This is a genomic window from Myxococcus sp. AB056 (assembly GCF_006547365.1).
Taxonomy (GTDB): Bacteria; Myxococcota; Myxococcia; order Myxococcales; family Myxococcaceae; genus Myxococcus; species Myxococcus virescens.
This window is the reverse complement of record NZ_VHLB01000067.1, coordinates 1-49491: the sequence shown is the minus strand read 5'-3', so window position 1 is coordinate 49491 and position 49491 is coordinate 1. Positions and strand designations below refer to the sequence as shown.

Genomic DNA, 49491 nt, shown 5'->3' with positions numbered 1-49491 from the left:
CCGTCCTGCTGGCTTCCGGAGTCTTCAGCGCCGCCCAGTGGCTTCCGCTGATTTCCTCCAGAGGGGCGCGGCTTCTACCGCTTCGCCGCCCTCCCTGTCAACCGCTGCTTCGTTGACTCCCTCGACTTGTCCGCCCCTTCCTTCCGGGCTTCTTCGTCGGGGCGCGGCTTCTACCACCACCGCGTCTCCTGTCAACTCGCTGCGTTGACCGCCGTATTCCGTATTTTCTTACCGACCCACTCAAAGCGGATCCGCGCCAGTGCGCGGGCTTCTTCGTGAGATTCAGGGCTTCTACCACCACCGCCCCTGGGATCAACTTTCCGAGTTGAGCCCTCTATTTCCTGCTGCTGCTCCGTCGAGGCGCTTGGATCAGCCACCCGTCTGGAGGGGCGCGGCTTGTACCAGCGCCGCGTCCAGGGTCAACAATCCTCATCGACCCTTTTATTCTGCTGTCAGCTCCCCGCCCGGATCTGCGTCGGGCGGGGCGCGGCTTCTATCCCCGTGACGCGCGACCTGTCAACCACCCTTCCGTTCGCTCCCACACATTCGTAGGCAGCGGATCCATCAGGCTCAGCCGCCAGCGACTTCTTGGAGGGACGCCTCCACTCCGGACAGCAGCGCCTCGAGCGCCTCGTCAGAGATAGTCAGCGCCGGCGCGATGTACACGGTGTCTCCCATGGGCCGCAGGTAGAGCCCTCGGCGACGCGCGGCCTCGTACACTCGCCACCCTCCTCGAGCGAGGTAGCCACCACCGCCCAGGTCCACCGCGCCTACCATTCCCACGGCGCGGGGGCGCACCAGGCCTGGAATCGAGGCGGCCATCCGCTCGAAGGCGGCTTTCACGCGGGGGGCCTTTCGCGCCACCTGCCCCATCACATCTTCGTCCCGATAGACGGCCAGCACTTCCCGAGCGATGGCGGCGCCCAGCGGGTTCCCGCAGTACGAGTGCCCGTAATACAGCGCCCGGTTCGACGCCCCGAGGAAGCCGGAGAAGACGCGCTCCGAGGCCAGCGTCGCACCGAACGGCAGGACTCCTCCCGAGAGGGCCTTCGCCAGACACAACATGTCCGGCACCACGCCCGCCAGGTCCACCGCGAAGCGTGCGCCCGTGCGCCCCAGCCCCGTGAAGACTTCGTCGGCGATGAGGAAGGTGTCCACCTCACGCGTGGCCTCGCGCACCGCCCGGACGAAGTCCGGCGAGTACATCACCATGCCCGCCGCGCCCTGCAGCACCGGCTCCAGGATGACGCCCGCAATCTCCTCCGGGCGCGTACGCAAGGTGGACCGGACCTGTTCGAAGGCACGCGCCCAGCCCCCCTCCTCCGCCGGAGAGGGGACGTGCACCACGTCGAAGAGCAGCGGGCCAAAGACTTCCCGAAACAGGGGAACGCCCCCCACGCTGGTGGCGCCCATCGTCTCGCCGTGGAACGCCCCCGACAGCGTGATGAAGCGGGTGCGGCGCGGTTGGCCATTCTGCGCCCAGTACTGGGCCGCCATCTTGATGGCCACCTCCACCGCCGTGCTGCCGTTGTCTGAATAGAAGACGCGCGAGAGGCGCTCGGACGCGGGAAGGCCGGGGCGGTCCGAACCGGGGGCGATGGCCGCCAGCTCCGACGCCAGCAAGGCCGCCGGCTCGTGGGTGATGCCCGCCAGGGAGACGTGTGGGAGCGCGGCGGCCTGCTCGGCGAGTGCGCGCATCAGCCGCGGGTGACGGTGGCCCAGCGTGGACACCCACCAGGAGCCGTTGGCGTCCAGATAGCGCGTGCCGTCCGCGTCATGGAGGTACGCCCCTTCCGAGCGCACCACCACCAGCGGATCCGTCTCCGCGATGTAGGCCTCCATCGCCGTGTAGGGATGCCAGACGTGCGCCTTGTCCAATCCGACGATGTCCGCCCGCTTCACGCGTGTACTCCTCTCCTGGAGCTTCGTGCCCCCTCCGTACCGGAAGAGTGGGCCGCGCCGCCGCGCGTCATGTCATGCCACGGCGCGTTCTACTGATGGCCCCCTGAAGCGGAGCGAGCGGGCGTGTCGCCCCGTGGGGCAGGGCCGCCGCTCTTCCGCCCCGCGTGACGCTGCCATGACATGCCCGGTGTTACGCCGGTTCAGTCACTGACCCGGGAACTCGAATGGCCGTCCTCATCTTCTTCGTCTCGCACTGGCTGCTCTGCGTGTTCTTCCAGAGCTTCTTCCAGCACCGGTACGCGGCCCACCGCATGTACACCATGGGGCCGAAGACGGAGCGGGTGATGCACCTGCTCACCTACCTGGTGCAGGGCTCGTCCTACCTGTCACCCAAGGCGTACGCCATCCTCCACCGGGAGCACCATGCCTTCTCCGACACCGAGAAGGACCCGCACTCGCCCCACTTCTTCAAGGATGTGGCGCGGATGATGTGGCACACCAAGGCGCGCTACGACGACTACGCGGCCGGCCGCGGCCAGCCCGAGGCCCGCTTCCTGGGCGGCTACCCGGAGTGGCCGCTCGTGGACACCACGCTGCGCACCTCCTGGTTCGCCACGCTGGGCTGGGTGGCCTTCTACTCCGCCTTCTATGTGATGTTCGCCACCTCGCCCTGGCAGTTCCTGCTGCTGCCCCTTCACTTCCTCATGGGCCCAGTGCATGGCGCCATCGTCAACTGGTGCGGCCACAAGTACGGCTACCGGAACTTCGACAGCACCGACAAGTCGCGCAACTCCCTGCCCATGGACTTCCTCTGCATGGGGGAGCTCTTCCAGAACAACCACCACAAGTACGGCAGCAGCCCCAACTTCGCGGCGCGGAAGTTCGAGCTGGACCCCACGTGGCAGGTGATGCGCGTGCTGGCCCTGCTGCGCATCATCCGCATCGCCACCCCGCAGCGTGCCGTCTGGCCGGAGACCCGCGAGGCCGCACGCACCGGGAGCGCTGCTCCGGCCGCCTGACGGGCAGGCCAGCAACACACGGCGGGCACGTGCGGGGCGCGTTAAGAGTGCCCCCGTGCCCGCCGATACCCCGCTCCGTCTCCGCATCCTCGAAGCAGTGACTGATGCCCCGGCCGAAGGCTGGGACGCGCTCCTGGGCCCTGACGCCCCGCCCTTCGTCCGACATGCCTGGCTGGCGGCCATGGAGGAGAGCGGGAGCGCCACCGAGGAGACGGGCTGGGCGCCGCATCACCTCACGCTGTGGCGTGGTCCCAAGCTGGTGGCCGCCGCGCCCGCGTACCTCAAGTTCCACAGCATGGGCGAGTACATCTACGACTTCGGCTGGGCGGATGCCGCCGCCCGCCTCGGAGTCGAGTACTACCCGAAGCTCGTCGTGGGCGGGCCGCTGTCCCCCGCCACCGTCCCCCGCTTCCTCATCGCCCCGGGCGAGGACGTCCCCGCGCTGCGCCGGGCCCTGCTTGCCGCCGCCGCCGGGAGCGCCCAGGAGGCGGGCTGCTCCTCCGTTCACGTCCTGTATCCCACGGGGGACGAGGCGGACTTCCTGGAGGCCGAGGGGCTCGCCCGGCGCATCACCCTTCAGTTCCACTGGAAGAACCCGGGCTACGGCAGCTACGACGACTACCTGGCGCGCTTTGACTCCAAGCGCCGCAACCAGCTCAAGCGCGAGCGCGGGGCCGCGGCCACCCAGGGCATCTCCCTGCGTACGGTGCGCGGCGGCGAGCTCTCCCAGGCGCACGCCCGGCGTGCCTACGGCTTCTACACCTCCACCTGCGAGCGCCACGCCTGGGGTCAGATTCAGCTCACCCCCGACTTCTTCGCGCGGGTCTTCCGCACGATGCCGGGCTCGGTGGAGTTGGTGGAGGCGGTGCGCGGCCAGCAGGTCATCGCCGGCGCCTTCAACCTGGCCACCCCGGAGCGCCTCTATGGCCGCTACTGGGGCGCCTTCGAGGAGCACCCCTTCCTCCACTTCCACGTCTGCCTGTATCACTCCGTGGAGGACTGCATCCGGACCGGCCGCAAGGTGTTCGAGCCCGGCGCTGGGGGTGAACACAAGGTGTCTCGGGGCTTCGAGCCCACCGCCGTGCACAGCGCCCACCTCATCTTCGACAAGACACTGGACGGCGCGGTACGGGGCTTCCTCCGCCGGGAGCACGCCCGGCTGGCACCCGCCGTGGCGGAGGCCGAGCGCATCTGCGGGCTGAAACCCTGGCCCCTGGCCGCCTCCCCGGGCACCCAAGGGGCCACCGGCACCTGAACGCCCCCCGGACTGTCAGCCTGAAGAGGCCTCTCCGCGACTTGAAGTTGTGAAACCGGGGTGAGCCTCTAGAGTGTCATCGCCATGAAAGCCCCGGAGACGGACGAAGACTTCATCCAGTGGTACGAGGACTGCTGGGCGGACCGCGACGAAGTCGAGTATCCGAAGATGTTCGGCGCCATTGACGAAGGCGTCTTCACGCTCGACCAGACAGATGCCATCCAAGCGTGGATGGAGAGTGAGCTGGCCCAGGTCCAGGAAGCGGACCCCAACTGGGGTCCCATGGGCGTGCGCGTCTCCCCGCCCAGCGAGAGCTACCCCTACTGGACCTATGTCACCAGCGGACTGTCCAACCCCTTCACCGTGGCGCCCGGCGAGGACATCCCCGACGGCGCGCCCAGCGGGCTGGGCTACGAGATGGTCATCCACTCGCCTGAAGAGGCGAAGTGGCCGGTGTTCCGGCTGCTGGACATGATGGCCTACAACCTCGTGTCCCTGCGCGCCTTCGCCATGGGCCACCGCTACCCGGTGGAAGGCTCTCTGGACGGTGGCGAGTCCAAGCTGAGCGGCTTCGTGTTCGTCCGGGACCCGTCCCGGCCCGACCACTTCGTGCTCCCCAGCGGCAAGGTGCAACTGCTCACCCTGGTGGGCGCCACCCGCAACGAGATGGCCTTCGCCCGCTCCAACGGCATGGACAAGCTGATGGCCAAGCTGGTGGCCGCGGGCTCCGGCTACATCACCCAGCCCGACCGGGAAGAAGTGAAGTTGTAATCACACCGCTTCCGAGTCGCGCGCTGGCCGCCCTTCTCAGGGACCGGCGCGCGGCGGGGCGTCCTCCACCAGCGCGTGCAGGACGCCCAGCTCGAATGGCTTTTCGATGCGCGGCACCGGCACCGACTGGAGGAAGGTCCGTGCTCGCTCGGAGAAGCCTCCGCCCGTCATGAAGACGAAGCGCGCGAGCAGCTCCGGCTGACGCGAGGACAGCGCGTCGTACACGTCCATCCCCGTCAGGTCCCCCATCATCAAGTCACAGAAGATGCGGTCGAAGTCCGCGTCGCGCGCCAGCGTATCCAACGCCTCGCGCCCGCTGTGGACCACCACCACCTCGTGACGCACGCCGAGGATGCGGCCCAGCACCGAGGCGAGCAGCGGCTCGTCATCCACCACCAGCACCCGCTTCCGCCCGGGAAGGTCCTTGTCCTCCGCCACCCGCACGGCTGGCGCGTCCGCGTCGGTGGTGGGCAGCCGCACCTGGAAGACACTGCCCAGCCCCGGCGCGCTCGAGGCCGACAGCTCGCCTCCCATGCCTCGCACCAGGCCCAGGCTGGTGGACAGGCCGAGTCCAGCGCCCTCCCCCAGGGGGCGGGTGGTGAAGAAGGGCTCGAAGGCGCGCTCCAGGACCTCGGGCGCCATGCCGTGGCCGTTGTCCGCCACCTCCACCACCACCGTCGCGCCGTCCCTCCAGGTGGAGAGCGTCACCTGGTAGCGCGCCACATCCCCTTCCGGGATGGCCTGCGCGGCGTTGACGAGCAGTTGGAGGAACACCTGCCCCAGCCGCGTCTCGTGCGCCATCACCGTGGGCACCGGGCCCAGGCGCTTCTCGACGCGGGCCCGGTGGCGCAGGTGCGGCATCGCCATGGAGAGGCCGAACTCCAGCGCCGCGTGCACGTCCACGGGCGACAGTTGCGGCTCCTCCGCTCGCGCGAAGGTCTGCAAGTCACGGACGGTGGTGCGGATGCGCTCGGCGCCTTCCTTCGCCTCGCGCAGGGCCTCCATCGCCTCGCCCAGCGCGCGGGCCAATGTTTCACGCACGGCGCCCTGCGCCGCGAGGGGCTCGAGCTGCTCCAGCGCGAACTGCAGGTTGCCCACGACATAGGAAAGCGGGTTGTTGATTTCGTGCCCCACGCCCGCCGCGAGCTGCCCCGCCATGGCCAGCTTCTCCGACTGCACCAGTCGCTCACGCGCGGCCATGAGCTCGCGGGTGCGCTCGTGGACCAGGGCCTCGGCTTCCAGGCGGCCCGAGTGCTCGCGAGACAGGAGCACGTCCCGCTCCGCCTCCGCCTGCTTCCTGGCGGTGACGTCCCGCCCGAAGATGGACACGTTGCCGTTGGCGCCCCAGGCGTGCACCTCATGCCAGCGTCCAGGCGTGGCGCGCCATTCGAAGATGGTGTGGCCCGCGCCGCTCGCGACCCGGCGCAGCTCGCGCTCCATCCGCGTGCCCAGCAACTCCGGGCACGCCTGCCACAGAATCTGCCGGAAGAGCTGCTCCTGCGAACGCCCGCTGAGGGCCGCGGCCTCGTGGTTCACGTAGGTGATTCGCCAGTCCGCATCCAGCGTGAAGAACGCGTCGGGTGTGGCCTCCAGCATGCTCCGCACCCAGTCCAGGGTTTCGCGGACGCCCTCCTCCAACCGCAGGGCGCTGGTGATGTCACGCAGGCGCAGCAGCACACCGTCCCGGAGCGGCACCGCCGTTCCCTGGAGCCACACCTCCCCTTCCTGGAAGCTGTCCGCGGCCGGCCGCCCCGCCTCCACCACGTCCCGGAGCAGGTCCACCCGGGCGGCCAATCCCGAGCCCGGCATCAGCTCGCGCAGCCGCCGGCCTCTCAGCGACTCCGGGGAGGCGTGCCCCAGCGCGCGCGCACCCGCGGGATTCGCCCAGGCCCACTGGAAGTCGACGAGCGCTCCCGCCGCGTCCCTCACGGCGTGCAACACCATGCAGCCCTCAGGCTGGTGCCGCTCCGCTTCCTCGAGCGCCACCAGCAGCACATCTATGTCGGGCGCCGGAGCCGCCTGGAATCGGTCGTTCAGAATGGCTCCATGTCGACATGAATACGTGGCCGTCACAAGTACACGCGGCAGACATGTATCAGTATCAGTTCCCATGTGTCTGTCGGCCAACCGCCGCTTGACCTGGCTCGCGCGCGCAGGGGAGGCCCGGGCGGCTAGGCTCCTCGGCCGCCCATGACGCCCACCCTCATCACCGCCGTCCGCTTCGAGCCGCTGCACCTCCCCCTCACCGAGCCCTTCGCCATCGCCACCGGCGCGCAGTACGCCGCGGAGAACGTCCTGGTGCGGCTCACCCTGGCGGACGGCTCCGAGGGGCTGGGCGAGGCCGCCCCCTTCCCCGCCGTGAGTGGAGAAACACAGGCAAGTACGCTGGCCGCCCTGGAACAGGTGCGCGCGGGGCTGGTGGGACGAGACGCTCGCGCGTGGCGGCCCGCGTCCGAGGCGCTGGGGGATTCACTCGCGCTGGCGCCCTCCGCCCGGTGCGCCGTGGAGACGGCGCTGCTCGATGCGCTGGCTCGGCACTACCGCGTTCCGTTGTACGTGATGCTGGGCGGCGCGCAGTCCGCGCTGGACATCGACATGACGGTCACCGCGGGAGACGTGGCCCATGCGCGAACGTCCGCGCAGGCCATCCTGGCGCGGGGAATCACCACGCTGAAGGTGAAGGTCGGGGCGCTGCCGCCCGTTGAGGACGCGGCACGGCTGGTGGCCATTCATGAAGTGGCCCCTCAGGCCCGGCTCTTCGCGGATGCCAACGGCGGCTATGACGTGGCCGAGGCGCTCGCCTTCTTGAAGGAGCTGGCGCGCGCGGACGTCCCCCTGGCCCTCTTCGAACAACCCGTGCCCGCGCATGACGTGGCCGGCATGGCGGAGCTCACGCGCCGCTCGCGCGTGCCGGTGTGCGCGGATGAGTCGGCGCGCTCGGCGAAGGACGTGCTGCGACTCATCCGGGAAGGCGCCGCGCATGCCATCAACATCAAGACGATGAAGTGTGGCGTCGTCGAGGCACTGACGATGTGGAGCCTCGCTCGCGCAGCGGGCCTGGAGCTCATGGTGGGCGGCATGGTGGAGAGCGTGCTGGCCATGTCCGCCTCGGCGCACCTGGCCGCCGGCTTAGGGGGCTTCACCTACGCCGACCTGGATACGCCGCTGTTCATCGCGAGCCACCCCTTCCAAGGCGGCGCCCGGTACGCGGGCGCACGGCTGGAGTTGCCAACAGATGCGCCCGGGCACGGTGTCACGCTGGCCTGAGCCGCGCTCCGCCGCACGGACTGCGAACAGGCAACCGCCTCACTTGAAACCGCTTTGCTGAAGCATTCCAGCGGCGCTGCGCTCGTGCCCGCTGTCTCGGCGGGGGCCCCTTGATGGCTTGTCGGAGCGGCCTCAGGCTTTCCGACTGTGCCTGTCTCTCCTGATGACACCATCGCCTCCCTGCTGCACCCCGCACGTCGCGAGCCCGCACGCCTGCGCCGCCTCGCGGTGCTGGCCGCGTGTGCGGCGCCTCGGCCACCGCCCGTGAATGCGCTTGCCGAGGCGCTGGGCACATCGCTCCATGAGGGCGCCCGGCTCGCGTGTGAGGCGGGGCTGTGCACGATGCTTCCGGGCCACCGGCTGGCGCCCGCCAGAGCCGCGACGCTCGACATGGCGGTGAACCTGCTGGAGGTGGCCGAGGTCCGCGAGACCTGCGCCCGTTTGGCTCCGCTGGCCGAGGCCTCCGACGAAGCCCTGCTGTTGGTGCTGGCGGCGGACCCGCTGGGTCAGGGACGTGAGCAACTGCAGCAGGCGACGGGACGCGCCGCGGACATGGTGGAGGGCATCCTGTGGGCACTGGAGCCCACGCCCTCGCGCAGCGTGATGCCCGCGCCCTGGAACTTCGCCCATTGGGGTGAGCAGGCTCGGTGGGCCAGTGCCTTGCTCGCCACGGCCGCGCACGTCCTCGTGAGAGGGGGACAGGTGGCGTCCGGCCACGCGCTGGTGGCCTGGGCCCTGGGCACCGAAGGGCTCGCGGGCCGCATCTCGGAGGCGCATGGATTCCTGGCCCCCACGCATCTGCAGTTCCTTCTCGACGCCGGGCAACGAGAGGCGGGCATCTCCTTCGCGCGCGAGGCGCATCCGGCGCTCGCGGGCCCGGAGAACACTTTCTCTCGGCTGATGATGACGGTGCTCGAGGGACGTGTGGCGATGGATGCCGGCGACGACACGCTGGCACGGCGCCTGTTCACCACCGTGGAGGGACAGGCTCGCGCCGCCGGACTGGACGACCTGGTGGGACTGGCCAAGGTCGCCTTCGCCACGCTGGCCCGGCGCGCGGAGCAGAACACCGCCGCCATCCAGTTGGGGCTCGCCGCCCTGTCCCTGCTGTGCGGCGAGGTCCCCTTCGAGGCCGTTGCCCTGCTGGGCCTGGGGCTCGCCTACTCCCGGGAGGGCCGCCACCTGGAGGCCCAGTCCGCGCTCACGCTCGCCCTGCCGGGCCTGGACATCCCCTTTCAGCAGCTCTCCGCCTACCCACAGGCCATCGCCACCGATTGCTTCCTGGGCGATACCGCCGAAGCGGAGCGCAAGCTGGCAGCGCTCGCGGCGCGCGCACCCGATTCGCCCCAGGCCCGGCTGGCCGTGGGCCTGAGCCGCGCCCATCTCCACTGCGCCCGCGGCGAATGGGAGGCGGCCCTCACCACGCTGGACGGACTGAGCGGCGACGAGGAGACGGCGCAGCCCCACCTCTATGCCATCCCCACCGGATGGCTGCGCGTGGAAGCCCTGCTCGCGCTGGAACGGGCGGAGGAGGCCTCTTCCGTTCTGGATGCCCTGGCCCAGCGGCTCTACCTGCGCAACAGCGCCACCCAGCCCGCCCGGCTCCATCTGCTCGATGCCCGCGTTGCCTTCGCCAATGGCGATATGGCGCGTGCGCGCCGGGCCCTGCGCCGCGCGAGCGCGCGTCCCGACCGACTGAGCGCCCAGGACTTCTCGCTGCGGGTCCGCGTCCTCACGCTGCAACTGGCGGAGGCGGGCGGCACCGAGGCGCAGCGGCTGAGCGCTCGGCAAGCGGCGCTCGCGGAGTGGCGACGGCTCATCGACGCGCTGCCCCCCGAGGCCCAGCAGCGCTTCCGCCGCGCCTATGACAGACCTCGGCTGCGGACCCTGCTGGGTGAGTCCCCCACGGAAGACGGTTTCGCGCCGCCGTACCTGCGCGGCAGCTCCGCGGTGTTCCGCTCGGCCGTGGCGCAGCTGCGCAAGGTGGCTTCTTCCGACGCCAGCGTGCTGCTGTTCGGTGAAACCGGCGTGGGCAAGGAGCTGGCCGCGCGCGCCATCCATGACCTGTCCCGGCGCGCCTCCGGTCCCTTCGTCGCCGTCAACTGCGCGGCCATCAACGATGAGTTGCTGCTGTCGGACCTGTTTGGCCACGAGCGCGGCGCGTTCACCGGGGCCATGGCCCGCCAGCGCGGGCGCTTCGAGCAGGCCCACGGCGGCACCCTGTTCCTGGACGAGGTGGCCGACATCAGCCCTCGGGGACAGGCCGCGTTGCTGCGGGCCTTGCAGGAGCGCTCGTTCCAACGCGTGGGCGGCGCGGAGACGGTCCAGGTGGACGTGCGCGTCGTCGCCGCTTCCAACCGGAACCTGGCGAAGGCGGTCCGCGCGGGCGACTTCCGGCAGGACCTCTTCTTCCGGCTCAATGGCATCCAGGTGGAGCTGCCGCCCCTTCGCGAGCGCGACGAGGACGTGCTCCTGCTGGCCACGTACTTCCTGGAGCAGGCGGCACAGGAGCGCGGGGGCGCGCCGAAGTCGTTCACTCCCGAAGCCACGCGGTTGATGCGCGCCCACCCGTGGCCCGGCAATGTTCGCGAGCTTCACAACCTGGTTCGCGCGGCGGACGTCTTGTCGGATGCGCCCGCCATTGGTGGCGCGGTGCTCGCGCCGCTCTTGCAGCGGGCACTGGAGTGCGCCGAGCCCCGGCCCACGCCCGCGGCGATGACGGACCTCCCCATGCTCTTCCGGCAGCATGGGGGCTCCCTCCGCGACTTCCTCGCGGAGGTGCAGCGGCAGTGCATCGCCCAGAGCCTCGTGGAGAATGGCGGCAACGTCGTCGCCACCGCGTCGGCGCTGCGCATCTCCCGCTCCCGGCTGACGCAGGTCGTCCTGGGCAATGCCGAGCTGCGCCGGATGTCCGGGCGGGAGCTGGAGACGCCTCCCGCCCGGCCCACCCGCGCGCCGCGCGCTCGCAGGGCCTGAGCCCCCGACGTGTCAGTGCGTCGGGTCGAGCGCGGGCTTCGCCAGCGACGAGATATCCGTGACGGGCTTGTCGAACACGTCACCCAGCACGCCGGGCAGGCCCGCCTCCATCGCCTGGAGCCCCACCGCGCCCGTCAGCCAGCGCGCGGCGAACTCCGGGTGGTCCAGGTACGACTCACGCACGACGAGCGCCGTGGAGACCTCCGCGAGCACATGGTCGTCCACGCGCAGGAACTCCGCCGGCGCGCGATCCACCTGCCGCTCCCCCAGCACCACGTCCGCCGTCTTCTCATCCAGCACGTGGATGAAGGTGCGGTAGCGGCTGGGCTTCAACGCGACGCCCGGGCCGATGATGGACTCCTTGGGCTCCAGCCGCTCCAGCGCGAGCGCCGGCCCAGGGCAGCCCTGCTCGATGATGGGCGACTTGCTACCGAAACGCGCGGCCTCCCAGTCAGGATGGCCGGACACGGTCCGCAGGCCGGCGCCGAGCCGCTCGGTGATGCGGGCGGCGCTGCCACGCAGCGACGTGGACTCCTGCACGCACAGGCGCAGGGCATCGCGGTTGCTCGTCAGCAGGGCGCTGTGCACGTTGAACTGGGAGGCGTCATCGTGCGCGTGGGGGTCCTCGGGATGGCCACAGTGCACCGCCGCCAGGACGACACCGGACATCGCGACCACATGGGCCAACTCACGCAGAGGGAATCGCTTCATGGAAAAGTTCCTCATGTCGAAGGGATGACGGCGTTCAGTTGGCGCGGTTCGCGATGTTGCGCACGGACACGAAGTCGGACGGCGTGGGGTGCCACACCGGGTCGGTGCAGCCCAGGCTGGCGTACAGGTTGTTGTGCATCACGCTGTGCATGCAGTCCCCGTAGTAGCTGGGGTCTCGCAGGCCCACGAGGTGCCCCGTCTCGTGGTTGATGAACTTGCGCGCGCGCTCGCCCATGGCGGCCATCTGCTCCCGCTTCAGGTGCGCGTTCATGTACATGTAGTGCTGGTGCCGCCCGCTGGAGTCCGTCACCGGATTCACGGCCGTGACACAGGCGTACTGCTCGCCGCCGCACAGCGCGGCCCAGGACTCGCGGATGCGGAACTCCAGCTCGATGCGGTTGCGGTCCGCCGTCGCGTACTGGTTGCAGAACTTCTGCGTGCGCCACAGGTCCACGCGCCAGTCCGCCGCGCCATCCCAGACGACGCTGAAGTCCAGCTTCGCCAGCGTCTGCTCGATGAAGGGCGCAATCGTCGTGGCCGGGAGCGCGGTGGTCTCCGACATCACGCAGTACTCTTCATCCTGCGAACCCGGCCCGCTGCCTCCACCCGCCGGGCCGTCGTTGCCATGAATGGTGGCGATGTGAATCTGGTTCCAGCCCGTATGCGAATGTGACGCGTTGGCCGCGGGCACATAGCGGAAACCAACGAAGGCGGCGGTGGCCATCCAACCAGCCAGCATCCAACGCGGAAAGCGCTGGCGGGGGGCGAGCGACTGTTCATCCATGGGGCGTCTCCTGAGGGGTGCGCTGCGGGTGTCCCGGATGGGACGCGGCGAGGCATTGCAGCGGCTGTGCCGCGTGCCTCCGCCCCGGAGCTCCACGCCACCGCGCGGCCGGAACCGGTCACCTGACGCATGAAATGACCACAAAGTGGTCACCGGCCGTGCGCGCCGCCCAGGAGCAAGGCGGGGCACAAGCCGTGCACAAGGCTCCGGCGCTGTTTCCCCCTCCTGGAGAACCCCATGTCCGTCACGACGCGCCGTGCCCCTCGCGCCTTCCTGGCGTCATCCTTCCTGCTGTTCAGCCTCGCATGTGGCGAAGGCCTTCCTCCCGAAGAGGCCGGCCTGGCGCCGGGCGAGGTCGAGGAGACCGGCACCACCGAGTCCTCGCTGCTCTTCGGCATCCTCGCTGGCGCGCGCATCCGCGCCGTGGAGAACGTCTACCTGCGCACCGGCCCCTCCACGTCCAACGCCAGCATCCGGCTGGTCTCCATTGGCGAGCAGGCCACGGTGGTGAGCGAGACGCCCAGCAACGGCTTCTACCGCGTCAACGTCAATGGCCAGGTGGGCTGGTCTCATGGTGACTACTGGGACCAGGTGCCCAGCCTGTCTGTGAATGGCTACGCGCTCAGCAAGGACCAGGAAAAGTGGCTGCGCTGGGTGGCCGCGAAGACGGTGCCCCGGCTCTCAGGGACGCGGGCACAGCGGCTGGACCAGGCGGCGCTCGTGTCGTGGTGGGCGATGAAGGAAGGCATCTGGGATTTGGGCCCCAACCGCCCGAACCCCAGCTCCAACCCGCAGTCCTTCTCCATCTGCAACACGTCCACGGGAGACCGGGTCATCTGGCCGCTGGAGTCCTGCAACAACAACGGCGGCCCGTGGCAGGTGGGCCTGTCCGGCGTGCAGGTCCACTACCACTCGCAGGCGACCGTCGAGAACACGGCGCGGCAGCTCTACGCGCGCGAGGGCTGGAGCATCGCCCAGATTCTGGACCACACCGCGCGCACCGCGGGCTTCGCGGCGGGGAGCGTGGAGCACTCCACCATCGTCAACACGACGAACCTGGCGCTGCGCAAGTCGTGGCTGCTGCGCAACCACGGCGTGGGCTTCGCCATCCAGTACCCGCAAGTCCATCAGCAGTGCGTCGTCCAGGGGCTGAGCTGGTGCTACGGCAGCGGCCACACCTGGAACCCGGCCTACAAGTTCGCGTCCAGCCGGGCCGCGATGACCACGTCCGTGGCGCACATCCGGCAGCACCTGAGCAACCTGGCCCCCTGACGTGACGCCCGCGAGCGGCCCGCGAGGCATGGCGGGCCGCTCCTCGTGGGGCATTCGCGCTAGGGTAGGCGCATGACCCTGGCTGTCTGCGTGCGGTGTGGCAACTCGAAGGTGGGCGCGTTCACCCCCTGCGCGGGTTGCGGACTGGACCCCGCCGCCCACGGCACCGAACGCGAACTCCAGGCGCGCAGCCTGCTGCTCACGGAGCGCTACCTGCCTGGGGGTGAGCTGGAGGCGATAGGCCGGAAGATTCGCAAGGGCGAGCCCGTGTCCTACGACGCAGGGCTGCTCGCGCAGATTACCGAGGACCTCCGGACACAGAAGCTGCCCATCGTCTCGAAGTCATCCCCTGGGTGCTCCGTCGCCTTGTGGGCCGTGGTGGGCGTGCTCCTCGTGCTCGCCGTGGGCTTCCTGCTCATGTCGCGGCTGCGAGGCCCCTGAGCGCACTGGGACAGCGTCGGCCGCAGGGGCCGGTTAGTGAAGCAGTTCCGTGCTGGCCGCATCCACCTCACCGCTCCGGTTGTTCCTCGTCTCGGAGGACCCGCTCGCCCGGGGGGCGCTCTCCCGGGCGCTGAGCGACCAGACAGGCGTGCTCTTCGAGGTGGCCGCCGGGACGCAGGTGGACCTGGAGTCCCAACCCGGCGAGCCACCCGACGCGGTGCTGTGGGACACCGGCCTGCGCCCGTCCCACATGGAGGGTCCCGACCTGGGCGCACCGGTGCTCGCGCTGGTGGTGGATGAAGCCGCGGGCGAGGCCGCCCTGGGCGCGGGCGCGCGGGGCCTGCTGTTCCGGGACGCGGAGCCCTCCGCCCTGGCCGCCGCGCTGCTCTCCGTGGCGCGGGGACTGGCCGTGTTCGACCCCGCGCTCGCGGAGCTGCGCGCCACGCCGCGTGCCTCGCTACCGGCCCAGGCCACCGCGCCGGACGCGCTCACGCCGCGGGAGCGCGAGGTGCTCGGGTTGCTCGCGGAGGGACTGTCCAACAAGGCCATCGCGGACCGGCTGGACATCAGCGAGCACACCGCCAAGTTCCATGTGAATGCCGTGCTCGCCAAGCTGGGCGTCCAGCGGCGCACGGAGGCCGTGGTCCGCGCGGCGAAGCTGGGCCTGGTCACCCTGTAGGCAGTGGGCCGCCACGCGACGGTGCTACGTCGCGTTTCCCCTGGGTGATAGGCTCCGGCGCGCATGGCCAACCAGGACTGGGTGACGCGCCTGCTCACCGGGCGCGCGACGGCGGACAAGCAGCTCAATGTCCACCTCTCCGAGCGCGACGGCGGCAGCCTCCACGACAAGATGCGGCAGGCGTATTGGTGGATCACCAACAACGCCGTCATCTGTCCCTACTACGACCTGGAGTTCGGCTCGTCCGCGTCCCTCAAGACGCCCGCGGGTGACGAGCTCCACCTCCCCGAGGACACCAGCTACAGCTCGTTCGTCCTCATCCCCCTGCTCACCCTCTTCACCTGCCGGCGCGCGCTGCTGGTGGGCGGACCGGGACGCGGGAAGACGACGTCCGCCATCCTCATGGCCCTGCTGTCCGGCATGGGCCGCGACGAGGTCCACCGCGGCATCCAGCGCGGCCATCCGCAGCTCTCCATCGCGGACCTGCTGGGCGCGCCGCTGCCCTCCGACATGCTCAAGGCGGAGGACCTGTCCGCGGTGAAGGTGAGCTGGCGCAAGTGGATTGGCCAGCGCGTCAAAATCATCGACGAGTACAACCGCATTCCCACCAAGACGCAGTCCGCGCTCCTGTCTCTCATGGCGGAGGGCTACGCGGAGATGATGGACCAGTACGTCTACGCGGGCCGCTCGTCCTGGTTCCTCACCGCCAACGACGACCAGGGCGGCGGCACCTTCCAGGTCATCGAGGCGCTGAAGGACCGCATCGACGTGGTGGTGCGCGCGGTGCCCTTCAACTCGGGGTTCATGGACCAGCTCCTCCAGCGCCTGGAGGCCGACAAGTCCCCCGAGGAGCTGCTGCCCAAGGAAATCGTCTTCACGCCCGGCGAGCTGGAGCGCGCCTACGCCGCCATCCTGGAAGTGGAGGTGCCCAAGGACGTGTTGGAGCGCATCGCCTTCTTCCTGGGGCAGCTCGACTTCTGCCGCATGGCCTCGCCGCGCTTCGAGTTCAAGCACAAGGACACGCTCAAGCTGGCCGGGCAGACGGTGGCCGCGGTGTGCAACGAGCAGTGCCCGCTGGACAAGAAGGTCCACCTCTGCACGCAGACGGAGAACGGCGTCAGCGTGCGCGCGTACCAGACCATCCTCCACTTCGCGAAGGCCATGGCCTTCTTCCGCGGCCACGCCGCCGTGGAGCTGGAGGACTTCCGGCAGATTGCTCCCTGGGTGCTGCACGAGAAGCTGGTGCCCAACCCGCGCAGCGCCTTCTTCGAGGTGAAGGGCCACCGCCTGCTCCTCCAAGACCGCGTGGCCTGGCTGCGGAACATGTTCGACATGGCCATGGGCCACTACGACACGCACGCGCCCATCCGGCGCAAGGTGACGACGCTGCGCCATGAGCTGGACAAGGGCCTGTCCGGCGTGGACCTGCGCACCACCGAGAAGCGCATGAACCAGGTGACGGTGCTCATGAAGGAGCTGCTCACGCGGCACGAGCTGTCCGGCCCCGTCTACGAGGACGTCATCCACCTCAAGTCCCTGTACAGCCGCTACCGGAACTACGCGACGTGGCTGAAGGAGAACCCGGGCGGTCGCCCATGAGCACCTTCACCGACGAGTTGGAAGCCAATGCCCGCGCCCGGTTCGTGCGCTGGGACTCCGCCCTGTGGCGCGAGCTCACCGGCGGCGCAGCGCAGCGGCTGGGACAAGCCCTGTTCGAGGCGGGGACACCGGCGGCGCAGGGCGAGGAGCTCTTGCGCGCCTACCTCCAGCTGGGCGCGGAGGCCATTGGCCTGGGCTACCTGTACCCCACGAGCGCGGGCCGGCAGAACTTCTTCACCCTCGCCTGGTCGGACCTGATTCCCCGCCTGCTGGCCGCCGTGCCCTCGACGGAGCGTTCGCAGGTGTTCGCCCAGCTGTGGAACCTGGGGGAGAACCTGGAGTCCGCGCCGCCCTGGGTGCAGCGCATCTTCTGGCGCGTGGGCCGGGAGCTGACGTCGCTCCAGGACATCGAGGCGCGGCTGCGTGAGACTTCCTCCGTGGCCCTGGAGCCGCCCGCCGCGCCGCTGGCCACGCGGGCCCAGGCGCACTGGGTGGACCTGTCGAAAGAGGACAGCCGCTTCCTCCCCGGCGCGATGCACTTCCTCTCCCCCACCGTGGTGTGCGTCCATGACCGGCACCGTCAAGCCGTGGCGGGCCGCGACGCGGCCACGCAGGGCATCTGGCTGGCGGAGACGCCCATCCGCCTGGGCGCCATGGGCTGCCGCGAGGTGCCGGAGCAGACCCACGTGGAGAGTCCCCACCTGGACGAGGCGCTGCGAGAGGACCCGCGCGCGGACGCGTGGTTCGCCACCCTGTCCAATGACTGGCGGGTGGCGGCCACGCTGCACACCTCCCAGCACGTGCTGGTGTTCGTCCCGGAATGAGTCCGTCTCAGCGGCACATCACCCCTGAGGACGTGGCCACGGGCTGGCGCGACGCGCTGGCCCTGTGGGACGTGCGCGTGCAGCTCAGCCCACCCGAGCCGCACGTGGACTTCCACCCCGACGCCAGCCACGCCCAGGAGCCGCTCGCGTACATCGACCTGGTGAAGCGCCAGGTCTTCGTCAACTTCAAGCTCCTGGAGGCCATGGAGGCCACGGGCAGCCTCACGGCGGTGCTGGCGCATGAAATCGGCCACCACGCGCGCTTCCCGCACACGCTGGGCTGGGACGCGGAGCTGCGCGTGCAGGAGCAGCGGCTGGTTCCCGGGCTGAAGCAATCCCTCACCAACCTCTTCTATGACTTGCAGGTGAACGAGGTGGTGGGCCGCACGCACGCGGAGGCGCTGTGCGCGGTGTACCGGGGCTTCCAGCGCGTGCAGGGCGGCGAGATGTCGCCGCTGTTCTTCTTCTACCTGGCCATCTACGAGGAGCTGTGGGGCCTGCCCCCTGGGAAGCTGGTGCCCTCCGCGCAGCTCGAGCCGATGGAGCAGCGCTACCCCGGTGTTCGCGCCGAGGCGCGCATGTTCGCGCAGACCTTCTACGCGCTGCCCAGCGGCAAGCTCCAGTTCCTCTACTTCTGCGCCACCTTCATCCGCTACATCGAGAAGCCCGCGGACCTGGAGTTCAGCCTGCCGCTGGGCGGGGACGTCTCCGTGCCGGACGTGGACGACCTGGATGCCGCCATCCACGGCAGCAGTCGCTGGGACGACGCTCTGGACGAAGCGGAGGAGCGGGGCTGGCTGGCCCCCTTGAGCACCCGCTCGAAGGAGAAGGACGAGCTGGACTCCATCCACCGCGTCACCGAACACCTGCCCGGCAAGCAGGGCGGGAGGCTGCGACAGGCCCTGGTGGCGAAGCACTATCGGCGGCTGGTGGACCAGCACATCCTGAAGCTCCCCACGACGCCGTCCCAGCCGGAGCCCTACCTGCGCACCACGCCCCAGGCGTGGGAGTACGGCGATGACCCGTCCAGCATCGACTGGACGTTGACGGTGCTGTCCCAGGGCCACCTGGCCGCGGTGTCACCGCTGCGCCGCGAGCTGGAGGCGGACCTGCCGCCCCCGTCCGAGCTGGGGGCGCCGTCCGTGGAAATCTACCTGGACACCAGCGGCTCCATGCCCAATCCGGAGCTGAGCCTCAACGCGATGACGCTCGCGGCCCAGGTGCTGTCCGCCTCCGCGCTGCGGAAGAAGGCCACGGTGCGCGGCATCGTGTACTCGCACGGCAACCCGCTGGTGTCGCCTTGGATGTACGACGAGGAGAAGGCGCGCGACTTCCTGCTGAGCTACATCGGCGGAGGCACGCAGTTTCCCTTCGACGTGATGGACGCGCTGTCACGCGAGCGGCCCGATGCGCTGCGCATCATCATCTCCGACAGCGACTTCCTCGCGAATGTCACCGCGGAGAAGCCCCTGGCGCCGGTGCTGGAGTCCATCCGGCGCTCGCGCCTCGTGGTGGCCATCCTCGCTGTTCCCGACGAACTCCGCGCCCGACAGGCGCTGGCGCCGCTGCTGCGCGAGCGCCGTTTCCGGCTGGTGGTGGTGCGCTGGCCCTCCGACTTCGCGAAGGCGGCCGCCAACCTCGCCCAGGCATTGCTGGAGAATTGAGTCCCATGGCTTTCGACATCCGCGAGATTCAGACGCAGCTCGAGGCAGCCCCCATCGTGTCGCCGTATTCGCATGACCTGGCGCTCGCCATCATCTGCGACACCTTCCGGCTCGCGAAGGTCCGCCCCCCGTCCCGCGCGGACTGGGGCGCCCTGGAGGACCAGGCCCGCTCCCCGCTGTGGCGGGAGCAGGTGGTGATGCTCGCGCACGTGCTGGTGTCCTCGGCGCTGCGGCAGGAGACGGTGCAGGCACTGAACAAGAACGACGACGCGACGACGCTCCTGCAGCGCTTCTTCCAGGACGTGGCCCCGCTGACGGCGGAGATGATTCGCTCCAACACCTTCCGCCGCGAGGAGTTCCTTCGCAAGTGGGTGCGCGTCGTGGGCGGCGAGTGCAAGGGCGAGTCCCCGAAGGGCTCCGTCGCGCGAATCGAGCAACTGGACTACCGCAAGGCGGAAGCGGAGATGCGGCGCGCGGAGGAGGCCCGGAAGAAGGAGGCGGACAAACGCCAGCAGGCCCTCCGCGAGGCGGAGCAGCGCGCCACGGAGGCGCGTGGGTGGCGGGAGTGACGGAAGTCCTGTCCGCGGACCTGCGCGTCGCGCCTCGCGCGAACATCCGCCGGGACACCTCCTCGCAGCGCCCCCACATCCCCTGGGCCGAGTCCATCGCCCAGGGACTGGCCCGCTTCGCGTCCCTGGCTGACGAGGACGCGGCCCGCGCGGACCTGGACGCCCGGTTGTCCTTCCTGCGCGGTGCCCTGCGGGACTCGCCGTACCACGCCCGGAGGCTCCACGCGGCGGGCATCCACCCGGGTGACCTCCAGACGCTGGACGACCTGCGCCACCTGCCCCTCCTGGGCCGCGAGGTTCTGGCCGCGAACTGGGACGCGGTGCCCACGCTGCCAGCGGACGCCGATGATTGCGTGGTGGTGAAGAGCTCCGGGTCCACCGGAGCGCCGGTGAACGTGGTGAAGGACCGGCGCGACTGCCTGCACATGTGGGCCGTGCTGCGGTTCCTCGTGGCGCGTGCGGGAGCGGCGCTGCCCTCGCATCCCCGGGTGGTGCTGCTGGATGCGCTGCCGGGCGGACTGGAGTACTCGGTGCGCCTGCCCATCCTCCACGACGGCGCGCTGCACCGAATCTCCGTCCTTCGCGAGGACGCGCTCCAGCGCCTGCGCCGCGTGCGCCCCGCCGTACTCTTCTCCGACCCGGAAGGCCTGCGGTGGCTGGCGGCCCAGCGCGACGTGCCCTCGCCCCAACTGGTGCTCACCTCCGCGCAGCACCTTCCCGCCGGCCTGCGCGCGGAGCTGGCGAACGCGGTGCCCGCGCCTGTCCTCAACTACTACGCGACGACTGAGACGGGACCGCTGGCCTGGGAGTGCCTGCGGCCCGAGGCCCCTGGCCGGTTCCACGTCCTGGCTCCAGATGTCTGGTTGGAGCCCGAACTGGACGAGGTGGTGGTGACACGGCTGCGTCCCAGCGTGCTGCCGCTCTTGCGCTACCTCCCGGGCGACGCGGGCAGCGTGCGGCGTGACGCCTGCGCTTGTGGGTTTCAGGGGTGGACGCTGGAGCACTTCGGCGGACGCGGGGCCTGCCACTTCGCCACGCCTTCGGGCCGGGAGGTGGACGCCTGGGCGCTGGCCTGGGTGTTCAAGCACCATGCGCTTCGTGGCTTCCGGCTGACACAAGTGGACGTCTCGCACTTCCAACTGGAGCTGGCGGGCGCGAGCCATGCGGACGTGACGCCACTGCGCGAGCGGCTCACCGGCGCCTTGCGGAACCTGGGTTGGACGCAGCCGAACCTGGACGTGTGTCACGTGGAGGTATCCGCGCTGGCCGTGGGCACCAAGCCACAGCCGTTCCGCCGGCTGCGCTGAGCAGCCTTGCATGCCAGCGCGGCGAGCAAGATGTCATGCAGTGGGCTCCGGTGCTTACCTGAGAAGTGCGCGGTTCCTCCCCGGCGGGATGCATGCAGCCGGCCGGGCGCCCGCCCCTGACCATGCACGCTCGTCCGGAACGACATCCCCCACTCTGGGCTTCACGCGCCGGACGTTATGGCGTCGCGCTCCTCGCCTTCGTCGCGGCGTGGCTCATCCAGGCGTGCGTGGCGTCGTTCATCCCAGCCACCCCGTTCCTGTTCTTCTTCGGCGCGGTGATGGTGTCCGGCTGGTGGGGCGGCTGGGGCCCCGCCCTGGCGACGACGCTCCTCTCGGTGGTGGTGGTGGACTTCTACTTCCTGGAGCCACTGCTCAACCTGATGCCGGGCCCTGGAGGGGCTGTCTCGCTGGCGGTCTTCGTCGTGCTCGCGCTGCTGATGACGAAGCTGAACGTCATGCTGCGCAAGGCCAACGCGGAGCGGGCGTGGCTGCTGGAGCGGGAGCGGGCAGCCCGAAGCGAGGCGGAGGCCGGGCAGGCCCAGCTCCACGCGCTCTTCCGGGACGCGCCCGCCGGCATCATCCTCATGCATGGCCCCCGGCACATCTATTCCTTCTCCAACACGATGAACAACACGCTGATGGGGACGGACACGCTGGTGGGCCAGGAGGCGAGCAAGGCCCTGCCGTGGACGGAGTCGCGAGGCTTCATCACCCTGCTGGACGAGGTCTACCGCACCGGCGTCCCTTTCACGGGCAACGCGATGCCGTTCCCCCGCAAGCTCCCCAATGGCGAGATACAGGAGACGTATCTCAACATCGTGTATCAGCCCACGCGGGACGAGCAGGGCGAGGTCGACGGCATCGCCGGCTTCGGGTTCGACGTGACGGACCTGGTCCGGGCCCGACAGCGCGCCGAGGCCCTGACGCACGAGCTCCAATTGGCCGAAGCACGTGACTGGCTCCTCGCGGAGTCGGGCGCGGTGCTGGCGTCGTCGCTCGACGACGAGACGACGCTGCGGAACATGGCGAAGCTGGTGGTGCCCACGTTCGCGGACTGGTGCCTCGTCGACGTGGCGGAGCCGGATGGGACGTTCCGGCGGCTGGAGGCGGCGCACTTCCGGCTCGAGGACGACGCGCTCGCCGAGGACCTCCTCCGCTTCGGAATGCAGCCCAACGGCAATCCGGGGCATCCCCCCACGGGCGCCTTGCTGAAGGCGGAGACGGTCCACGTCGAGCTCTTGACCCGCGAGCGCATTCACGAGCTCGCGCACAACGCGGAACACGCCCAGGTGCTGGAAGCGATAGGGCCCGTCTCCTACATCGCCGTGCCATTGATTGCGCGCGGACAGGTGTTGGGGGTGCTCAGCTTCATCCACGCCCACTCCGGCCGGCATTACTCGACGTCAGACCTGGCGTTCGCCAAGGAGCTGGCACACCGGGCCGCGCTCTCCCTGGAGAATGCCCGGCTCTATGCGGAGGCTCGGGAGGCCATCCGTCTGCGCGATGAGTTCATGTCCATTGCCAGCCACGAGCTGAAGACGCCGCTCACCCCGCTGAGCCTGAAGCTCCAGGCGCTCTCGCGGGAGCTGGCCCGCCACCCGGGCCCGGTTCCTCGCGACCTGGTGGAGGGCTACGTGGCGGTGGGCGCACGGCAGGTGCAGAAGCTGGCGGAGCTGGTGGGCGACCTGCTCGACGTGTCGCGCATCTCCGCGGGGCGGCTCTCGCTGGAGCTGGAGGAACTGGAGCTGGGGTCGCTCGTCCGGGACATCGTCACCCGGTATGAACCCCAGGCCGCGCGCACCGGCTCCTCCTTGCAATTGGAGGCCGGAGACTTCGACATCCTGGGCCGGTGGGACCGGCTGCGTCTGGAGCAGGTCATCACCAACCTGGTGGACAACGCCGTGAAGTACGGCAACGGCAGGCCCATCCACGTGCGCCTGGAGCCGCATGACGGCGGAGCGAGGCTGACGGTGCGGGACGAGGGCATCGGCATCGAGCCCCAGCATCTGCCCCGCCTCTTCGGCCGCTTCGAACGCGCCGTGTCCGAGCGCAACTACGGTGGCCTGGGCCTGGGCCTGTACATCACCCGCACGCTGGTGGAAGCCATGGGCGGCCGGGTCCACGTGGAGAGCAGGCTGGGGCAAGGCTCCACCTTCACCGTGGAGCTGCCCAGCCACCTGGGCGCGGAACAGGCCCGTCAGGCCCCCTGACTGACGTTTCCAGGCCGAAGGTCATGCGAGGCCGGGAGCCTCCAGTTAGAGGGGCGTCACCACGAGGAAGGAGCGAGGGACATGGAGACTCGGAAGCTGGGAAGGCAGGGCCCCACCGTTTCGGCGCTGGGCCTGGGCTGCATGGGGATGTCCGACTTCTACGCGGGCAGGGATGACGCGGAGTCGGAGGCCACGCTGCTGCACGCGCTGGAGCGGGGCATCACCTTCTTCGACACCGCCGACATGTACGGGTCGGGCGCCAACGAGACATTGGTGGGCCGGGTGCTCAAGCCGCACCGGGCGAACATCGTGCTGGCGACGAAGTTCGGCATCGTCCGCGACCCCACGGACCCGCAGAAGCGCGGCATCAACGGACGGCCGGAGTACGTGAAGCAGGCGTGCGAGGCCAGCCTGCGCCGGCTGGGCGTGGATGTCATCGACCTGTACTACCTGCACCGGCTGGACACGCAGACGCCCATTGAAGACACGGTGGGCGCCATGGCGGAGCTGGTGCGCGAGGGCAAGGTGCGCTTCCTCGGCCTGTCGGAGGTGGACGCGGACACGCTGCGCCGGGCCTCGAAGGTGCATCCCATCACCGCGCTCCAGAGCGAGTACTCCCTGTGGAGTCGTGAGCCGGAAGACGGCGTGCTCCAGGCGTGCCGCGAGCTGGGCGTGGGCTTCGTTCCCTACAGCCCGCTGGGACGCGGCTTCCTCACGGGGCAAATCAAGCGCTTCGAGGACCTGGCGCAGGACGACTACCGCCGCTTCTCGCCCCGCTTCCAGGGGGAGAACTTCACGCGCAACCTGGAGCTCGTCGGCCACATCGAGCGGCTGGCGAAGGAGAAGGGATGCACTCCGGCGCAGCTCGCGCTCGCGTGGGTGCTGGCACAGGGGAAGGACCTGGTGCCCATCCCCGGCACCAAGCGCCGCAAGTACCTGGACGAGAACCTCGGCGCGCTGGAGGTGACGCTCACGGCCCAGGACGTGGCCGCCATCAACGCCGTCGCGCCTCCGGGCGTCGCCGCGGGTGGGCGCTATCCGCCGTCCATGCAGTCCTCGCTGCCCAAGGCGTCCCAGCCGCGCGGCCAATGAGATGAAGCGAGGCTGGGGGGCCCCTTCAGCTTCGGATACGAGGGAGCTGGGCGTGCGGCTGCCATGCGCCGTCGCCGCCCAGGCAGTAACGGCAGGTGGCCAGCGGCGTCTCCCGTTCGAGGTAGCCGAGCATCTGGCCCAGCAGGTCCGGCGTGTCGAGCGGCACGCCGTCGACCTCGCCCAGCGCGGGCATCTCCGGGTACGTGCCCCCGAGCACCGTCGCCACGTGCGGTGGACGCGTGCAGGCGTAGAAGCGGCCCGCGTGGACCAGGTGACAGCGGACCTTCAACCAGCAACGCGCGTGGATGCCTCGCACGGCGTCTTCGGAGTCGTGCGGCGCCTCCGGCGTGAGTTGCTGGAAGGCGTCGATTCGCTTCACCGTGAGGAAGACGCCGTGCTGCTCGCAGCGCTCGGAGATGCGGGCGATGGAGCGCTCCGGCAGCGGCGCGGAGGTGTAGACGGACAGGGTCATCCGGTCCAGGCGCTCGTAGACCGCATCGGGGGCGCTCTGCGCGAGGAAGCCGTTGGTGGTGACGGACACCTGCGGGGAGATGCCCGAGGCGCGCACGGCGTCCAGCACCGCGGGCAGGTCGGGGTGGAGGAAGGGCTCGCCTCCGGTGAGCTTGAAGACGTTGGGCCGGAGGGCTCGGGCCAGTTGGCGCAAGTCCTTGCCCAGGACAGCGGGGTCCACGGACCAGGCAGGTAGGTGCGGCGACAGCGGGCAGCACTGCACGCAGCGCAGGTTGCAGTGCGTGGCGACATGCGTCTCCAGGGACCAGGTGAGGATGCGTCCGTCTTGGAGCTCGTAGCGCACGGCGGGACTATACGAGGTTGCCCGGGGCCCCTGGCGCTTGTCACAGTACCCGCGTGTCTCACGCTTCTGGCGGAATGCTCGCCACCCTGCCCCGCTACCAGTCATTGGCGCGTCTGGCGCCGTCTGTGTGGCGGCTGAATCCCTCGGGGCTGGCACCGGAGGCCGTCGCTGCATTCCTGCGCCATGCGCTGCCTCCTGACGGAAGCGTGTTCCAGGGTGTGCGCCGGGTTCCGGGCGCATTGCCTCGCGTGCGTCGGAGCGAGGGGACTCTGGAGACTCGTGAGGATGAAGACAGGCTGGCGGAACGGCTCGTGGCCGCGCTGGCGGACAGCGTGGGCAAACACCTGGCGGCGGGCGCGGTGGACGTGAGCCTGAGCGGCGGCGTGGACAGCGCCGCGTTGTGCGCCCTGGCCGCGCGGCAGGCGCCCGGACGCGTGCGCGCCTGGACCATGGATGTCCACTTCGCGGATGCCACGGAGCGACGGAATGCCCGGACGGTGGCGAACACGGCGGGAGTCGAGTTGGTCGACGTGTCCGTTCCGGACGCGGTGCTGCCAGAGCTGTTCGAGCCCGCCGTCCTGAGCCAGGAGACGGCCATCCTCAACGCCCGCGCCGTGGCCAGCCATGCCTTCTACGCGGAGGCCCGAAGGCAGGGCGCCTCCACGTTGCTGAGCGGCGCGGGCGCGGATGAGGTGCTCATGGGCAACCCGGCGGCGCTCGCGGGTGCGGCGGCCCGTGTGACGGAGGACCGGCGCCTCGTGCATGAGGTGCTGCACCCAGGGCCTGTGGACAACTTGGGGGTGGATCAGCGGGTGCTTCGCCTTCCGTGGGACGCGGAGCTGGCTTCCGGTGATGAGGATCACCCCGAAGAGGTCCGCTACGCGGCCTGGGTGCTGTGGGAACTGGTGCTGCCTCCCGAGCTCCGGAGCGCGGGCGCACATGGCGTGAACGTGTGCACGCCCTACCTGGACGCTGATTTCGCGGACGTGGCGCTGGGGCTCCCCTTGGGCGTGCTCGCGCGGCACGGGGCCGGCAAGTGGCTCTTCCGGCATGCGGTGCGCACGCTGGTGCCGGATGAGGTCCGATTGGCCCGGAAGACACCGCGCTATGCGCACACCGCGCTCTCCAGCCCCGTCCGCGCGCGTTGGCTGGAGCTGTATCGGGAATGGCTCACACCGGCCCGGCTGGCGCCGTTGGAGTGCGTCGACGCGGGCGCGACCCGGGCGCTGCTGGAGCGCTACGCACGTCTGGCCGCCGACGCTTCCGAGGCGAGTGCCATGGACCGGCTGTTGATGCGGTTGTGCTCCCTCGCCATGCTCCACGCCCACGCCAGCGCCCGCCCCCCATGTCCCGAATCCTGATTGCCACCTCCCCCGAGAAGGGCCACCTCAACCCCATGGTCGGTGTCGCGCAGTGGCTGCGCCGCATGGGCCACCACGTGGGCTGGCTGTGCATCCCCGAGCCCGCGCCGCAGCTCGAGCGGCTGGGCGTGGAGGTGCTGACGTTGCCCCACGCCGAGGCCCCCGTGCCCACCATCGAGACGGGAGGCGAGGCGCTCGCGCGGTTGGTGCTCGATGAAGCGGCGCTGGGGCAGTGGATTCGCGGCCTGCTGATTGACGCCGTGCCCTCGCTGCTGGCGCCGGTGCGAGAGGCCGTCGAGCGCTTCCGTCCGGATGTCATGGCCCTGGACGGCATGCAGTACGCCGCCGTGCTGGCCGCCCATGCGTTGCGAATCCCCTGGGCGGGCGTGTCCTCCGCGCTGTCATTGCTGGAGCCGCCCATCGATTACGGCCTGCGCCGCAACGTGCGCGCGCTGGCCGATGAGCGACAGGCGCTGTTCGCCCGCCACGGCTTCGATGCCCGCTTCCGCAACTGTGAGTGCCTGTCGCCGGAGCTCAACGTCATCTTCGCCACCGAGGCCTTCCTGGGCTCCGACGCAGGCCTGCCTCCCGCCACACACCTGGTCGGGCCGTCACAGCCTCCAGAGGCGCGCGGTGACGAGGTGGACTTCCCCTGGGAGCGGCTGGGCTCCAAACCCGTGGTGTATGTGTCTTTCGGCAGCCAGATTTCGTGGCAGCCCGATTTGTTTCAGACGATGACCGAGGCCGCCGCGCCCCTGGGCGTCACCGTGGTGCTCAGCGCGGGTGAGCTGGCTGATACAGATTTTGTTCACAGCCTTCCCGGGGACGTGGTCGCCATGTCATACACACCCCAGCGACAACTGTTATCACGAGTCTCCGTGCTCGTGTCTCACGGCGGCGCCAACTCCGTCATGGAGGCGCTGACCGAAGGCGTTCCGATGCTGCTCCTGCCCGTCTGCAACGACCAGCCCATCCAGGCGCACTTCCTGGCGAAGTCGGGCGCGGGACTCGTGCGGGCGCCGCGCTCGCTCTCCGTGGAGGACTGCCGCGAAGCGCTGCGACAGTTGCTGGAGCCGGGCACGGTGCTGCGACAGCGGGTGGCCGGCATCTCCGCGTCCTACCAGGCGCGTGACGGCGCGAAGGACGCCGCTGAACGCATCCTCCGACTCGTGGCGTGAGTGATTGCATGCGTGATTGGGACGTGTGGCGGCTGGTGCTGCCGGGTGTGTCGCCGCTGGAGGTGTGGAACCTGCCCGTGATGGGGCGCGAGCTGTGGGAGTTGCTCGGGGCGCCTCGCGTGGATGCGGACCGTCGCGCGGGGGTTCCCGAGCCGGCGCTCGCGGGCCGACTGGGCCCGGCGCTCGCGGTGGCGCTGTCCACGCTGGTGAAGCGGCACGCGGTGGATGCCGTGTGGCTCAGTGGCGGATTGGTGTGCCTGGAGGGCTTCGGTGCCATGCTCTCGAGTGTGTCCACCGCGCTCCCCTGCCCTGTGTACCTGGCGGAGCGTCCGCTCTTCGCGCCGGCCCTGGCGGGACTGCGTCTGCTGGCGCCGCTCGCGCCCGCGCATCCGGTGGCGCTCGACGTGGGGCAGACGGGCATCAAGTGTGTGAGTCACACCGCGGACCCGCGCATCTTCGAGCGCGACGCCGCGCTGCTGCCCCGGTACTTCATCGGCATGGCGCGGCCTCCGGACAGGCGACATGTGAAGGCGGCGGTGGCGTTCATCGCCAGTGCCCTGCGCGTGTTCTCGGCACGGCTGCCCGATGCCTTGTGCCTCGCACTGCCGTGTCCGCTGGACGCGTCGCTGGTTCCCGGAGGCTGCACCTACGGATGGGAAGGCCACGAGTCGCTGGTGGCGGACATCCTCCAGGCGGCCATGGGGAACGAGGGCCGCGGGACGGCGCTGGTGCTCAATGACGCGGAGCTGGCCACGGAGGCCGCGCGGGGTGATTCGCGGCTGGCGAACCACTCGCGCGTGTTGTGTCTCACACTGGGCTTCGGGCCGGGTGGCGCGTTGCTGGAACGGCGGTAGCCGGGGGCTCACCCAGGCTCAGTGCAGGTCCAACTCCTTCTTGGGCGCGACGTCGGGGCGCTGCTTCGTCACCAACGCCTTCGCGGTACTGAAGAGCACCTTGAGCTTTCCGCCGGCCGGGTGGACGTATTCGGCGTGCTCGGGCGTGAAGCGCAGCAGGGCGATGTCACCCTCATCCGGGCCCTGTGGGAACCAGGGCTTCCAGCCGGGCTCCCACAAGTCATGGATGGCCCTCCGGTCGCGGACGATTTCCACCACGCCCGACACGGAAAGATACGTGGCGCTGTCCTCCGACGCGTGGAAGGCGAGCGAGCAGTGCGGGTCCGACTCCAGGTCCTGCACTTTCTGCGTGTCCGTCCAGGTGGCGAACCAGAGCACGGTGCCAGACTTGTGCTTCTTCGCCACCGCCATGGGCCGCGTGTGGAAGTGGCCATCCGCCCCCCGGGTGGTGAGGAGGGCGGTGTCATAGTGCTTCAGCAGTTCCTCGAACTCCCGGCGGTCTCCCTGGATGACACCCTGCGACTGTTTCATGATGCGCTCGCCTGACTGTTCCATGGGGCTGACCTTTCGTTCGCCATCGTGAAGTTCCTGGAGAACGTAGGGACGCGCGGGCCGTGGGGAAGCAGCAGGGCTGGAGTCGCGTGGACCGCTCCCTTGGTGGGCCGGTTCCAGGCACAAGACGAGCGAATCAGGCCTTCCGCCCTGCCCCTTCCGGCGCGGCCTTGCACCTCGCTGTTCGGAAATGTCGGGACATTTGGCGCCACAAAACCCCCGACATTTCCGAACAGCGAGCTCCCAGTGCGGTCCGGCCACCCGAGGGCAACGCGGAGCGGCCCCAACGGCCTCGCCTCCTGCCTGGACCTGGTAGCCTGGCCGGGTTGACGAACCAGGACCTCGACTGGCCCATCCGGGTCGCCGCCATGAACGCGCTGCAACATCTGGTGCGCCGGCATGGCGAGGTGCTGTCCTGGGACGTCATCGCCCGAGGCTTCACGCGGCGGCCCCGAAGCTCTTGAGCCTGGAGCGCCGCTACGCCACGGTCCAGATGAAGAAGCGGCTGCATCAAGCCGCGTTCCGTCAGCACGTGCTGCGGGCCTATTCGCAACGGTGCGCGGTATGCCGGTTCCCCCGGCCGGAGTTGCTGGACGCGGCGCACATCCTCCCGAACCGGGACGAGCGCGGCAGGCCGGAAGTCTCCAATGGCCTCTCGCTCTGCAAACTCCACCACGGGGCCTTCGACACGGACCTGCTGGGCATCCGTCCTGACGGCATCATCGAAATCGCGTCCCGGCTGCTCGCCGAGCGCGACGGCCCCACGCTGGAGTACGGGCTCAAGGGCTTCGCCGGACAGGCGCTGAGCATCCTGCCGGAGACGCCTGCCCACCGGCCGCGCCGTGAGTATCTGGAAGCGCGCTACGAGCGTTTCCGCGAGGCAGGCTGAACCAAAGACGAGGAGACCTCCCCGAATGGGCAGGTTCCCGACCTGACCGGTCCGCCGATGTGGCGCCTTTTCGAGGCCTTTACCTTCTTCCTCGAAAGGAACACACCATGTCCACCGGCTTCCTCCAGTCGCTGTCCCAGTCCCTCGCCTCCGTCGTCGAGCGCACCGCGCCTGGCATCGTCCGCGTGGAGACGCGGCGCAGGCGCGGCGCCACCGGCATCGTCTGGGATGCCGAGGGCCACATCCTCACCACCAGCCAGGCCGTGGAGCACGAGGGCCCGCTCCCCATCGGCTTGCCGGATGGCCGCACCGTCTCCGCCGAGTTCGTCGGCCGCGACGCCAGCACCGACCTGGCCCTGCTCAAGGCCGAAGCCACCGGCCTCGCGCCGCTGACCTCCGCGCCGTTGGATGACGTGAAGGTCGGTCACCTCGTCATCGCCGTGGGCCGCCCTGGCCGCACGGCTCGCGCGACGCTCGGCATGGTCAGCACCCACGGCGAGGGCTGGCGCACCCATGCCGGAGGCCGCGTGGAGCGTTACCTGGAGACGGATGCCGACCTCCCGCCCGGCTTCTCCGGCGGCGCGCTGGTGGACACCGAGGGGCGCCTTGTCGGTCTGCTCAGCGCCGCCTTCTCTCGCACCGCCGCCGTCGTCATCGCCACGGACACGCTCACTCGCGTGATTGCTTCACTGAAGGAATACGGGGGCATCCGGCGTGGCTACCTGGGCGTGGGCGCCTACCCCGTGCGTCTGCCCCCACACCTGGGCACGGGGAACGAGCACGGCCTCATCTGCCTCTCCGTGGACCCGAACGGCCCGGCGCACGACGCGGGTCTGCTGCTCGGAGACGTCCTGGTGAGTCTGGGAGGTCAGCCCCTCCACGGCGTGGAGGACCTGCTCGGCGCCCTGAGCGACGAGAAGGTGGGCACCACCCTCCAGGTCCGCGTGCTGCGCGCCGGAGAGGTTCGCGAAGTCCCCATCACCGTGGGCAAGCGCGCGTGAAGGGAGGCCACCATGAAACTGCTGCAACACTTCTCGGATGACTTGGAGTCGCTGGTGGCGCGTGCCTCACCCGCCGTCGTGGGCGTGGAGCACGCACGCGGCCACGGCACCGGCCTCTTCCTCACGCCGGACGGCTACGTCCTCACCAACCGCCACGTGGTGGTGCGCGGCTCACGCAAGCTCACCGTCCAGCTCTCCAACGGAGAGGAGCTGCGCGGCACCCTGGTGGGCAGCGACGCCCCCACCGACCTGGCGGTGGTCCGCGCGGAGGGCGGTGACTTCCCCACCCTGCCGCTCGCCGAGCCCGAGTCGGTGCGCGTGGGCCAACTCGTCATGGCCATTGGCAACCCGTTCCACCTGGAGCAGTCCGTGTCGCTGGGCGTGGTGAGCGCCATCAACCGCAGCATCAGCCTGCCCGATGGCGTCATGCTGGAGGGCATGCTCCAGACGGATGCCGCCATCAATCCGGGCAACTCCGGGGGGCCGCTGCTCAACATGCGAGGACAGGTGGTGGGCCTCAACACGCTGGTGTTGCCCTACGCGCAAGGTATCGGCTTCGCGGTGAGCGCCACCACGGCGGCGTGGATTGCCGGCCTGCTCATCCAACGTGGCAAGGTGGACCGGCGCTTCCTGGGCATCGCCGCGACGGCGGTGAGCCTGGACGCACGACTCACCCGGGAGAACGGCCAGTCCCGCGCGGTGAAGGTACTCCGCGTGCAGGACGGGACACCTGCCCACGAGGCCGGACTCCAGGTGGATGACTTGCTGCTGGCCATCAATCAGCGGCCGGTGAACAGCGTGGACGACCTCCAGCGGCTCATGGCGCTGGCCACGGAGGACGAGGTGACGCTGGACCTGCTGCGCAAGGGCCGTGGCCGCAAGACGGCCCGGGCACGGACGCGACCGCGCATCGAGCCCGTGGCCGCCTGACTCAGGCCACGCCGCCCGGCGTCCGCCCCTGCGCGTCCGGCATCTTCCCCTGGAGCAGCAGGTTGTCGCCCCGACAGAGGCTCTTGTAGGACCACACGCAGAACGAGTCTCCAGGACGTGACTCCTGGAGATACTCGTCCAGCACGTCGGCATCGTCACAGATGAAGCGGTGCGGGGCGCGCGTCTCCCGGTAGAAGCGGTGCTCGATGATGAGCGGGCTTTTGTTCGCCAGCATCTCGCGCAGGCGGCTCAACGTGTCCGGGTCGGTGATGCGCGAGCCTTCGAGAGTCCACGCGTCCATGGTGCGGTGCCGCGCCTTTCTTCCCACGAGCTGAAACGGGCCCGGAGGATGATAGCGGATGACGGCCCACGTCATAGCCGCGCGTCGTGCGATGGCGCCGGACGGTGCTCGGTGAAGAGTTCATCCTCGTAGCACCAGGCCCACTCCTCCCCCGGCTCGAAGGACTGGACGACGGGATGCGCCGACTGCTGGAAGTGCTTCGTCGCATGCCGGTTGGGCGAGGAATCACAACATCCCACATGGCCACAGCTCAGGCAGCGACGCAGGTGCACCCAGCTTGCTCCCATGGCCAGGCATTCCTCGCAGCCTCGCGAGTGCGGAGGCGGGTCTCCGGCCTGTTGGATGTGCTCGCAAATCGGCTCCATGTGACACCTCTCTCTGACTGGGGCGACCAGTGCCCTCTACAGCGTAGGCACTGAGTACGAGGACCTTCAGCGAGCACCAGCCAGGATGGCGAGCCACTGGAGGCACGTCCCCACCCCGCAGCGGCGGATGGCACGCGCGGCGCCCCAGGCGCACGGTAGAGCCACATGGCCACCAACGCCCCCGACACCACCGTCGCCTATGACAGTCCTCGCGGCCGGGGTGTGCTGCTCGCCAGCGTGCTGGGCAGCGGCATGGCGTTCCTCGACTCCACCGCCGTCAACGTCGCCCTGCCCGCCATGGGCCGCGAGCTGCACACGGGCCTGTCCGGCCTCCAATGGGCCGTGGACGCGTACCTGCTCACGCTCGGCTCCCTGGTGCTCACCGGGGGCGCGCTCGGCGACGTGAAGGGCCAGCGACGCGTCTTCCTGCTGGGCATGCTCGCCTTCACCGTCACGTCGGTGCTGTGCGGCCTGGCGCCCAACGCCTGGACGCTGGCCGCCTTCCGCGCGGCGCAGGGTGTGGGAGCCGCGCTGCTGGTGCCCGCGAGCCTCGCATTGCTGCGCACGTCGTTCCCGCCTCAGGACCGGCAACGCGCCGTGTCCGCCTGGGCCGGACTGTCCGGCGTCACCACGGCCGTGGGGCCGCTGCTGGGTGGGTGGCTCGTGGACGCGGGCTCATGGCGCTTCGTCTTCTTCCTCAACGTGCCCCTGGCCGCGCTCACCGCGTGGGCGGCGCTGCGCCACGTGCCAGACATCGCGCCGAAGACAGGGGCGCGCGGGTTGGACGTCGCGGGCTCCGTGACGGCGGCGCTTGGGCTGGGTGGCCTCATCTACGCGCTCATCGAAGGCCCCGCCCACGGCTGGCCCCTGGCGGCCATTGTCGCCGCGGCCGGAGGCGCCGTCCTGCTGGCCGCGTTCTTCGTCCTGGAGGCACGGCAGCGGGAGCCAATGCTTCCGCTCACCCTCTTCCACTCGCGCACCTTCTCCGGCGCGAACCTCACCACGCTCGTCGTGTATTTCGCGCTCGGAGGCGCCACCTTCCTGGTGGTGCTCGCCCTGCAGCAGCAGCTCGGCTATTCGGCGCTCGGCGCGGGAGCAGCGCTGCTCCCCATCACGCTGATGCTGCTTCTGTTCTCACCTTCCGTGGGACGGCTCGCGGGGCACATCGGCGCACGTCCGTTGATGACGGCGGGGCCGCTGCTCGCGGGCCTGGGGCTGGCGCTCCTGACGCGCATCCAGCGTGGAGGTGACTACGTCAGCACCGTGCTGCCCGGCATCCTGGTGCTGGGACTGGGGCTGGCGCTCACCGTAGGCCCGCTCACGGCGGTGGTGCTCGGCGCCGTCGAGGACCGCTACGCGGGCATCGCCTCCGGCGTGAACAACGCCGTGGCCCGCATCGCCGGCCTGCTCGCGGTGGCGCTGCTGCCGCTGCTGGGCGGCCTCGCTGGCGACACCGGCATGGACTTCCTGGTGGGCACACGGCGCGCGCTCTGGGTGTCCGCCGGCCTGTGCGCCGTGGGAGCGCTGTGCTCGCTGCTCACGATTCCACGCGAGGCCGGGCGCACGACCTCCGTGCAACAGGAGCACGGGCTACCTGGCGCATCGCGCGGGTCCAACAAGCGCCCATGACGTCGTCGCGGGATGGCGCCTCAGCCCCCGGCTGGCTTCTTCGCGGCCTTGCCTGCGGGCGGGCTGTCCCCAGGCCCGTACCTCAATGACGTCCGTGGTCGTCACTCAGCGGAGGTGCCTCGCGCGCCGGCTCGGTGCCCTTCTGAGCGCCGTAGCCGCCAATCCCCTTCTGGAGGATGCGGTCTTCGCCCACGTCTTCGTCCGTCACGTCGCCTCGCACCGGGCCTTTCTGGTGCCGCGCCTCGCGCTCCAGTTCTTCCGGGCGCGTCGTGTCCATCCGCTCGTCGCCCCGTACCGGACTGCCCTTGTTGTCGGCCATGGTCGTTTCCCCTTTCAGAGGGAAAGGTCCGAACCGCCCTCGCACCGGACAAGGCACCTGCCATGGCGCCGTCGCCTGCCGCCCAAGCAGAAGGCCCCCGCCCCAGCAGGGACGAGGGCCTTCGGGAACAAACACAGCCGAGCCAGCGCTAGCTCTTGTACTTCACCGAGCAGCCGTAGGGCGTGGTGGTGCTCGCCGGGACCTGCTGGCCACCCACCACCGCGTCCACCGCCGTCTTCACATGGTTGGCCGGCTTGGCGTTCTTGCCGCGCGGGTCATCGTCGATGGCGCCCGCGTAGCGGACAACGCCCGCCTCGTCGATGACGTACATGTGCGGCGTCGTCTTCGCGCCATAGGACTTGCCTACCGTGCCGCTCGCGTCCTGGAGAACCGGGTAGGGGAAGCCCTCTTCCTTCTTCCACGCCGCGGACTTCTCCGGGGTGTTGTGCGCGGTGGAGTCCACCGCCAGCCACACCACCTTCTTCGCGTCGAAGCCCTTCAGCGTGGTGACCATCGTGTCGTTCTTGTAGTGCCGCTGAACGAAGGGGCACTCGGGGTTGGTCCACTCCAGGACCACGACCTTGCCCTTGTACTGCGCCAGCGTGTGCTCCTTGCCGGACTCGTCCTTCAGCGTGAAGGTCGGCGCGGGCTTGCCAACTTCCGCGTCGGCGAGGGCGGGCGCCCCCACGAACAACGTGCCCAGCGCGAGTGCGGTGAAGACCTGCTTCATGGCGTTCCTCCAGCGTTTTGGGGACTGCGGGGAAGACAGCGCGACTTCAGTGACTTGGGAAACCCGCGGCGCAGAGGACGTTCGCGCCGTCGCCCAGCTTCGAGGGTGCACACGCCGCCGCGCGCTTCACGGCGTCCGTCACCACGCTCGGCGTGAGCAGCTCCGGCAGCACCTCCGGCTTGTCGGGGGCACCCGGGCTCATCACCAGGTACATGGGCACACCGGCCCGGCCGTGCTCGGCCAGCTTGGTGGTGATGCTCGCGTCCCGGCGCGTCCAGTCCGCGATGAAGAAGGCCACCTGGTGCTTCTTGAAGGCGTCACGCACCTCGTCGGTGGACAGCACGGTGCGCTCGTTGAACTTGCAGGTGAGGCACCAGTCCGCCGTGAAGTCGATGAACACCGGCTGGCCCGCCGCCAGCGCCGCGTTCACCGCGTCCGCGCTCCACGGCTGCGCCTGCGCCACCGTGGACCCGCCCCGAGGCGCCTCCACGGGGCCCTGGTCATCGAAACGCAACGTCACCAGCCCTGACGCCACCAGCACGCCCGCGGCCACCGCCACGGTGGCCAGCTTGCGCATGCCGTCCTGCGCCTGTCCCTGGCCGTACAGCCACGTGACGAGCCCCACCGCGACCAGGAATGCCAGCAGCCGCGCCATGCCGTCCACGCCGGCCAGCCCGCCCATCACCCACACCAGCCAGACGGTGGTGGCCAGCAGCGCGAAGCCCAGCACCTGCTTGAAGCGCTCCATCCACGCGCCCGGCTTGGGCAGCTTCTTCGCCAGCCCGGGTACCAGCACCAGCACGCAGAAGGGCAGCGCGAGCCCCAGGCCCAGCGCGGTGAAGACGGCCAGCACCGTCACGGGGCCCGCCGCGAAGGCGAAGCCCACCGCGGTGCCCAGCAGCGGCGCCGAGCACGGCGTGGCCAGCACCACGGCCAGCACGCCCTCGCCAGCGCTGTGCATCAGGCCATGGCTCTGGTCCACCTTGCCCGCCAGCGCCGTGCCGTCCAGGCCCACGTTGAAGACACCGAAGAGGTTGAGCGCGAAGGCGACCAACACCGCGCACACACCCGCGACGAAGAGCGGCTCCTGGAACTGGAAGCCCCAGCCCACGCTCGCGCCACCCGCGCGCACCGCCAGCACGACGCTGGCCAGCAGCAGCATGGTGCCGATGATGCCCGCCGCGTAGGCCGCCGCATGCGCGCCGACGCGGCCCTTCTCCTGCTGCACCATGCGCGTGAAGCCGTAGGCCTTGAGCGCCAGCACGGGGAACACGCACGGCATCAAGTTGAGCAGCGCGCCGCCGAAGAAGGCGAACACCAGCGCCAGCCCCAGGCCCATGGACGACTCGGCCGCGGGCGGCGTGGCGATGGCGGCGCCCACCGGCTTCACCGCCGCGATGCTGTCCTTCACCGACGGCGGCTTCACCGCGGCCGGCGTCCCAGCCGCGCCACCGGCCGCCACCATGGGGGCCAGCGGCGCCGCCACCTCGAGGTACTGGTAGCCCGTGGCCGCCGTGCCCAGGCGCATCACACCCGTCAGGCCCGGCGCCGACGCCTGCACGTCCGGCTCCGCCTTGCCCTTGAGCTTGAAGCGGCCCGGACCGTCCGAGGCCAACCCCACGCGCACGACGCCGGGGATGCGGTCGGCGACGAAGAAGTCACCTTCCACCGCGGGCACCGCCGCGCCGCCCAAGGCCGTCAGGGTGAGGGTGCCGGTGAAATCCTGGCCCGCGGTGAGCTGCGGCGCATCCAGCGCCACCGTCGCCGCGTGGCCGCTGTCCTTGGCGGGACGGGGCACCTTGGCCAGCTCGGTGTCGAAGACAGCCGCCGTCTCCGCGTCGCGCACCGTCTGGGGCCCCAGGGGGATGGAGCGCGTCAGCATCAGCTCCGCGGGAATGCAGTGCACCTCGCACACCAGCGCTTCCACGGCGGCGGACACCGTCAGCAGGCCCGTGGAGGGCCCTTCCACCGCCTTCGCGTCGGCGATGAGGATGGCCTCACCGTCATAGCCATGGGTGGTGATGAAGCCGTCGGGCGTGCGGAACGTCTGCGGGAAGGGCCACTGCAACGGCCCCACGGTGACGCCGGGCGTGTCCCACGCCACTTCCGTCTCCAGGCCGGAGTCGCCCGGGTTCTTCCAGTAGACGTGCCAGCCCGGATCCAACCGGAAGCGCACGCCCACGCGGAAGGTGTCTCCCGGCTTCACCTGGGTGGCGTCCACCAGGAGGGCACCCTCGATGCGAGGGTCGCCTTCGTCCGGCGCGCTCGATGCCACCGCCGACGCAGGCAGGTCCGCCCACGCGACCGCCGCCACCAGCAGCAGTCCGATTCCACCAACAACGCCGAGCCTCTTGGACTGCTGATGCGTCATGCGACTCCCGTTAACCCAGAGGAGGCCGGCCCGCCAGCGGCAGACACGTGCCTCCGAGCACAGTGAACCATCCGGGCAGGCGGGCATTCCCCTCGCATGACGCGCCACGCCCACTCCCAGGCGGACAGTCCGAGCAGGAGGGGTTACAGCGTCACAGAGGTGACGTCATGAACCCACAAGGGCAGCCGAGCGACGGGCGTCAGTCCTCGGTCTTCCAAGGCAGCAGCGCGGGCGCCGCGGGGCCCACGCGGCTCATGGTGATGCGGGAGACCTCGGAGTGCGCGCGACGCATCACCAGCGCGGGGAGCTTGTTTGCCCGGCGCTCTATCACCCGGCGCAGGTCCGCCAGCCGCTCCACGTGGCGTTGCGCGGGCACCTCCGCCGAGCCGAGCCGCGCGAGTTTGTAGAGGGCGACATCCGCGGCCTCCAGCGCCCGCTCCGCGGCGTCCTGATGACGGCGGCCCAGGGCCTTCCACGCGGCGGCTTCACCGGCGACCAGGTCCAGTTCGGCGGACACGGCGCGCACGAAGCGGCCCGCGTCACTGTCGGGCAGCACACGCGTCACTGGCACGCTGATGCGCCGTGTATCGCCGCGCTCGGAGTAGGACGTGGACACGCCCAGGTTCCACTCCGCGTCCCCCAACATGCCCGAGAAGAGGACGCGGCGCGGGAAGGCCTGGGAGATGGCGCCCAGGGTGGCGCTCATGGCGTCGCCTTCCACGCGCGAGGGATAGCGGTGACGGCAGCGGACGTCGGCGAAGCCCGTGGGCAGCACGTGCACGCGCGCGTCGGCGACGACTTCACCGAAGAGCTCGGCGCCCAACTGGCCCACGGCCATGGGCAAACCTTCGGGGTCATCCACGTGCACGAAGCCGGTGCCGGAGGGGCTGGTGAGTGCCTCCAGGATGTCGGGCAGGTAGTGGCGGCCCAGCCCCAGCGCGTGGAGCATGACGCCAGACTCGGCGATGCGGGCGCCCTGGGTCTTGAACTCCGCGAGCTGCGACGGGCCCACCGAGGGCTCACCATCGGTGAGCATCAGCACCTGGGGCCGGGCGCCGGGCACGAGCACGCGGCGGGCGGACTCCGAGGCGCGCTCCACGGCCTCGTGCAGGGCGGTCCCCTCGCCGGACTCCAGGCGCGCGAGCACCTTGAGGAGCTGCGCGCGGGCGTTGGGGTCCATGGCGCGCATGGGGAGGACCTGCTCGGGCTCGGCGTCGAAGGTGAGCAGGCCCAGGTAGTCGCGTGGGCTGGCGCGCTCCACGAGCGCCTGGGCGGCCTGCACCGCGGCGAGCAGCGGCACGCCCCGCATGGAGGCGCTGCGATCCAAAGCGAGGTTGATGGCCACGGGCGCGCGGGGGGCGTCAGCGTCGGCTTCCAGGGTGACGAGGAGGAGCACCTCGCGGCCATGTTCGGCGTCACGCTCCACTGCCCAGGCCGTCTGCTTCATACGTACTCCCCCGTGGTCGCACGAGGCATTGTGCCGCGAATCAATCTGCGGGAGCGGACCGCCCCCGATGCCGGAAGTCTCATGGGCCACAACGCACGGGAGAGGGGGACGCTCTCGGGCAGGCTGCGGGGTCTGAGAATGTCGGGAGTCGTGCTTTGGAGCAAGGGGGCCAGCCAGGATGCGGCACACCCACACGGGCAGCCCCTCAGGAAGGTGCTGGCCGCCGCGACGCGCCGCAGGCCGCACAGTACCGGGCCTGGGGGGTCCGCAGCGGCTTGCCGCAGGCGGTGCACGGCGGGCCGAAGAGAATCAGCCGGTGGTGCAAGACCGCGTTGATGTTCGTCTCGCGGAAGCCGGTCATCCGCTCGTACTCCCGGAGAGCAGGCGTGAAGGCGTGCTTGAGGGACGAGATGCCTGCCTCGTTCCGGAGTTGCTTGCGCTGGAGCAGGAGGTTGATCTGCGCGAACTCCTCCTCGTCGAGCATGGGCAGGTCCATCCGGCACCGCCAGCACCACAGCACCTTCATGACGTCGCTCCTCACCCTCGAACCACGGCCGTTCGTTGCCGCCGGAGAGGTTGACGCAGAAATGAGGGAAAGGTGACGGGCAGGCAGGCCGCCCATTCTGATGTGGGGCCGCGACCCCTGGGCCCGGGGGCTAACCCTGAGGGAGCCACCACGCGGGTGTCCATTGCCCCGGTTACCGCGAGTGCCCCCGCGCGTCCACCGGCCGCGGGGGCCGCGAATTACTCGGCCGCAGTCCAGCCGCCCCACGACTCTTCGGAGTAGCCCCAACGGCGGCCGGGCGCGCCCTCGTCGGCCTCAGAAGACTCCGCGCCACCGTCCTGCCGCGGATCCACATAAGGCAAACCTTCATCGTCCATGTACGTGGTGTCGTCGTGAACCATCGCCGGCTCCTCTGGAGGCCACCCAGGTGAAGGGGGGCATCCCGCTTCGGTCGACCCGGGCCCGCCCCATGCGAGGCCCGCTCCATTAATCGTTGACCGATTTACCGACCATGTTGGGGATGTCGCCTCGCGTTGTAAAGCCCTTGGGGTCTCAAAGTTCCGGGGGCCATGTCGTCCGCTTGCCTACCTGCCTGCCCTCCGGCGAGGAGTGTTCGTATTTACAGGCAGTTACGAAGAGTCAGACGTCAGACAGTGCCCGTGGCAATCGCACAAGGTAAGCCCTGGGCCCGAGAAAGGAACCCCCACAGCGATTTACGCCCGAGTATTTTCAAAGGGTGCCTGGCTGCCGTCCGCCACTGGTAAATCCGTGCGATGGCCGCTCACTCCCCAGAGGACCCGGGCCGCGTTCTCCAGTGAAGGACACCTGGGGCAGCAGGGTGCTTGATTCGAGAATCACCCCTGTTAGGGTTGAAGTGCACTCAAGAATTGCCGCGACGCGGCAGCCCGGGCCTGTCTGCCGCGCCCGAGAGGTCCTCAGAGTCCCATGAGTCCCATCATCACCGGCCTGTTGCTAGCCCTCGCCATTCCCATCTTCGTCATGACCATGTCCGGTCGCGTGGGCGTCCTGCTCGCGATGAAGAAGGAGAACCGGCTCGACAACATCCCCTTCCGCGTGGCGCAGCTGGTGCGCTTCGGCCTTGGCCAGAAGCGACTGGTGGACCCGGAGGAGTTCACGCCGGGCCTGTTCCACGTCCTCATCTACGCGGCCTTCATGGTGCTGGCCCTGCGCACCGTCATGCTCTTCGCCATGGGGTTTTCGACCACGGCGCTGGACGTGCTGACCGACCTGGGCCACCCGTTCTGGGCGGATCAATCCGCGCTGCTCTTCGTCTACAAGCTCTACCTGCTGGCCAAGGACGTGGTCGCCGCGCTGGCCCTGCTGGGCGTGGCCTACTACATCTGGGTCCGCTGGAAGGTGAAGCCGGACCGCATGACGCCGTCGTGGGAGGCGTACCTCATCCTGTGCTTCATCGGCGGGCTGATGGTCTCCGAGTTCCTGTTCGGTGGCAGCCACATGGTGGCCGCGCACGCCGCGCAGGCGCAGGTGGGCGCCTCGCAGGTGCCTCAGTCCCCCGCCGCGCTGGTGTGGTGGGAGCCGTTCACCAGCCTGACGGGCCTGGCGATGATGCCGCTGGGTGCCACCGCCGCGCACGTGGTGGGCACGGCCGGCTTCTGGGTTCACCTGGTCATCATCCTGGCGTTCCTGAACTTCCTGCCCATCGGCAAGCACTTCCACATCATCACCGGCCTGCCCACCGTCTTCTTCCAGCGCACCCACTCCACCGGCAAGCTGCCCACGCCGGACCTGGAGAAGGAGGACTTCGGCACCGCCACGGTGAAGGACCTGACGTGGAAGCAGGGCATGGACCTCTACTCCTGTACGGAGTGTGGCCGCTGCCAGACGCACTGTCCGACGTACATCACCGGCAAGCCGCTCACCCACAAGGGCGTCAACCAGGACCTGAAGCATTGGATCTGGGACAACGAGCAGTGGGTGGAGGAAGGCTACGGCCCCAATGGCATCAAGGAGCCGCTGCCCGAAATCGTCGGCAGCGCGCTGTCGGCGGAGACGGTGTGGGCGTGCACGAGCTGCGGCTGGTGCGAGCAGGCCTGCCCGGTGTTCATCGAGAACGTTCCGCGCCTCATCGACATGCGCCGCTACCAGGTGCAGGTGAAGGCGGAGTTCCCCCCCGAAATCCAGCGCGTGTTCGAGGGCATCGAGCGCCAGGGCAACCCCTGGGGCCTGGGCCAGGACCGGCGCGACGAGTGGGCGGAGGACCTGGCGCTCCCCACGTGGGGTGACGACGGCGGCCCCTACGAGTACCTCTTCTTCGTGGGCTGCGCGGGCAGCTACGACGACAAGCAGAAGAAGGTCAGCCGCGCGCTGGTGAAGATTCTGCGCGAGGCGGGCGTGAGCTTCGCCACGCTGTCGAAGCAGGAGATGTGCAACGGCGACTCCGCGCGCCGCATGGGCAACGAGTACCTGTTCCAGACGATGGCGAAGACGAACGTCGAGACGTGGAACTCGATGGGCGTGAAGGCCGTCATCACCCAGTGCCCGCACTGCTTCAACACCATCAAGAACGAGTACCCGGAGTTCGGCGGCGAGTACCGCGTCATCAACCACACGCAGCTCATCAACGAGCTGCTGAAGGAGAAGCGCATCAAGCTCTCCGCGGTGATGAACAGCAAGCTCACCTACCACGACCCCTGCTACCTGGGCCGCCACAACGGCGTCTACGACGCCCCCCGCGAGGTGCTCAACAGCATCCCCGGGCTCGAGGTGGTGGAGATGCAGCGCAGCAAGCGCGAGGGCTTCTGCTGCGGCGCCGGCGGCGGCCGCATGTGGATGGAGGAGCACATTGGCACGCGCATCAACCACAACCGGTTGAACGAGGCCGCGCTCACGCTGAAGCACGCCGAGGACCCGAACACGCCCTACCCCAACGCCGCGGACAAGAAGAAGCCGGGCCAGGTGGGCGACTACAAGGAGAAGGGCGGCAGCGGCATCGTCGCGGTGGCGTGCCCGTTCTGCTCCACGATGCTCTCCGACGCGGTGAACGACACCGGCCGTGAGGAGAACATCAAGATCAAGGACATCACCGAGCTGGTCGCCGACGCGCTGGAGACCAAGAGCGGCGCGGTGGGCACCGTGACCCCCAGCGCCACGGTGAGCGCCAAGCCGGAGTAGTGCCAGTGGTGCGGCGGGCCCGCTGAAGGGCCCGCCCGCTGCTTCGCTTCACGCAAGGGCCCGGAGGCTTCCACCTGAAGCCCCGGGCCTTCGCTGTTTCAGGGCTTGCGCTGCTTCTCCGAGCGCAGGACGCGCTCCAGCCGCTTGGTGGCGCCGTCGTCCCCCAGCTTGCCGGAGACATACGCCCCCGCGGAGGCGAGCTTGCGGCGGAAGCTGTTGTCCGGCGGAGGCGGCGCGTCCAAGCGCAGGTCGGTGATGCCCAGGCCGGAGAGCAGCGTACGGGCCAGGTCCTGGTCATCCGCGCGCGCGTGAGGCATCAGCCACTGGCAGACCTCGGTGTGCCCGTGCGCCGCGGCCATGATGAGCGCGGACTCGCCGATGCTGTCCGTCAGCTCGGGGTCCGCTCCCGCCTCCAGGAGGCGTTGCACCAGGTCCGCTCGCCCCGCGCGGGCCGCGGCCATGAGCGGCGTGCGCCCCTCCTCGTCGAAGGGGTTCGGGTCCGCTCCAGCGGACAGGTGGGACTCCACGGCGTCACGGTCGCCCGCCAGCACGGCATCGAAGAGGGACATCGTCAGACCTCCGCGCGGCAGCATCGCGCCTCGCGCTCTGGGACGCCAGTTGCCCCCGGGCGCTCGGCGCCCTGGCTCACAGCACGGCGCTCGGCAGGGAAGCTGCCCCCCGCCCGTCGGCGGCCCGTGCCGCGTCGTGTTGGACGTGGCGTCCACGCAGGTCGCCTTACGTCCGAAGCGTCAGTTGATTTCGACCGTGCCGCCCTTGATTCGGTGGGTGCCGGACGCGCGCGACTCCAGGTAGGTGCCTTTCACGATGACCTTGCCGTTGCGGCGCAAGGTGATGCTGGCCTCACCGCACTTGAGGACGACTTCGTCCTGGCCCTCGATGACGACGCGCTTGCCGTCGACATGGGCCTCTGTCGGGCGCAGCGCGGCTTCCGAAGGGGGTGATTCCAGCAACGCGTCCAACAGCGGCGTCGCGCTGGGCTCCTGGATGAGCCCCATGACGAAGGGCAGCCGGGCGTCTCCGTTCTCGAAGAGGAGCACCGCCTTCTGCCGCTGGGCGACGGCGGCCTGGAGCGCCTTCGGCTCCACGACGACGGCGAGCCGCGCGGCCACCGGGCCCGAGGTGTTCCCCGGAAAATCCACGAGCACCGCGCCACTGGCATCGAAGCCCACCAGATGGCCGGCCCGGCTCCCCAGGATGGGCTCCTGGGATTGCGCGCCAGAGGCGAGGGACTTGCTGTCGGGTGACTCGCTCATGCCGGCATCTCCATGCGTCAGGCTACCGCAGGCGCCCCCCACGGCGCGAATCGCGCGTCAAATCGGCCCGTAGGACGGTTCCGTGGCGCTGGGCACCGCCAGCGACACCGAGCCCGTGCTCAGGTTCGCGCGGTAGATGCCCGTGTCGCTCCCGCCAGCGCTGATGAGGAAGCCCAGCTGGCTGGCGCCCGTCCAGCTCGGCCATGACTCCTCGCCCGTCCCGCCGCTGGTGACGCGCTGGAGCGCCCCCACGTTCGAGCCCGACAACTGCCCCACGAAGATGCGCGTGCCACCGGAGGACAGGCGCCCATCCAGCGCCACCTGGGAGCCGTTCGGAGACACCGCCACGCGGTTCTCCACGAACTGCACGCCCGCGCTCAGGGAGGAGTAGGTGATGGTGCCCCCGTTGAGCGGCACGTGCGCAAGCTGGTCGAGCTGGTTCAACCCGCTGCCCGCACCCGCCAGCACCGCGCTCCCGTTGGGCAGGAAGGACGGCGCGCCGTAGGCGATGACGTTGTTGGGCGTGAGCTCCTGGAAGCCGCTGCCGTCCGTGTTGATGCGCGCCAGCGCCGTCTGGGAGCTGTTGCCCGGCGAGAAGACGAAGACAACGCTGCGGCCGTCCGGACTGAAGGTGGGCGTGCGGAAGTTGGAGCAGCCGCGCGCGCACGTCGAATCATTCGCCCGGAACAGCGTGGAGGGCGTGCCGCCCGAGGTGGGCACCGTCAGCAGCGAGGTGGTACCGCCGCTGCGCTGGACGAACACCACGCTGCGGCCGTCTCGCGACACGGAAGGCCAGTAGGCGCCGCCCACGTTGGTCAGCCGCTGCGGGCTGTTGGCGTCGCCGTTGTCGTCCACCACGAAGACGTTGCGGTCGTCCTCGCGCACGAAGGCGAAGCCGCGGGTGAAGAGGACGTCCCCGATGCCGCCGCCGCCACCGTCGTCCAGGGGCTCGCAGCCCCCCAACATCCCCACCGCCAAAACCGCTCCGAGGAACCTCCGCTTGCCCGTCATCGTCGTCACTCCGCTTCCCGGCCGATAGAGAGCCCCGTACTACAGAGCGCACCGGGACTGACGTCAACGCGCCACGGGTGATTCAACGCACGGTCAATGTCAGCGGTTGAGCTTCTGGAGCTCGTTGCGGCAGAGGTTGCAGAGCGACAGTTGCTTGCGGTCGCAGTCCTGCGGCGTCTGCGCGAAGAACATCACGCACCGAGGGTCCTCGCAGTAGGACAACCCGAGCAGGTGTCCCGCCTGGTGCACCACCTCCACCTGCGCGCGGCGCCGCAGCATGTCGCTGGCGGCGCCCTGGGCCAGGCGATGGAGGCTCATCACCGCCGTCTTCGATTCGCGGTCCGCTTCCCCGAAGACGAAAGGCGAGTCCGGGACGAAGAGGTCCACGTCGGAGATGCCCAACACGGCGAACTGGCCGGGCTCCAGCATGGGCGTCAGCCGCCGCATGATGGCGTTGCAGTGGTACTGGCCACGGTCCTTGTTGAAGGCGTAGGCGGGCGTCGGCAATACCGTCTTCGACACCACGGCCGCGACACCCATTTGCGCCGCCAGCGGGTCCTGCAAGTCCCTCAAGAGAGAGGCTGGCGGGCTACCCACGGAGACCAGAAGGAGTGTCTTCTGCGGCATCGGCCCACCGTCCTTCATGCACGGGACGGACGCATGGCTACCGCGTCCCCCCGGAGCGGAGTGGCTGGGGCGCAAGGATTCGAACCTTGATACTCAGAGTCAAAGTCTGATGTCCTGCCATTAGACGACGCCCCAGCAGGTTCTCTCGTGTACTTCTGGTGTCCGAGTGTACGGCATCCCGACGGGTGCGGGGAACTCCCCTGACGCGGTTCTCTGCAATGTCAGCCACTGGACCCCTCGCCCGGGCCCCGGTGACGGCTGAAGCCGGGCGCATTGTCGCTCTCCCATTACACCTGGAGTAAAGCCGCCCCCGGATTCTCGCCAGGAGCGGCCTTCCCCCTTCCCGGTCAGCCCTTGAGGACGGCGAGCGGTGTCAGGCGCAGGAGCGGCCGGACGAGGTCGGCCTCGTCCTCCAGCACCTCGGTGATGTCGCGGTAGGCGGCGGGTGCCTCCTCCACCAGGGCGGCGGCGCGCCCCTTGTCGTACACCACGCGGCGCAGCACGTGCTCCAGCGCCGCCGGGCGGATGCGCGCCCGTGCCTCCGCACGGATGAGGACGCGACCCGCCCCGTGTGAGCAGGAGCGGAAGGCACGCGGCTCGCCCCGGCCCTCCACGACGTAGGACGCCGTCCCCATGGACCCCGGGATGAGCCCGCGTTGGCCGGCCTGGAGCCCCACCGCGCCCTTGCGGTGGACCCACAGCAGGCGGCCCCCGTGCTCCTCCTGGGCGACGTGGTTGTGGTGCACGTCCACGGCCGACGTGGGGTCGGCGGCCACGCCCAGGGCTTCCTCCAGGACATCCAGCGCGCGAGCGGCGATGGCCTCCCGGTTGGCGAGCGCGAAGCGGCAGGCCCACTGCGTGTCGGCGATGCAGGCGGCGCCCTCGGCGGTGTGGATGTCCAGGGCCGGCAAGCCGCCCTCCCCGAGCGCCCGGGCCACCCGCACGTGGTGGTCCGCGATGGCCGCGCCGACGCCCCGCGAGCCGGTGTGCAGCAGCAGCCAGAGGGCCCCGTCCGCATCCCGGTCCAGTTCGAGGAAGTGGTTGCCGCCCCCGAGCGTCGCCAGGTGTCTGGGCGCCAGCCGCTCCCAGGAATGGCGCAGCTTCTGGGTGGACAGGGGCGGTGACTCCAGCGCCGGGGGCAAGGGCAGCCCCCGGCCCCGGTGGGCGGCGTCACCCACGGGGATGCGCTCGGCCAGCTGAGACAGCACGCGCTCCAGCACGTCCCGTCCGGGAAGGCCCGAGGTGAGTGGGAAACGCCAGGCGCTCACGCCGCAGCCCAGGTCTCCGCCCAGGGCCCCCGGTACGACGTGATGCTCGGTGGCGAAGACGGTGCCCACTGCGATGCCGGAAGCGACATGGAGGTCCGGCATGGCGGCCACGTGCTCCACGACATAGGGCTGGGAGGCGATGTGACGCAGTTGCTTCTCCGCGCCGGGAGGCAGCGCTCGGGCCCAGACGAGGATGGGCCGGCAGCCCGGTGCGGGCGGAAGGAGACGGGGCATCATGACTCGCCCTCCTCCGCCGCTCCGGGCGTGTGCTCCGAGACGCCGATGTAGATGAAGCGAAGCTGCGGCACGCGCTTGAGGTCGAGGTGCTCCGCGAGCTGCGAGCGCAGGTAGCCGCTGGCGCCTTCGAGCGCCGCCTGCAGGGGACGAAGGCCGCCAGCCGCGGCTTCGGGCGTGACGGTGTAGCCGATGCGAACGAGGCGGCCGTCCGGCGACAGCTCGAAGGACGTCAGCGCGACGCCTTCGAGCCTCGGGTCGGACAGCTCACCCCGGAAGGTGCGGGAGACTTCTTGGGACAGATGGGACTGCACGCGCAGATGGCGCGATGCCGAGGTACGGCGATTCCTGGAAGAGGACATGAGAGGACGAACGGTTCCCAGAAGGCCGCGCGCGCCCCTCGTGCGCTCCCGGCTTCAAGCCGTCAGCGACGCACGAGACACACGCCGGCCCATTGCACGGAGGCAAAGGCTCCGCGCACATGCCGAATCCAAGGCCCTGGAAGCGCGCTCCGTCCCGCTCAGCGAGGGAGGCGGCCCACCCGGTTCAGCACGTTCAGCGCGGAGCGACCCGAGACTCCATTCAAGACACGTCCCATGGCACACCTCCCGCCGCGTGCGTGACTCCCGCGCGGACCGTGATGCTGCGCAGACAAGATGTGACCGCCACCCTGCCCGCGTCAAGCGACAGCCCCGGACGACAGGACGCGGGCAGACCTGACAGCCAACCCCCCCTCGGGCCCGTGCCCTGTGTCCGGTGTCGGCGGGTGACCACCCTCACTTTCCAGCAGCGGACGTGCGTCTCAACGCGGCCGTCGGCATGGCCCGCCGCCGCGCTACGCAGCGGGCACGAGGTGAAGGCACATGGCGGAAGCGTTCGACGTGGTGGTGATAGGGGCAGGCCCCGCGGGTGAGGTCGCCGGTGCGCGCGCCGCGGAGGCCGGGCTGTCGGTGGCGCTGGTGGAGCATGAGCTGCTCGGCGGCGAGTGCTCGTACTGGGCCTGCATCCCCAGCAAGGCCTTGCTGCGCCCGAGCGAAGCGCGGTGGCTGGCGGAGCATGCCGCCGGCGTGCGCGAGAAGCTCCAGGAGGGCATCGACGCGCGCGCGGTGCTGGCCCACCGGGATTCGATGGTCAACAACTACCAGGATGACTCCCAGGTGAAGTGGGCCGAGGGCGCGAAGCTGAAGGTGGTGCGGGGCACCGGCAAGCTCACCGGCCCGCGCAAGGTGCGCGTGGAGAACAAGGACGGCGCCGTGCGGGAACTGGAGGCCCGAAAAGCCGTGGTGCTGGCCACCGGCAGCCATCCGCGCATCCCGGACATCCCGGGGCTGAAGGACGCCCAGCCCTGGGACAACCGCCAGGGCACCGGCGCCAGGCAGGTGCCCAAGCGGCTGGTGGTGCTGGGTGGCGGCGCGGTCGGGGTGGAGCTGGCCCAGGCGTGGCGCTCGCTGGGCTCCGAGGTGACGCTGGTGCAGCGCGGAAAGAGATTGCTGTCCCGCGCGGAGCCCTTCGCCGGAGAGCAGGTGGCCCAGGCGCTGCGAGATGCCGGCGCGCGCGTGCTGCTGGGAATGAACGTGACGCGCGTCCAGCGGCCCGGCGGCAAGGGCGAGGTGACGGTGACGCTGTCCAATGGCGAGCAGGTCGTCGCGGACGAAATCCTGGTGGCCATGGGCCGCGTGCCCCGCACGGAAGGAATCGGGCTGGAGACGGTGGGGCTCGAGAGCGGCAAGCCCGTGGAGGTGGATGACCAGCTCCGCGCGAAGGGCGTGGACGGCGGCTGGCTCTACGCGTGCGGCGACACCAATGGCCGCAACCTCCTCACCCATATGGGCAAGTACCAGGCCCGCATGGTGGGCGACGTCATCGCGGGCAAGCAGGCAAGGGCCTGGGCGGACGCGAAGGCCACCCCGCAAGTCGTCTTCACCCACCCGCAGGTGGCCAGCGTGGGCCTCACCGAGGCCAAGGCACGCGAAGCCGGGCTGCCGGTGCGCACGGTGGAGCAACAGCTCCAGGACGTGCCCGGCACGTCGCTGGTGGGCAAGGGCCTCACGGGCACCGTGAAGTGGGTGGTGGACGAGAAGCGCCGGGTGCTCGTGGGCGCCACGTTCACCGGGCCGGAGGTGGGAGAGATGCTCCATGCGGCCACCATCGCCGTGGCGGGAGAGGTGCCGCTCGACACGTTGTGGCACGCGGTGCCGTCGTTCCCCTCCATGAGCGAGGTGTGGTTGAAGCTGCTGGAGACGTACGGCCTCTAGCGCGCCGCCCCCCTCCGTTGCGTGCGCGGGGGTGGGCGTGGAATGGTGCCGCTGCCCACCCCCGCGCACGCAACGGAGGGG

45 protein-coding genes and 1 tRNA gene are annotated in these 49491 nt (G+C 69.9%); 25 read left to right on the top strand and 21 right to left on the bottom strand.

The genetic code is table 11. The features are described 5' to 3' along the window. Positions 1-570 precede the first annotated feature (570 nt). Entirely contained in the window at positions 571-1902 is a 1332-nt protein-coding gene (gene bioA, locus FMP39_RS25825) for an adenosylmethionine--8-amino-7-oxononanoate transaminase (protein WP_141592841.1), read from the bottom strand. Positions 1903-2126: 224 nt separating this feature from the next. Between bioA and FMP39_RS25820 the strand changes: the two genes are divergently transcribed. From FMP39_RS25820 to FMP39_RS25810, 3 genes are all read left to right on the top strand, one after another. After that, on the top strand, positions 2127-2921 hold the full coding sequence (locus FMP39_RS25820; RefSeq protein ID WP_090495913.1) for an acyl-CoA desaturase: 795 nt from the start codon (positions 2127-2129) through the stop codon (positions 2919-2921). Between the two features lie 55 nt (positions 2922-2976). Next, positions 2977-4176: a GNAT family N-acetyltransferase gene (locus FMP39_RS25815; protein WP_141592840.1), complete on the top strand. Its 1200-nt coding sequence runs from the start codon at positions 2977-2979 to the stop codon at positions 4174-4176. An 84-nt stretch (positions 4177-4260) separates the two neighbouring features. Beyond that, positions 4261-4947 carry a suppressor of fused domain protein gene (locus tag FMP39_RS25810; RefSeq protein ID WP_011550459.1) on the top strand — a complete coding sequence of 229 codons (687 nt, stop codon included), beginning with the start codon at positions 4261-4263 and terminating at the stop codon, positions 4945-4947. 36 nt (positions 4948-4983) lie between these two features. On the opposite strand, the gene FMP39_RS25805 is transcribed toward FMP39_RS25810, so the two are convergent. Further along, the gene (locus tag FMP39_RS25805) at positions 4984-7059 is read right to left on the bottom strand and encodes an ATP-binding protein (protein WP_141592839.1); all 2076 of its coding nucleotides are present in this window, start codon (positions 7057-7059) and stop codon (positions 4984-4986) included. A gap of 78 nt (positions 7060-7137) precedes the next feature. Here FMP39_RS25805 and FMP39_RS25800 point away from each other — a divergent pair, with 78 nt between their 5' ends. After that, positions 7138-8214: a dipeptide epimerase gene (locus FMP39_RS25800; RefSeq protein WP_141592838.1), complete on the top strand. Its 1077-nt coding sequence runs from the start codon at positions 7138-7140 to the stop codon at positions 8212-8214. Between the two features lie 147 nt (positions 8215-8361). After that, entirely contained in the window at positions 8362-11190 is a 2829-nt protein-coding gene (locus FMP39_RS25795) for a sigma 54-interacting transcriptional regulator (protein ID WP_141592837.1), read from the top strand. 12 nt (positions 11191-11202) lie between these two features. Here the strand turns inward: FMP39_RS25795 and FMP39_RS25790 are convergent, their stop codons facing one another. Continuing rightward, positions 11203-11901 carry a hypothetical protein gene (locus FMP39_RS25790; RefSeq protein WP_141592836.1) on the bottom strand — a complete coding sequence of 233 codons (699 nt, stop codon included), beginning with the start codon at positions 11899-11901 and terminating at the stop codon, positions 11203-11205. A 34-nt stretch (positions 11902-11935) separates the two neighbouring features. Continuing rightward, on the bottom strand, positions 11936-12685 hold the full coding sequence (locus FMP39_RS25785) for a hypothetical protein (RefSeq protein WP_141592835.1): 750 nt from the start codon (positions 12683-12685) through the stop codon (positions 11936-11938). Positions 12686-12922: 237 nt separating this feature from the next. Between FMP39_RS25785 and FMP39_RS25780 the strand changes: the two genes are divergently transcribed. From FMP39_RS25780 to FMP39_RS25735, 10 genes are all read left to right on the top strand, one after another. Next, positions 12923-13957 carry an SH3 domain-containing protein gene (locus FMP39_RS25780; protein ID WP_141592834.1) on the top strand — a complete coding sequence of 345 codons (1035 nt, stop codon included), beginning with the start codon at positions 12923-12925 and terminating at the stop codon, positions 13955-13957. 72 nt (positions 13958-14029) lie between these two features. Then, positions 14030-14398, top strand: coding sequence for a hypothetical protein (locus FMP39_RS25775; RefSeq protein WP_141592833.1), 369 nt, complete (start codon positions 14030-14032; stop codon positions 14396-14398). A gap of 49 nt (positions 14399-14447) precedes the next feature. Further along, on the top strand, positions 14448-15077 hold the full coding sequence (locus FMP39_RS25770; protein WP_141592832.1) for a response regulator transcription factor: 630 nt from the start codon (positions 14448-14450) through the stop codon (positions 15075-15077). 63 nt (positions 15078-15140) lie between these two features. Then, positions 15141-16676 (top strand): AAA family ATPase, encoded by a 1536-nt coding sequence (locus FMP39_RS25765; RefSeq protein ID WP_141592831.1) that lies wholly within the window; start codon positions 15141-15143, stop codon positions 16674-16676. Then, on the top strand, positions 16673-17500 hold the full coding sequence (locus tag FMP39_RS25760; protein WP_194858564.1) for a hypothetical protein: 828 nt from the start codon (positions 16673-16675) through the stop codon (positions 17498-17500). Before FMP39_RS25765 ends, FMP39_RS25760 begins: the two co-directional genes overlap by 4 nt. Then, positions 17497-19164 carry a VWA domain-containing protein gene (locus FMP39_RS25755; RefSeq protein ID WP_141592829.1) on the top strand — a complete coding sequence of 556 codons (1668 nt, stop codon included), beginning with the start codon at positions 17497-17499 and terminating at the stop codon, positions 19162-19164. The genes FMP39_RS25760 and FMP39_RS25755 overlap by 4 nt, the downstream gene beginning before the upstream one ends. Positions 19165-19169: 5 nt before the next feature. Then, positions 19170-19733 carry a hypothetical protein gene (locus FMP39_RS25750; RefSeq protein ID WP_194858563.1) on the top strand — a complete coding sequence of 188 codons (564 nt, stop codon included), beginning with the start codon at positions 19170-19172 and terminating at the stop codon, positions 19731-19733. Continuing rightward, the gene (locus FMP39_RS25745; protein WP_141592827.1) at positions 19721-21040 is read left to right on the top strand and encodes a phenylacetate--CoA ligase family protein; all 1320 of its coding nucleotides are present in this window, start codon (positions 19721-19723) and stop codon (positions 21038-21040) included. Before FMP39_RS25750 ends, FMP39_RS25745 begins: the two co-directional genes overlap by 13 nt. Before the next feature lie 122 nt (positions 21041-21162). Next, positions 21163-23250: an ATP-binding protein gene (locus FMP39_RS25740; protein ID WP_228558333.1), complete on the top strand. Its 2088-nt coding sequence runs from the start codon at positions 21163-21165 to the stop codon at positions 23248-23250. A gap of 81 nt (positions 23251-23331) precedes the next feature. Beyond that, complete coding sequence (locus FMP39_RS25735) at positions 23332-24342, top strand: aldo/keto reductase (RefSeq protein WP_141592825.1); 1011 nt, start codon at positions 23332-23334, stop codon at positions 24340-24342. A 25-nt stretch (positions 24343-24367) separates the two neighbouring features. Here the strand turns inward: FMP39_RS25735 and FMP39_RS25730 are convergent, their stop codons facing one another. Further along, a complete protein-coding gene (locus FMP39_RS25730) occupies positions 24368-25156 on the bottom strand; it encodes a radical SAM protein (RefSeq protein ID WP_141592824.1) in 789 nt (262 codons plus the stop codon). A gap of 53 nt (positions 25157-25209) precedes the next feature. On the opposite strand from FMP39_RS25730, the gene FMP39_RS25725 reads away from it, so the two are divergent. Genes FMP39_RS25725 through FMP39_RS25715 form a run of 3 tightly spaced genes read left to right on the top strand, consistent with a single transcriptional unit; the run spans position 25210 to position 28549 of the window. Beyond that, on the top strand, positions 25210-26517 hold the full coding sequence (locus tag FMP39_RS25725) for an asparagine synthase C-terminal domain-containing protein (protein ID WP_141592823.1): 1308 nt from the start codon (positions 25210-25212) through the stop codon (positions 26515-26517). Further along, entirely contained in the window at positions 26502-27695 is a 1194-nt protein-coding gene (locus FMP39_RS25720; protein ID WP_141592822.1) for a glycosyltransferase, read from the top strand. The genes FMP39_RS25725 and FMP39_RS25720 overlap by 16 nt, the downstream gene beginning before the upstream one ends. An 8-nt stretch (positions 27696-27703) precedes the next feature. Next, positions 27704-28549 carry an ROK family protein gene (locus tag FMP39_RS25715; protein ID WP_228558332.1) on the top strand — a complete coding sequence of 282 codons (846 nt, stop codon included), beginning with the start codon at positions 27704-27706 and terminating at the stop codon, positions 28547-28549. 18 nt (positions 28550-28567) lie between these two features. Here FMP39_RS25715 and FMP39_RS25710 read toward each other — a convergent pair whose 3' ends face one another. Continuing rightward, the gene (locus FMP39_RS25710; RefSeq protein ID WP_228558331.1) at positions 28568-29080 is read right to left on the bottom strand and encodes a pyridoxamine 5'-phosphate oxidase family protein; all 513 of its coding nucleotides are present in this window, start codon (positions 29078-29080) and stop codon (positions 28568-28570) included. Positions 29081-29427: 347 nt separating this feature from the next. On the opposite strand from FMP39_RS25710, the gene FMP39_RS38150 reads away from it, so the two are divergent. The 4 genes from FMP39_RS38150 to FMP39_RS25695 all read left to right on the top strand — a co-directional run bounded on the left by FMP39_RS38150 (position 29428) and on the right by FMP39_RS25695 (position 31921). Continuing rightward, positions 29428-29565 carry a hypothetical protein gene (locus tag FMP39_RS38150; RefSeq protein WP_228558330.1) on the top strand — a complete coding sequence of 46 codons (138 nt, stop codon included), beginning with the start codon at positions 29428-29430 and terminating at the stop codon, positions 29563-29565. Beyond that, positions 29562-29990, top strand: a complete 429-nt coding sequence (locus FMP39_RS25705; protein ID WP_228558329.1) for an HNH endonuclease — start codon at positions 29562-29564, stop codon at positions 29988-29990. Before FMP39_RS38150 ends, FMP39_RS25705 begins: the two co-directional genes overlap by 4 nt. A gap of 107 nt (positions 29991-30097) precedes the next feature. Next, positions 30098-30991 carry a S1C family serine protease gene (locus FMP39_RS25700; protein ID WP_194858562.1) on the top strand — a complete coding sequence of 298 codons (894 nt, stop codon included), beginning with the start codon at positions 30098-30100 and terminating at the stop codon, positions 30989-30991. A gap of 12 nt (positions 30992-31003) precedes the next feature. Continuing rightward, the gene (locus FMP39_RS25695) at positions 31004-31921 is read left to right on the top strand and encodes a S1C family serine protease (RefSeq protein ID WP_141592818.1); all 918 of its coding nucleotides are present in this window, start codon (positions 31004-31006) and stop codon (positions 31919-31921) included. A 1-nt stretch (position 31922) separates the two neighbouring features. Here FMP39_RS25695 and FMP39_RS25690 read toward each other — a convergent pair whose 3' ends face one another. Together FMP39_RS25690 and FMP39_RS25685 are read right to left on the bottom strand one after the other, a co-directional pair. Next, entirely contained in the window at positions 31923-32222 is a 300-nt protein-coding gene (locus FMP39_RS25690; RefSeq protein WP_090490894.1) for a hypothetical protein, read from the bottom strand. A 71-nt stretch (positions 32223-32293) separates the two neighbouring features. Continuing rightward, the gene (locus tag FMP39_RS25685) at positions 32294-32587 is read right to left on the bottom strand and encodes a UBP-type zinc finger domain-containing protein (RefSeq protein ID WP_141592817.1); all 294 of its coding nucleotides are present in this window, start codon (positions 32585-32587) and stop codon (positions 32294-32296) included. Between the two features lie 165 nt (positions 32588-32752). Between FMP39_RS25685 and FMP39_RS25680 the strand changes: the two genes are divergently transcribed. Further along, the gene (locus FMP39_RS25680) at positions 32753-34216 is read left to right on the top strand and encodes an MFS transporter (RefSeq protein WP_141592816.1); all 1464 of its coding nucleotides are present in this window, start codon (positions 32753-32755) and stop codon (positions 34214-34216) included. Between the two features lie 82 nt (positions 34217-34298). On the opposite strand, the gene FMP39_RS25675 is transcribed toward FMP39_RS25680, so the two are convergent. From FMP39_RS25675 to FMP39_RS37540, 6 genes are all read right to left on the bottom strand, one after another. After that, positions 34299-34535, bottom strand: a complete 237-nt coding sequence (locus FMP39_RS25675; RefSeq protein WP_090490897.1) for a hypothetical protein — start codon at positions 34533-34535, stop codon at positions 34299-34301. Positions 34536-34683: 148 nt separating this feature from the next. Beyond that, positions 34684-35265: a thioredoxin family protein gene (locus FMP39_RS25670; protein ID WP_141592815.1), complete on the bottom strand. Its 582-nt coding sequence runs from the start codon at positions 35263-35265 to the stop codon at positions 34684-34686. A 46-nt stretch (positions 35266-35311) separates the two neighbouring features. After that, positions 35312-37636 carry a protein-disulfide reductase DsbD gene (locus FMP39_RS25665; protein WP_141592814.1) on the bottom strand — a complete coding sequence of 775 codons (2325 nt, stop codon included), beginning with the start codon at positions 37634-37636 and terminating at the stop codon, positions 35312-35314. Positions 37637-37835: 199 nt separating this feature from the next. Beyond that, complete coding sequence (locus tag FMP39_RS25660) at positions 37836-39083, bottom strand: VWA domain-containing protein (RefSeq protein WP_026114289.1); 1248 nt, start codon at positions 39081-39083, stop codon at positions 37836-37838. Between the two features lie 205 nt (positions 39084-39288). Then, on the bottom strand, positions 39289-39609 hold the full coding sequence (locus FMP39_RS25655) for a hypothetical protein (protein ID WP_141592813.1): 321 nt from the start codon (positions 39607-39609) through the stop codon (positions 39289-39291). A gap of 218 nt (positions 39610-39827) precedes the next feature. Next, positions 39828-39989, bottom strand: coding sequence for a hypothetical protein (locus FMP39_RS37540; RefSeq protein ID WP_167371115.1), 162 nt, complete (start codon positions 39987-39989; stop codon positions 39828-39830). Between the two features lie 544 nt (positions 39990-40533). On the opposite strand from FMP39_RS37540, the gene FMP39_RS25650 reads away from it, so the two are divergent. Further along, positions 40534-42741 (top strand): (Fe-S)-binding protein, encoded by a 2208-nt coding sequence (locus tag FMP39_RS25650; RefSeq protein WP_141592812.1) that lies wholly within the window; start codon positions 40534-40536, stop codon positions 42739-42741. 98 nt (positions 42742-42839) lie between these two features. Here the strand turns inward: FMP39_RS25650 and FMP39_RS25645 are convergent, their stop codons facing one another. The 7 genes from FMP39_RS25645 to FMP39_RS25615 form a co-directional block, all read right to left on the bottom strand. Continuing rightward, positions 42840-43310, bottom strand: a complete 471-nt coding sequence (locus tag FMP39_RS25645; protein ID WP_186817950.1) for an ankyrin repeat domain-containing protein — start codon at positions 43308-43310, stop codon at positions 42840-42842. A gap of 180 nt (positions 43311-43490) precedes the next feature. After that, positions 43491-44015: a DUF6484 domain-containing protein gene (locus FMP39_RS25640; RefSeq protein WP_141592811.1), complete on the bottom strand. Its 525-nt coding sequence runs from the start codon at positions 44013-44015 to the stop codon at positions 43491-43493. Positions 44016-44072: 57 nt separating this feature from the next. After that, positions 44073-45035: a PD40 domain-containing protein gene (locus FMP39_RS25635; protein ID WP_141592810.1), complete on the bottom strand. Its 963-nt coding sequence runs from the start codon at positions 45033-45035 to the stop codon at positions 44073-44075. Between the two features lie 90 nt (positions 45036-45125). Beyond that, positions 45126-45653, bottom strand: coding sequence for a non-proteolytic archaemetzincin-like protein (locus tag FMP39_RS25630; protein ID WP_090490906.1), 528 nt, complete (start codon positions 45651-45653; stop codon positions 45126-45128). A gap of 61 nt (positions 45654-45714) precedes the next feature. After that, positions 45715-45788 (bottom strand) — tRNA-Gln (locus FMP39_RS25625). Positions 45789-46000: 212 nt separating this feature from the next. Continuing rightward, positions 46001-47158, bottom strand: coding sequence for an RtcB family protein (locus tag FMP39_RS25620; protein WP_141592809.1), 1158 nt, complete (start codon positions 47156-47158; stop codon positions 46001-46003). After that, positions 47155-47517: a ribosome-binding factor A gene (locus tag FMP39_RS25615; protein ID WP_141592808.1), complete on the bottom strand. Its 363-nt coding sequence runs from the start codon at positions 47515-47517 to the stop codon at positions 47155-47157. Before FMP39_RS25615 ends, FMP39_RS25620 begins: the two co-directional genes overlap by 4 nt. A 501-nt stretch (positions 47518-48018) precedes the next feature. Between FMP39_RS25615 and FMP39_RS25610 the strand changes: the two genes are divergently transcribed. Next, positions 48019-49410, top strand: coding sequence for an NAD(P)/FAD-dependent oxidoreductase (locus FMP39_RS25610; RefSeq protein ID WP_141592807.1), 1392 nt, complete (start codon positions 48019-48021; stop codon positions 49408-49410). Positions 49411-49491 lie beyond the last annotated feature (81 nt).

Bases quoted from the DNA above. Each gene is read 5' to 3' on its own strand.
- FMP39_RS25655 (WP_141592813.1), bottom strand. From the start codon at position 39,609: ATGAAGGTGCTGTGGTGCTGGCGGTGCCGGATGGACCTGCCCATGCTC.
- FMP39_RS25735 (WP_141592825.1), top strand. From the start codon at position 23,332: ATGGAGACTCGGAAGCTGGGAAGGCAGGGCCCCACCGTTTCGGCGCTG.
- FMP39_RS25810 (WP_011550459.1), top strand. From the start codon at position 4,261: ATGAAAGCCCCGGAGACGGACGAAGACTTCATCCAGTGGTACGAGGAC.
- FMP39_RS25645 (WP_186817950.1), bottom strand. From the start codon at position 43,310: ATGTCCCTCTTCGATGCCGTGCTGGCGGGCGACCGTGACGCCGTGGAG.
- FMP39_RS25790 (WP_141592836.1), bottom strand. From the start codon at position 11,901: ATGAAGCGATTCCCTCTGCGTGAGTTGGCCCATGTGGTCGCGATGTCC.
- FMP39_RS25680 (WP_141592816.1), top strand. From the start codon at position 32,753: ATGGCCACCAACGCCCCCGACACCACCGTCGCCTATGACAGTCCTCGC.
- FMP39_RS25660 (WP_026114289.1), bottom strand. From the start codon at position 39,083: ATGAAGCAGACGGCCTGGGCAGTGGAGCGTGACGCCGAACATGGCCGC.
- FMP39_RS25620 (WP_141592809.1), bottom strand. From the start codon at position 47,158: ATGATGCCCCGTCTCCTTCCGCCCGCACCGGGCTGCCGGCCCATCCTC.
- FMP39_RS37540 (WP_167371115.1), bottom strand. From the start codon at position 39,989: ATGGTTCACGACGACACCACGTACATGGACGATGAAGGTTTGCCTTAT.
- FMP39_RS25720 (WP_141592822.1), top strand. From the start codon at position 26,502: ATGTCCCGAATCCTGATTGCCACCTCCCCCGAGAAGGGCCACCTCAAC.
- FMP39_RS25755 (WP_141592829.1), top strand. From the start codon at position 17,497: ATGAGTCCGTCTCAGCGGCACATCACCCCTGAGGACGTGGCCACGGGC.
- FMP39_RS25805 (WP_141592839.1), bottom strand. From the start codon at position 7,059: ATGGGAACTGATACTGATACATGTCTGCCGCGTGTACTTGTGACGGCC.
- FMP39_RS25675 (WP_090490897.1), bottom strand. From the start codon at position 34,535: ATGGCCGACAACAAGGGCAGTCCGGTACGGGGCGACGAGCGGATGGAC.
- FMP39_RS25630 (WP_090490906.1), bottom strand. From the start codon at position 45,653: ATGCCGCAGAAGACACTCCTTCTGGTCTCCGTGGGTAGCCCGCCAGCC.
- FMP39_RS25710 (WP_228558331.1), bottom strand. From the start codon at position 29,080: ATGAAACAGTCGCAGGGTGTCATCCAGGGAGACCGCCGGGAGTTCGAG.
- FMP39_RS25650 (WP_141592812.1), top strand. From the start codon at position 40,534: ATGAGTCCCATCATCACCGGCCTGTTGCTAGCCCTCGCCATTCCCATC.
- FMP39_RS25670 (WP_141592815.1), bottom strand. From the start codon at position 35,265: ATGAAGCAGGTCTTCACCGCACTCGCGCTGGGCACGTTGTTCGTGGGG.
- FMP39_RS25800 (WP_141592838.1), top strand. From the start codon at position 7,138: ATGACGCCCACCCTCATCACCGCCGTCCGCTTCGAGCCGCTGCACCTC.
- FMP39_RS25615 (WP_141592808.1), bottom strand. From the start codon at position 47,517: ATGTCCTCTTCCAGGAATCGCCGTACCTCGGCATCGCGCCATCTGCGC.
- FMP39_RS25765 (WP_141592831.1), top strand. From the start codon at position 15,141: ATGGCCAACCAGGACTGGGTGACGCGCCTGCTCACCGGGCGCGCGACG.
- FMP39_RS25610 (WP_141592807.1), top strand. From the start codon at position 48,019: ATGGCGGAAGCGTTCGACGTGGTGGTGATAGGGGCAGGCCCCGCGGGT.
- FMP39_RS25685 (WP_141592817.1), bottom strand. From the start codon at position 32,587: ATGGAGCCGATTTGCGAGCACATCCAACAGGCCGGAGACCCGCCTCCG.
- FMP39_RS25740 (WP_228558333.1), top strand. From the start codon at position 21,163: ATGCACGCTCGTCCGGAACGACATCCCCCACTCTGGGCTTCACGCGCC.
- FMP39_RS25785 (WP_141592835.1), bottom strand. From the start codon at position 12,685: ATGGATGAACAGTCGCTCGCCCCCCGCCAGCGCTTTCCGCGTTGGATG.
- FMP39_RS25760 (WP_194858564.1), top strand. From the start codon at position 16,673: ATGAGCACCTTCACCGACGAGTTGGAAGCCAATGCCCGCGCCCGGTTC.
- FMP39_RS25695 (WP_141592818.1), top strand. From the start codon at position 31,004: ATGAAACTGCTGCAACACTTCTCGGATGACTTGGAGTCGCTGGTGGCG.
- FMP39_RS25820 (WP_090495913.1), top strand. From the start codon at position 2,127: ATGGCCGTCCTCATCTTCTTCGTCTCGCACTGGCTGCTCTGCGTGTTC.
- FMP39_RS25780 (WP_141592834.1), top strand. From the start codon at position 12,923: ATGTCCGTCACGACGCGCCGTGCCCCTCGCGCCTTCCTGGCGTCATCC.
- FMP39_RS25665 (WP_141592814.1), bottom strand. From the start codon at position 37,636: ATGACGCATCAGCAGTCCAAGAGGCTCGGCGTTGTTGGTGGAATCGGA.
- FMP39_RS25700 (WP_194858562.1), top strand. From the start codon at position 30,098: ATGTCCACCGGCTTCCTCCAGTCGCTGTCCCAGTCCCTCGCCTCCGTC.
- FMP39_RS25690 (WP_090490894.1), bottom strand. From the start codon at position 32,222: ATGGACGCGTGGACTCTCGAAGGCTCGCGCATCACCGACCCGGACACG.
- FMP39_RS25775 (WP_141592833.1), top strand. From the start codon at position 14,030: ATGACCCTGGCTGTCTGCGTGCGGTGTGGCAACTCGAAGGTGGGCGCG.
- FMP39_RS25715 (WP_228558332.1), top strand. From the start codon at position 27,704: ATGCGTGATTGGGACGTGTGGCGGCTGGTGCTGCCGGGTGTGTCGCCG.
- FMP39_RS25640 (WP_141592811.1), bottom strand. From the start codon at position 44,015: ATGAGCGAGTCACCCGACAGCAAGTCCCTCGCCTCTGGCGCGCAATCC.
- FMP39_RS25750 (WP_194858563.1), top strand. From the start codon at position 19,170: ATGGCTTTCGACATCCGCGAGATTCAGACGCAGCTCGAGGCAGCCCCC.